The 57,671-nt window shown below is 37.8% G+C and carries 54 protein-coding genes and 1 riboswitch (1 of these 55 running past the window's edge); of the genes, 39 read left to right on the top strand and 15 right to left on the bottom strand.

The features are described 5' to 3' along the window. Positions 1-630 carry the end of an SH3 domain-containing protein gene (locus tag AC3WOM_RS10885; protein ID WP_427550199.1) on the top strand. The gene continues 882 nt to the left of window position 1, outside the view, so 630 of the gene's 1,512 nt are visible here — the last part of the coding sequence; the start codon falls outside the window, past its left edge; its stop codon occupies positions 628-630. A 646-nt stretch (positions 631-1,276) separates the two neighbouring features. Here the strand turns inward: AC3WOM_RS10885 and AC3WOM_RS10880 are convergent. Both AC3WOM_RS10880 and AC3WOM_RS10875 read right to left on the bottom strand, forming a co-directional pair. Further along, positions 1,277-1,519, bottom strand: a complete 243-nt coding sequence (locus tag AC3WOM_RS10880) for a hypothetical protein (protein ID WP_427550197.1) — start codon at positions 1,517-1,519, stop codon at positions 1,277-1,279. Positions 1,520-2,156: 637 nt separating this feature from the next. Continuing rightward, complete coding sequence (locus AC3WOM_RS10875; protein WP_492446703.1) at positions 2,157-2,354, bottom strand: hypothetical protein; 198 nt, start codon at positions 2,352-2,354, stop codon at positions 2,157-2,159. A gap of 739 nt (positions 2,355-3,093) precedes the next feature. Here AC3WOM_RS10875 and AC3WOM_RS10870 point away from each other — a divergent pair. Then, positions 3,094-3,360, top strand: a complete 267-nt coding sequence (locus AC3WOM_RS10870) for a hypothetical protein (RefSeq protein WP_492446702.1) — start codon at positions 3,094-3,096, stop codon at positions 3,358-3,360. A gap of 366 nt (positions 3,361-3,726) precedes the next feature. On the opposite strand, the gene AC3WOM_RS10865 is transcribed toward AC3WOM_RS10870, so the two are convergent. Then, positions 3,727-4,347, bottom strand: a complete 621-nt coding sequence (locus AC3WOM_RS10865; RefSeq protein ID WP_492446700.1) for a hypothetical protein — start codon at positions 4,345-4,347, stop codon at positions 3,727-3,729. Between the two features lie 11 nt (positions 4,348-4,358). Then, positions 4,359-6,563, bottom strand: a complete 2,205-nt coding sequence (locus AC3WOM_RS10860) for a hypothetical protein (protein ID WP_492446698.1) — start codon at positions 6,561-6,563, stop codon at positions 4,359-4,361. 296 nt (positions 6,564-6,859) lie between these two features. Between AC3WOM_RS10860 and AC3WOM_RS10855 the strand changes: the two genes are divergently transcribed. After that, complete coding sequence (locus tag AC3WOM_RS10855) at positions 6,860-7,270, top strand: Asp23/Gls24 family envelope stress response protein (RefSeq protein ID WP_286923609.1); 411 nt, start codon at positions 6,860-6,862, stop codon at positions 7,268-7,270. A gap of 59 nt (positions 7,271-7,329) precedes the next feature. Here the strand turns inward: AC3WOM_RS10855 and AC3WOM_RS10850 are convergent, their stop codons facing one another. The 3 genes from AC3WOM_RS10850 to AC3WOM_RS10840 form a co-directional block, all read right to left on the bottom strand. After that, positions 7,330-8,499, bottom strand: a complete 1,170-nt coding sequence (locus AC3WOM_RS10850) for an MFS transporter (protein ID WP_427539355.1) — start codon at positions 8,497-8,499, stop codon at positions 7,330-7,332. Positions 8,500-8,702: 203 nt separating this feature from the next. Continuing rightward, on the bottom strand, positions 8,703-9,539 hold the full coding sequence (locus AC3WOM_RS10845; RefSeq protein WP_427539352.1) for a MerR family transcriptional regulator: 837 nt from the start codon (positions 9,537-9,539) through the stop codon (positions 8,703-8,705). 16 nt (positions 9,540-9,555) lie between these two features. Beyond that, positions 9,556-9,723, bottom strand: coding sequence for a DUF2197 domain-containing protein (locus tag AC3WOM_RS10840; RefSeq protein ID WP_492446696.1), 168 nt, complete (start codon positions 9,721-9,723; stop codon positions 9,556-9,558). 237 nt (positions 9,724-9,960) lie between these two features. Here AC3WOM_RS10840 and nusB point away from each other — a divergent pair, with 237 nt between their 5' ends. From nusB to AC3WOM_RS10770, 14 genes are all read left to right on the top strand, one after another. After that, complete coding sequence (gene nusB / locus AC3WOM_RS10835) at positions 9,961-10,341, top strand: transcription antitermination factor NusB (protein WP_427539346.1); 381 nt, start codon at positions 9,961-9,963, stop codon at positions 10,339-10,341. Positions 10,342-10,374: 33 nt separating this feature from the next. After that, positions 10,375-11,244 (top strand): bifunctional methylenetetrahydrofolate dehydrogenase/methenyltetrahydrofolate cyclohydrolase FolD, encoded by an 870-nt coding sequence (gene folD / locus AC3WOM_RS10830; RefSeq protein ID WP_427539343.1) that lies wholly within the window; start codon positions 10,375-10,377, stop codon positions 11,242-11,244. Between the two features lie 163 nt (positions 11,245-11,407). After that, positions 11,408-12,223, top strand: coding sequence for an undecaprenyl-diphosphate phosphatase (locus tag AC3WOM_RS10825; protein ID WP_492446694.1), 816 nt, complete (start codon positions 11,408-11,410; stop codon positions 12,221-12,223). Between the two features lie 254 nt (positions 12,224-12,477). Further along, positions 12,478-13,830, top strand: a complete 1,353-nt coding sequence (gene xseA, locus AC3WOM_RS10820) for an exodeoxyribonuclease VII large subunit (protein WP_427539337.1) — start codon at positions 12,478-12,480, stop codon at positions 13,828-13,830. A gap of 2 nt (positions 13,831-13,832) precedes the next feature. Next, on the top strand, positions 13,833-14,066 hold the full coding sequence (gene xseB / locus AC3WOM_RS10815) for an exodeoxyribonuclease VII small subunit (RefSeq protein ID WP_053597070.1): 234 nt from the start codon (positions 13,833-13,835) through the stop codon (positions 14,064-14,066). Positions 14,067-14,069: 3 nt separating this feature from the next. Continuing rightward, complete coding sequence (locus AC3WOM_RS10810) at positions 14,070-14,951, top strand: polyprenyl synthetase family protein (RefSeq protein WP_427539334.1); 882 nt, start codon at positions 14,070-14,072, stop codon at positions 14,949-14,951. A 163-nt stretch (positions 14,952-15,114) separates the two neighbouring features. Beyond that, positions 15,115-17,016 (top strand): 1-deoxy-D-xylulose-5-phosphate synthase, encoded by a 1,902-nt coding sequence (gene dxs / locus AC3WOM_RS10805; protein WP_492446691.1) that lies wholly within the window; start codon positions 15,115-15,117, stop codon positions 17,014-17,016. Next, positions 17,016-17,834, top strand: coding sequence for a TlyA family RNA methyltransferase (locus tag AC3WOM_RS10800; RefSeq protein ID WP_492446690.1), 819 nt, complete (start codon positions 17,016-17,018; stop codon positions 17,832-17,834). The genes dxs and AC3WOM_RS10800 overlap by 1 nt, the downstream gene beginning before the upstream one ends. Positions 17,835-17,934: 100 nt before the next feature. Then, complete coding sequence (ahrC, locus tag AC3WOM_RS10795) at positions 17,935-18,384, top strand: transcriptional regulator AhrC/ArgR (protein WP_427539326.1); 450 nt, start codon at positions 17,935-17,937, stop codon at positions 18,382-18,384. 36 nt (positions 18,385-18,420) lie between these two features. Further along, positions 18,421-20,112, top strand: a complete 1,692-nt coding sequence (recN, locus tag AC3WOM_RS10790; protein ID WP_427539323.1) for a DNA repair protein RecN — start codon at positions 18,421-18,423, stop codon at positions 20,110-20,112. 121 nt (positions 20,113-20,233) lie between these two features. After that, on the top strand, positions 20,234-21,181 hold the full coding sequence (locus tag AC3WOM_RS10785; protein ID WP_427539320.1) for a SpoIVB peptidase S55 domain-containing protein: 948 nt from the start codon (positions 20,234-20,236) through the stop codon (positions 21,179-21,181). 340 nt (positions 21,182-21,521) lie between these two features. Further along, the gene (gene spo0A, locus AC3WOM_RS10780; protein WP_492446687.1) at positions 21,522-22,313 is read left to right on the top strand and encodes a sporulation transcription factor Spo0A; all 792 of its coding nucleotides are present in this window, start codon (positions 21,522-21,524) and stop codon (positions 22,311-22,313) included. Positions 22,314-22,747: 434 nt separating this feature from the next. Continuing rightward, complete coding sequence (locus AC3WOM_RS10775; protein WP_427539315.1) at positions 22,748-24,319, top strand: flagellar assembly protein A; 1,572 nt, start codon at positions 22,748-22,750, stop codon at positions 24,317-24,319. After that, positions 24,312-25,040 carry a glycerophosphodiester phosphodiesterase gene (locus AC3WOM_RS10770; RefSeq protein ID WP_427539312.1) on the top strand — a complete coding sequence of 243 codons (729 nt, stop codon included), beginning with the start codon at positions 24,312-24,314 and terminating at the stop codon, positions 25,038-25,040. Before AC3WOM_RS10775 ends, AC3WOM_RS10770 begins: the two co-directional genes overlap by 8 nt. 47 nt (positions 25,041-25,087) lie before the next feature. On the opposite strand, the gene AC3WOM_RS10765 is transcribed toward AC3WOM_RS10770, so the two are convergent. After that, positions 25,088-25,324, bottom strand: a complete 237-nt coding sequence (locus tag AC3WOM_RS10765) for a DUF2627 domain-containing protein (protein ID WP_283868557.1) — start codon at positions 25,322-25,324, stop codon at positions 25,088-25,090. 308 nt (positions 25,325-25,632) lie between these two features. Between AC3WOM_RS10765 and AC3WOM_RS10760 the strand changes: the two genes are divergently transcribed. The 10 genes from AC3WOM_RS10760 to AC3WOM_RS10715 all read left to right on the top strand — a co-directional run bounded on the left by AC3WOM_RS10760 (position 25,633) and on the right by AC3WOM_RS10715 (position 38,854). Further along, the gene (locus AC3WOM_RS10760) at positions 25,633-26,727 is read left to right on the top strand and encodes a Leu/Phe/Val dehydrogenase (protein ID WP_492446684.1); all 1,095 of its coding nucleotides are present in this window, start codon (positions 25,633-25,635) and stop codon (positions 26,725-26,727) included. Between the two features lie 181 nt (positions 26,728-26,908). Then, a complete protein-coding gene (gene lpdA / locus AC3WOM_RS10755) occupies positions 26,909-28,336 on the top strand; it encodes a dihydrolipoyl dehydrogenase (protein WP_492446683.1) in 1,428 nt (475 codons plus the stop codon). Positions 28,337-28,414: 78 nt separating this feature from the next. Next, a complete protein-coding gene (locus AC3WOM_RS10750; protein ID WP_427539302.1) occupies positions 28,415-29,431 on the top strand; it encodes a thiamine pyrophosphate-dependent dehydrogenase E1 component subunit alpha in 1,017 nt (338 codons plus the stop codon). After that, complete coding sequence (locus AC3WOM_RS10745; protein WP_427539299.1) at positions 29,431-30,414, top strand: alpha-ketoacid dehydrogenase subunit beta; 984 nt, start codon at positions 29,431-29,433, stop codon at positions 30,412-30,414. The genes AC3WOM_RS10750 and AC3WOM_RS10745 overlap by 1 nt, the downstream gene beginning before the upstream one ends. Positions 30,415-30,623: 209 nt before the next feature. Then, a complete protein-coding gene (locus AC3WOM_RS10740) occupies positions 30,624-31,967 on the top strand; it encodes a dihydrolipoamide acetyltransferase family protein (RefSeq protein ID WP_427539296.1) in 1,344 nt (447 codons plus the stop codon). Positions 31,968-32,087: 120 nt separating this feature from the next. Then, positions 32,088-33,791 (top strand): methylmalonyl-CoA mutase family protein, encoded by a 1,704-nt coding sequence (locus tag AC3WOM_RS10735; protein ID WP_492446680.1) that lies wholly within the window; start codon positions 32,088-32,090, stop codon positions 33,789-33,791. Beyond that, complete coding sequence (gene scpA, locus AC3WOM_RS10730; protein WP_492446679.1) at positions 33,788-35,941, top strand: methylmalonyl-CoA mutase; 2,154 nt, start codon at positions 33,788-33,790, stop codon at positions 35,939-35,941. Before AC3WOM_RS10735 ends, scpA begins: the two co-directional genes overlap by 4 nt. Then, positions 35,941-37,038, top strand: a complete 1,098-nt coding sequence (gene meaB / locus AC3WOM_RS10725; protein WP_427539287.1) for a methylmalonyl Co-A mutase-associated GTPase MeaB — start codon at positions 35,941-35,943, stop codon at positions 37,036-37,038. Before scpA ends, meaB begins: the two co-directional genes overlap by 1 nt. Before the next feature lie 172 nt (positions 37,039-37,210). Continuing rightward, on the top strand, positions 37,211-37,651 hold the full coding sequence (locus AC3WOM_RS10720; protein ID WP_427539284.1) for a BrxA/BrxB family bacilliredoxin: 441 nt from the start codon (positions 37,211-37,213) through the stop codon (positions 37,649-37,651). Positions 37,652-37,876: 225 nt separating this feature from the next. Then, positions 37,877-38,854 (top strand): aromatic acid exporter family protein, encoded by a 978-nt coding sequence (locus tag AC3WOM_RS10715; RefSeq protein ID WP_427539281.1) that lies wholly within the window; start codon positions 37,877-37,879, stop codon positions 38,852-38,854. A gap of 17 nt (positions 38,855-38,871) precedes the next feature. Here the strand turns inward: AC3WOM_RS10715 and prli42 are convergent, their stop codons facing one another. Next, on the bottom strand, positions 38,872-38,967 hold the full coding sequence (gene prli42 / locus AC3WOM_RS10710; RefSeq protein WP_173479009.1) for a stressosome-associated protein Prli42: 96 nt from the start codon (positions 38,965-38,967) through the stop codon (positions 38,872-38,874). A gap of 125 nt (positions 38,968-39,092) precedes the next feature. On the opposite strand from prli42, the gene mce reads away from it, so the two are divergent. From mce to AC3WOM_RS10680, 6 genes are all read left to right on the top strand, one after another. Next, complete coding sequence (gene mce, locus AC3WOM_RS10705; protein WP_053594596.1) at positions 39,093-39,506, top strand: methylmalonyl-CoA epimerase; 414 nt, start codon at positions 39,093-39,095, stop codon at positions 39,504-39,506. Between the two features lie 5 nt (positions 39,507-39,511). Then, positions 39,512-41,059 (top strand): acyl-CoA carboxylase subunit beta, encoded by a 1,548-nt coding sequence (locus tag AC3WOM_RS10700; protein WP_427539276.1) that lies wholly within the window; start codon positions 39,512-39,514, stop codon positions 41,057-41,059. Positions 41,060-41,201: 142 nt separating this feature from the next. After that, the gene (locus AC3WOM_RS10695; protein WP_492446675.1) at positions 41,202-42,155 is read left to right on the top strand and encodes a hypothetical protein; all 954 of its coding nucleotides are present in this window, start codon (positions 41,202-41,204) and stop codon (positions 42,153-42,155) included. A 352-nt stretch (positions 42,156-42,507) separates the two neighbouring features. Continuing rightward, entirely contained in the window at positions 42,508-43,623 is a 1,116-nt protein-coding gene (locus tag AC3WOM_RS10690) for a M20/M25/M40 family metallo-hydrolase (protein ID WP_492446674.1), read from the top strand. Between the two features lie 26 nt (positions 43,624-43,649). Then, positions 43,650-44,138 (top strand): chemotaxis protein CheW, encoded by a 489-nt coding sequence (locus AC3WOM_RS10685; RefSeq protein WP_427539267.1) that lies wholly within the window; start codon positions 43,650-43,652, stop codon positions 44,136-44,138. Positions 44,139-44,273: 135 nt separating this feature from the next. Next, positions 44,274-44,360, top strand: a riboswitch (cyclic di-GMP riboswitch). A gap of 43 nt (positions 44,361-44,403) precedes the next feature. Then, the gene (locus AC3WOM_RS10680; protein WP_492446672.1) at positions 44,404-45,291 is read left to right on the top strand and encodes an amidase; all 888 of its coding nucleotides are present in this window, start codon (positions 44,404-44,406) and stop codon (positions 45,289-45,291) included. A gap of 165 nt (positions 45,292-45,456) precedes the next feature. Here the strand turns inward: AC3WOM_RS10680 and nspC are convergent, their stop codons facing one another. From nspC to AC3WOM_RS10665, 3 genes are all read right to left on the bottom strand, one after another. Continuing rightward, positions 45,457-46,596, bottom strand: a complete 1,140-nt coding sequence (gene nspC / locus AC3WOM_RS10675) for a carboxynorspermidine decarboxylase (protein ID WP_492446671.1) — start codon at positions 46,594-46,596, stop codon at positions 45,457-45,459. Continuing rightward, positions 46,593-47,822 carry a saccharopine dehydrogenase family protein gene (locus tag AC3WOM_RS10670; protein WP_283868543.1) on the bottom strand — a complete coding sequence of 410 codons (1,230 nt, stop codon included), beginning with the start codon at positions 47,820-47,822 and terminating at the stop codon, positions 46,593-46,595. Before AC3WOM_RS10670 ends, nspC begins: the two co-directional genes overlap by 4 nt. 316 nt (positions 47,823-48,138) lie before the next feature. Further along, positions 48,139-48,345, bottom strand: coding sequence for a hypothetical protein (locus tag AC3WOM_RS10665; protein ID WP_492446669.1), 207 nt, complete (start codon positions 48,343-48,345; stop codon positions 48,139-48,141). A 202-nt stretch (positions 48,346-48,547) separates the two neighbouring features. On the opposite strand from AC3WOM_RS10665, the gene AC3WOM_RS10660 reads away from it, so the two are divergent. Continuing rightward, on the top strand, positions 48,548-50,263 hold the full coding sequence (locus tag AC3WOM_RS10660) for a methyl-accepting chemotaxis protein (RefSeq protein ID WP_492446668.1): 1,716 nt from the start codon (positions 48,548-48,550) through the stop codon (positions 50,261-50,263). Positions 50,264-50,364: 101 nt separating this feature from the next. After that, positions 50,365-51,105, top strand: coding sequence for a tetratricopeptide repeat protein (locus AC3WOM_RS10655; protein ID WP_492446667.1), 741 nt, complete (start codon positions 50,365-50,367; stop codon positions 51,103-51,105). Positions 51,106-51,157: 52 nt separating this feature from the next. On the opposite strand, the gene AC3WOM_RS10650 is transcribed toward AC3WOM_RS10655, so the two are convergent. Then, positions 51,158-51,670, bottom strand: coding sequence for a DUF3221 domain-containing protein (locus tag AC3WOM_RS10650; protein WP_492446724.1), 513 nt, complete (start codon positions 51,668-51,670; stop codon positions 51,158-51,160). 354 nt (positions 51,671-52,024) lie between these two features. Here AC3WOM_RS10650 and AC3WOM_RS10645 point away from each other — a divergent pair, with 354 nt between their 5' ends. Then, positions 52,025-52,657 (top strand): LysE family transporter, encoded by a 633-nt coding sequence (locus AC3WOM_RS10645; RefSeq protein WP_427539245.1) that lies wholly within the window; start codon positions 52,025-52,027, stop codon positions 52,655-52,657. 53 nt (positions 52,658-52,710) lie between these two features. On the opposite strand, the gene AC3WOM_RS10640 is transcribed toward AC3WOM_RS10645, so the two are convergent. Together AC3WOM_RS10640 and AC3WOM_RS10635 are read right to left on the bottom strand one after the other, a co-directional pair. Then, a complete protein-coding gene (locus AC3WOM_RS10640; protein WP_427539242.1) occupies positions 52,711-53,757 on the bottom strand; it encodes a Cj0069 family protein in 1,047 nt (348 codons plus the stop codon). 165 nt (positions 53,758-53,922) lie between these two features. After that, positions 53,923-54,864, bottom strand: coding sequence for a DMT family transporter (locus AC3WOM_RS10635; RefSeq protein ID WP_492446665.1), 942 nt, complete (start codon positions 54,862-54,864; stop codon positions 53,923-53,925). Positions 54,865-54,971: 107 nt separating this feature from the next. Here AC3WOM_RS10635 and AC3WOM_RS10630 point away from each other — a divergent pair, with 107 nt between their 5' ends. From AC3WOM_RS10630 to AC3WOM_RS10620, 3 genes are all read left to right on the top strand, one after another. Beyond that, positions 54,972-55,856 carry an AraC family transcriptional regulator gene (locus tag AC3WOM_RS10630; protein WP_492446664.1) on the top strand — a complete coding sequence of 295 codons (885 nt, stop codon included), beginning with the start codon at positions 54,972-54,974 and terminating at the stop codon, positions 55,854-55,856. 155 nt (positions 55,857-56,011) lie between these two features. Further along, the gene (locus tag AC3WOM_RS10625; RefSeq protein WP_492446662.1) at positions 56,012-56,506 is read left to right on the top strand and encodes a MarR family winged helix-turn-helix transcriptional regulator; all 495 of its coding nucleotides are present in this window, start codon (positions 56,012-56,014) and stop codon (positions 56,504-56,506) included. Next, positions 56,503-57,540 (top strand): beta-carotene 15,15'-monooxygenase, encoded by a 1,038-nt coding sequence (locus AC3WOM_RS10620; RefSeq protein ID WP_492446661.1) that lies wholly within the window; start codon positions 56,503-56,505, stop codon positions 57,538-57,540. Before AC3WOM_RS10625 ends, AC3WOM_RS10620 begins: the two co-directional genes overlap by 4 nt. Positions 57,541-57,671: the final 131 nt, after the last annotated feature.

Below are 57,671 nucleotides of genomic sequence, written 5' to 3'. Positions count from 1 at the left end.
AAAAGAAGTGACGGGACAGAGGGGTATGTAGCATCAAGTTATTTAAACTACTCAGCTTCAACGCCAACACCTCCGGTAACACCGCCAACAACGGGTAACGTTGATGTATCAAAGTTTGCTGATTACAATGCAAACCAATACTGGGCTGAGGATTTTAAGTGGGCAGTCAACATCGGTATCATCAGTGGAGACCCAAACGTGAAAAACCCATCAACAGGTAAGTACGAAAACTTACTTAAACCGTACAATAACTTAACGGAAAACCAAATGTTATCTATCCTATTTCGTTACTTCAAACCATCAGAACTAGCTTCAACGATAGCTAAAACTTCATGGTATGGAGACGTAAACTACCAACTGGCTACAAAATACTCTCTACCAGTACTAGGTGCAAACACAGCATCCAAACAAGCCATTGCAGGGAAGGATATCACACGGGGTAACTTCGCTCGTATCTTAGCTTCAATGCATTATGGTAAGACTGTATCTCAGTCAGAAGCTATTAAATTCTTTCGTGATAATGGTTTAACAACTACTAAAACAAATGAAGAGTTTAAACCAAATGATTCTCTAGCAAGAGCGCACACAGTGGCATTCTTCCACCGTTACGAACAAATATTCAATAACTAAATTGCTACATACAAGTGAAAAGGTGACTATAAAAGTCATCTTTTCTTTTTGTTAAAAAAATCCTTTCTTGACACTCCTCGAACCTTTCATAACTAAATTCATTGACACAGATTGCTTGATGGGAGCTACAAAGTCTTGTGTTAAGCTACAGGAGAGGTTGAGGAAGCATAACAAAAGGACTTGCATATATGAGGAATAATCATAAACACAATAACTCAATCAATCTGTTGTTTGGTATAGTGTAACATATTTATTAAAATATGGGTGTAGATGCTTGTAGCACTAACAAGGAAGATTAGCTGTTACAGCAGGCGATACGACAGCGTCTAAAACGCTACTAAACTAATCAATCGCTTATACATGATGAATCACATCAAAAACCTGTATTAATTGCACCAATGGACAAATAGATGAAAGAGCGGCGATACACAGGCCAAATTGTTTCATTGATTAAAGCGAGTGATTACAGATAGATATTTACATAGAGAAAAGTAGGTGCTAACGATAGCTCTCATAAAATAAAAGTGGTATCACAACTTATGAGTAAAGCTACAAGAGAGGTTGTGAAGATATAAACAAAGGGCTTAGGGAATTTTACGCACTAGCCCTTAGATTGATATGTGATGGGATGGGGTATTGTTTGGATTTATTCTTTATCCTCATATATTCTTCTACCAAAACCCCAACCTACAATCACTCCTGCAAATGCACCTATTACACTATATCGAATGATAGAAACAATATAATCATACACAGGTACATACACTGTTGAATAACCACCATCAAAATCGTAAGTTTCCTTGTAGTCCACAAGTAAGATAGATAAAGCTAATGAAATAAAAAACCCATAAATTGCCCATTTTTGAATACTTTTTTCCAGAATACTCACCTCTAAATTTTTTCCAATCATACTAAATGAAAATTATATCTCTAAAGAAATCATAACATAGGCAAGTGTTGGTTGGTATATAAATGGTAATATTGCAACAAATATGATTAGCAATTACTCCTAATTTAGTAAGATAAGGGCGATTTTTTTAGAAATCTATTCAGTAATAAGGAGCAACAATTCATAGGGAAATTGCTATACAATACTCAAATTAAATGACAAGCCAAGTTGGAGCGGTAAATAAGAGTAAATGTATCATCATCTAATTTGTATGATTTTGTACAGATATTTTCATAGAGGACTAAGGTCTTAACGATAATGGATAAGTTGTGATTCATTAAACAATTATTAAGGAAGTACCAAGTTGTTGATGCCTGTTCTGTAAACAGTGCTCAATGCAATCGAGTAACCAACTATTCAGCTTTGAGTTAATTACATGAGTAACTAGCAAGATCCTAGAACCATTTAACGAGTCTGTGAGGATAGTAGAGAATAGGTAGAATGAATGTAAAGGAGTATTCTCGTGAAAGTATAAGAACATAAACAAAAGGACTTGTGTGTGTTTATGCACAAGCCCTAAAATGATGTGTGTTGCCTATGGTATTGATTGTAGAAAAGGAATGATTGCCCCAAATGATTATTCATTCAGCTCTTTTTTCTGTTTTGTATCAATTATTTTAAATAAAAAGAACAGTAGACTACAAGAAAAAACTATCGACATTACACCTTTAACCGAACGCATTACAACGGTATCAGTAGGGAAACCATATAAAATATGTCCCAAACAATATATCCACGCTACAACTATGAATAATTTAAATAGTATATTCTTCATGAAGTATTCTCCCTTAAAAGAACGGCCTTTTTCCTTACTAGCTGAAAATGCTATCTACAGAGAATTATAGCATAATAAATCCTGAGTTGGTATAAAAGTGGTAATTATTATTCACTATTACAGTAGATAATAATAGCCCCATTATTTAGTGTTTTTTCTTCAGTAGAATCTATAGTGGCATCTCCAAGTACACTCAATATCAGTTAGAAATTGTTCCCGTTCTGTAAGAGCATTTCATTTAAACTTCCATATTGTTTTTTGGAAAGTAACACGTAGTACCCTTCGAGAAACTGAGTATCTCCTCCCATAGCTGCGAATTCGCTTGACAATGCTAATCCTGAGCTAAAACAGTGAAGCTAATTGCTTGGAATTCCAACTCTGAGTACTTTTTTGAACTATCTATTTACTTCCTCTTGTCCCCATAGAAAACCATCTTCACGTTGATTCAATCAAGTACATTAAACGTCTTTCAACAGTGGGTACAAAAAATAATTCACTTTTTATATTGAAAAAACTAAAAATTCGATTTGCATCAATTTTTTTGTGGCAAATCGACTTTTTTCAATGATAGGTTTTATTTGGTATAATAAGATAAATTCAGAAAGTTTAACTATATTGTTGGAGATCAATTATGAAACAGATTTCTTATGAGATTTCGAAATAAATGATTCCATGTTTTAGGAAGTGTTTTCATTATCAAGATTTTGGCTTACGTTAGAAAGAGAAAGGGAGGATATTCATGCTATTACTCTGGAGTGTTTCCTTTGTTATCGTAATTTTTGCCTTCATTTTAGCAGTAGTTAAGCTTTCGTGGATTTACATGTTTATAAGTACAATTGCGTCTATACTAGTTGCATCTTATTATTTTTTGGGAGCAAACAATGCTTGGAAGTATATCGGTTTGATTCCTATTTTCTTATTAATGTTGACAGTAGCTTTTTGGTATTTAGAAAAAAGGAAAATAGAGATTAATTGCCGATTTCATAAAGATTTAGATTACAAGTAGTGAAAAAAATATAACCTAAACATAGAAGGAAGTGTGTCGCATTCCATTTTATTATGAGAATTTTTTCGATTTCTTTTGCAACTGTCAACTATTTGAAAAGAAACGGAACGAAGTATACAATAGCGTTCTGAGGTTGTTCGATTCTTATGGGATGGTTGATGCTTGAGGGAGTATGTATTACGAATTTCCTTGAAAAGAACGATGTATTGGGAGGATTAGAGACAGAGAAGTAAGCATTCACAAATTCACAACCTCCTAACTTTTAGCAGCTAGGAGGTTTTTTTGTCTAATATTTGATTTGAAAGATGATTTTGACTTTTATTGACTTGAGATGACTTTGTGTTAGCCACATCTCTTAAATTATGATTATTCCTCTACTAATGCAGATAGTTGAAAATACGATTTTAATTTTACTGCTTTCATTTCACGCTCTAATTTCATATAATAGCCTGCGCCAGTACCGCCTGTATAGCGAAACGTATTATGCTTGTGACAGATCGGTAATAAATGTACATAACCACCCTCATCAACTGAACTTGAATTGGTTGCTTGTAAAATTACATGACCGCCTACTATTGTATCATTACAGCTAAATCCTCTCGTTTTATCATCACTTCCATCTTGTGAATCACCTATATAAATTTTGTTTTGCTCCGCACAGCAAGAAGTGACATCATACTCATTTTGCAAACAGACTTTTAGTAATTGAATCCAAGATGACACTCCATGCCTTGGATCATGAGTACTACCCTCCACATTGGCAAACGTTGTGCCGATATCTAAAGGATCTGTCACACTATCATATACCGATCTTAAAGGAACAATGATAAATTCGTCTGTATAGTCTGTCTCTGGATTCCATAAATCAGCAAAATAAGCACCTTGCTCATCCTTTGTTTTACGATAAACTACTCGGAAACGCGCTTCCTGCTCCTGTGTCAATTGCAATTTAGCACCCTCTACTGTCGTTGGCATATTGGTAATCATTCTTATTCCTCCTATAGGTTTAAAGTCTGTTTATTATATTTTTTATTGTAATCATCTAGCATTTCTTGGAATTTCGTAACGAACTCAAAAATAGAGATGAAATCAGTATTACTGCTAGCCCCTGTATTGTTAATGCTAACACTTTTATCTGCTGCTGTTGCTTCAAGATAATAGCCTAAAATTTGCGGATTCGTAAAGCGCACCGTAACGCTATTAGCAGAGGATTGCACGCTGGAATTACTTTGTGCTGAGGATGAGGAAGAAGACCTGCTTCCACCGAAAATAAAGAAGCCTCCACCTCTTGCTGAATGATCCTCAACACTTTGTGCAAATGAATCTGACATAGCGGTTGCAGAAGTAAACTTAATTGTGACATCTCGCGCAATAACAAATGCCGTAGGGAAGCATGGGAAAACACATTGATTCATTTCTTTAAAGCGTTCCTTTGAAAAATCTTGATAATCTTTCGATGGTGCAATGGATTTGCTTGATGTATTATACATATCCTCTGTCAGTAAAAAGACCCCAGGATTAAACCATTCTCGACCAATTTGTACCTTTGCTACAGACAGGCCAATTTGGATGGACATCTCTGAGCTACTAGCAAATGCCTTGCTGATCGCTTCCTTATGGCTAGAGCTACTAGAATAGCCACCAAAGAAAAAGGATACGCCATAGTTAGAGGAAGAGGCTGAAGCATAGGAAGAGGAAGCTTGATTCGCTTCTTTTAGGCTAGATGTGAGAATAATCTGTGTAAAATTCTCGGGCACATGATTTGGTGCAACTTCATTTTCCTCTGTTTGCTTACTAGCCTCCTTTGAAGATTGTAAAACAGTTGCAAGTCTAATTTTCTCTTTTAATGCTTCAATATCCTGATTTGTATTGTCAAGCTGCTGTTGTAAGGGGGAGAGCATGGATTTGAATTGGAGCTTATTGTTCGCTTCAAAATATTGCATCGCAGCATTTGTTGCCTTTTGTGCCTTGTCAATTAAATCATTTTGTGCAGTTAAACAATCCTTAAAGTTAGCACTAAGCTTATCAAGCAAATCTTTTACCTTATCATTTTCAACACCAAAAATACGCATAACCGTTGAAGGTAAAACGCTTGTTACTTCCTGTAAACCTTGGGAAGCCATCACATCAACCAATGTTTTTAACATATCGAGTGTTGTATTAGCATACGTTTTCTGCAATGCTTCAAGTGACGCTTTAAACGCTGTATCATTTTTTTCATAAGCCTCTTTTAATGCTTGTACTTCTTTTTCATCCGGAATAATTGCTAAAAATGAGTTGATATTACTTGTAATATTGCTACGTTGAGCTACTAATACGGCTAGCTGCTGTGCTAATGCTGCCGGACTTTCGAGTAAGTCAATAGGTGTAAAGGAGGTATTCAATAAAGTAAACCAGTTTTCAGGATAAAGCTGAACAGGATAAACATGTCCACCATCTGGATTCATTTTTCCTACATTGGCAATTGTAGAACGCGCCTCCGCAATTTCACGCCCAACACCACTATCTAAAATACCATTAATAATTTCCATATCACCTGGGGAAAAAACACTTAAAACTTTACCGAGTTTTTCCTCTACTCCAAGCACTTCTGCCTCTGCCGTTATTTCATACCAATCTAAAAATTCATTATTACGTTGCTTATAGTCTTCGGCTGTCTGCTCTGGGTACTTTTTCGCAAGTTCGTTTTTCTTTGCCACTTGTTTTTCAGCCCATGCTTGCTTTGCCTCTACATAATCGCTATACAATCGGTAGAATACTTGCTCAAGCGTAAGTACATCCTGCTTGCCATCCCCAAAATTATAAGGATATGGCGTCATTAAAACCTCTCTTAGTTTGTTTTTCGCCTCAAATAGCTTACTATTTAATTTAGGTGTTAACATATCTAGTGCAGTTTTATACTGAGTTGATAGGTGACGCCCATTATCAGAGGCTGTCATCTGACAGGCATCAAACAATTTATTGACAAGCTTTGATTCATTAGCTCTTACATAAGCAGGCTTCGGTTCGTTATTGTCAATGTCATAGGCATACTGTGAGGCACTAATTAACGTTCCGGGAAGGCTCATACAAAAAAATTGATTTGCATTACTGCCACCAATAACGGAAGTAATCTGTTCATATAGTTTGTCCGCAAAGCTTTTAGAATTCTCATTATCCTGCAGATCTGTTGCTGTCAATATCTGATCTTGTTCATTTTCCATTGTACTTCCCCCAATACATAATTGTGATTGTAAAGCTTTCACCAAACCACTATATGAAGAGGCCTTCTTCCATATAACACCCGACTTAAAAAAACTTTTGTTAGTTTTTATAGAGAAGTAATGTTGGTTTATCGATAGAATCTTTAGAGTTATCGAAAAAAAGTCATGTTTTATCACCCAACTTTTTAAATTTATCGGCTAAAACGGCTTTCGACAGCCAAACCTTCCTTTTTATAGTATAATAAGCGTAAGAACAGCATTTGTTTGTGATGTGTTAGGGAAAGGATGATATTTGTATGGCTGAGAAAGTAGGACAATCTTTCGTACAACCAACTCCTTCTGGCAAAGAAGAACTTGGAAAAATTGAAGTAGCTGCGGAAGTAATCGAAGTTGTGGCTGGGATCGCAGTAAATGAGGTTGAAGGCATTGCTGCAACTCGTGGAAATATTGCAACGGGTGTTGTTGAGCGCTTCGGTAAAAAAGTGCACAATAAAGGCATTAAATCGGGTGTGACGGAAACAGGTGAAATTGCCATTGATGTATTTTGTTCTGTGAAATATGGCCATGCTATTCCAAAGGTAGCGAAGGAAGTACAAAGTCAAATTCGTCAGGCAATTTTTAATATGACTGCACTGGAAACAGCTGAGGTGAATGTCCACATTACTGGCATTCATTTTGAAAAAGAAGAGGTTGCTGTACACGAATAACAAAAAAAGGGTTGCCCGAGTGGCAGCCCTTTTCTATTAGGAAATGTTTTAGTAATACATTATAGTTCAATATGCTTTGGCTTTCTCCAAAATAAAGCAAGGATAACGCCAAGGGTTAATACGATTGTTGCAAAATAGTAGGGGTAGTTTAAGTTAATATCAAACAAGATGCCGCCTAAAATTGGCCCAAATATATTACCAAGGCTTGTGAACATGGAGTTCATACCACCCACAAAACCTTGCTCGTTTCCGGCAATTTTGGATAAATAAGAGGTAGCGGCAGGACGTATTAAATCAAAGCCGACGAAAATAAAGAATGTTACAAATAAGATTGCAAAATAATGACTTACAACTGTCATCGCAAATGTTAGAACAGCAGAGAGGATCAGTGAATAACGAATAACATTAATTTCACCCATTTTTTTTGTCAGCCAATCGAATAATAATAGCTGTGCAAGAGCACCGACAATCCCGCTCCCAGTAATAATAATTGCGATATCTGAGGGTGTAAATGCAAATTTATGATCCACAAATAAACTAAATAACGATTCAAATGCGGCTAAACCAAAGGAAAGCACGAAGATTAACACAAATGGAATGAAATACAGCGGACTAATTACTCGTTTTACACTACCTAAAATGGATGGTGCAGCCTCTTGATCATCTAAAGCACGTGTTGGTTCTTTTAACAATATTAATGACAGGATAGCCGCTACAAAGCCAAGTATACCAGCAGCATAAAACGGTATACGTGTACCGAATTCAGCTAAAAATCCACCAATTCCTGGACCAATGATAAAGCCCGTGCTTATCGCAGCACTCATATAGCCCAGTGCCTTTGAACGCTGTGATAATGTAGTAATGTCAGCGATATAGGCTGTTACTGCCGGCATGATGAAGGCAGCACTCACGCCCCCTAGCATACGTGAGATAAAGAGAATTTCTATCGTGCGACCAACCCCAAACAATAGCTCGGAAAGACCAAAAATAAAAAGGCCCGCCACAATCATTACTTTCCGACCTATTTTATCCACTAGTTTACCAGCGATAGGGGATACGATAAGTTGTGTAATGGCAAAGGCTGCCACCATGTAACCAACAACTGAGCCAGAAATATGTAGTTCATTCATAATGGTTGGTAGTACTGGAATAACTAAACCAATGCCTAAAAAGGCAATGAATAGATTCAATAATAAAATTGATAACGTTAAAATTTGTTTCTTATCCATATTTTTTCTCCTTTAAACTTTCACAATACATGAGAACTAAGTCTACTAGAATATTTCCATGAGTAATACAATAAACCCTATAGTAACTATAGGGTCAAAAGATTTGTTTACATTTTTTCGATTCTTTGCTTTAGGTAAGTGTGGCAGGAGGAGTGAATTATTATGCAGGGGCACACAATAAATTTCTAGATAGGGGAACACAATTAATATTTTTGTCTGACCTTTAATTCAACAATGAATTTCTTCTCATGCTCAAAGCTGAAGGTAGTAGGCATGTATAGCTCATAAACAGTTGATTCATAGGCTACTTGTTGTGCCTCTACATATGCTCTTAGTTTTTCATAAAATGAAAAGTAAGTATCAGGATGATAGATAAAAGCAATACATACATACTTTCCTGCTGGCTTTATTGTTTGCTTAATATTAGGAGAGAGCTTAGAAAATGTGCGTTCCGTTAAGAGCGGTGTAAAGATAGCGTCATAAATAATAGTATGAACATCCGAATAGCATGCAAGCGGAAAAATACAACCATAGCGACTATTTAAGACACTTCCTTCACGTTCGATTATTTTCGTGAGTGTCGCATAGTACGTATTCGTGCTAGATGTAGGTGTAAGCTCAGTTGTCGTAACTTGTAGAATGGGCATTTCCTCTTCTACTTGAACATAAACCTCTCCAAAGATCGGAATATCAATTTGTTCTTGCATTTGTTTTTTTGTTTTCAGCAATGTGTACTTTACTTCATTTAAACGAGTGATTTTTTGCTCAATTCGCTGCTCCTGCTGTTCTAAAAAAACGAGCAATTCTTCCGAAGTTAAGCCAAGTGCCCTTTTTATATCTTCAAGCGAAATTCCGATGTATTTAAGTGACTTAATAATATCTAAGTAAAAAATTTGATTATCTTTATAATAACGATAATTAGTATGGGTATCGATATGAGCAGGTTTAAATAAATCAATTTGGTCATAGTAGCGCAAGGTCTGTACAGATAAGTTAGAGAGCTTGGCAACCTCACCAATTGTATAATAATGTTCTTTCATAAATGAATTGCCTCCACTAGTAAGAGCTAAAGAAGTTTCGAATGGCATCAAAGCGAATTTTATGTTTGCAATCCTCGCAATAAAATAGGCTGGATTTGCGTTCCTTTAATTGTTTGTATTGTTCCTCACCTTCGTATAATTTGAATAACACTTTACAGCTTGTACACTTCACTTCATAATGCATGATTAACACCTCCGAAGATGAAATATAAGTGTCTTTATTATAACATTCTTACTAAATAAACAAGAAATACAGAATTTCATTTTCGACATGTATTTTACCGTTCGTTGAGATACTTAAAACAAGCAGAAAGTTGCTTGAAAAAGGTTTCAGATTATTGAAAACTTGCTGGAATTCGTGTTTCTCGTACAAATTTATGCTATTATAAACCTTAATGCCACTTAAGAAGGAGAGCTTTACATGAAACGACATGAGGCACGCGAAAAAGCGTTGCAAGTTTTGTTTCAGCTGGACAACACTGACGTAACAATCGAAGAAGCAATGGGACATATTAAAGGTCAGCCCACAAATGTTTTCTACGAAAAAATTGTTACTGGAACAGCTGAACATTTGGAGGAAATTGATGCTACTTTAGAGAAGCATCTTGAAAAGTGGTCACTTGCCCGTCTGCCCAAAATTGAGAGAACAGTTTTACGCCTAGCTGTATATGAGCTTTTATACATGCCTGAAACACCAAAAAGAGTAGTATTGAATGAAGCAATTGAGCTATGCAAAACATTTGGCGATGAAGGATCATCGAAATTTGTCAATGGCGTACTTTCTAAATTTACAGAACAATAAAATGTGTTGAATTGGAAGGAGTAACGAAGGTTTATGTCAAGTGCAATTATTAATGGTAAAGAAATTGGTCAAGCTATTCGTCAATCAGTAGCAGAGCGTGTAGCTAGCTTAAAAGAGCAAGGTACGACACCAGGCTTAGCGGTTGTTTTAGTGGGGGACAACCAAGCTTCGGCTACATATGTGAGAAATAAGCAAAAATCATGTGAAGAAATTGGTATGTTTTCAGAGCTGATAAAGCTACCTGAAGAAACGACACAGGAAGAATTATTGGCACAAATTGAACGCTTAAATACTCGTGAAGATATTCATGGTATTTTAGTACAATTACCACTTCCAAAACATATCGATGAGGATACTGTTATTGCCACAATTGCTGTGGATAAAGACGTTGATGGATTCTCTCCAGTAAGTGTTGGGAAAATGATGCTTGGCCAAGAAACATTTTTACCATGCACACCATTCGGGGTTATGAAGCTTCTTGAGTATTCAGGAATCGAAATTGCAGGGAAACACGCAGTCATCGTTGGACGCAGTCATATCGTTGGTAAACCGATGGGGCAACTACTGCTGCAAAAGGATGCAACGGTTACTTATACCCATTCAAAAACACCAGATTTACCTTCATTTACAAAGCAAGCAGATATTCTAATTGCTGCGGTTGGACGTGCCAACTTTATTACGAAGGAGCATGTAAAAGAAGGCGCTGTTGTGATTGATGTTGGCATTAATCGTGACCAAAATAACAAGCTTTGCGGGGATGTAAACTTTAATGAAGTTGATGGTATCGCATCACATATTACACCTGTACCAGGCGGTGTGGGACCAATGACTATTACAATGTTACTATTCAACACAGTACAAGCAGCTGAAAATAAGCTTGCAAATAAAGTTAAACTACAATAAGAATAACTTTTTAATTATTGAAAACCATCTCGAAATTTTTGAGATGGTTTTTTACTTATGCTGATAAGCCAAATATAAATTTATACTTATCTTTGAGAACTTTTGCCATGCTTTTACCGTCTAATATACTGTTTGAGGCATACATACTAAAAAGGAGGTTTTTATGGAAAACATAGATCTCATACTAATTATCAAGCATATTATTATTGGACTTGTACAAGGCTTCACGGAGCCAATACCAGTGTCGTCGAGTGGTCATGTCATGATTGCAAGTGAAATTCTTGGTTTAGGTGAGCAAGGTTTTACTTTTGCTATTTTAACGAATACCGCTTCATTGCTGGCCATTGTTTATATCTATCGTGAGGATATTGTCCGGCTCATTTCACACTTTTTCCTCTTTCTTAAAACCGGTGACAAGCGCTATAAGGCAGATTTTCGTTTTGCCATTTATATCGTAATTGGCACGATTCCAGCAGGTGTTTTAGGGGTTTTATTTAGTGATGTCATTGCGGACAATGTCAGTATGACAACGATTGCACTTATGCTGTTTGTAACCGGTATTGCCCTTTGGCTTATTCGCAATATGCGAGGTACAAAAAAGGATGCAGATTTGACTGTAAAAGATGCTGTCATTGTTGGTTTAGGTCAAGCTGTAGCACTCACACCAGGTATCAGTCGTTCAGGAGCAACGATTATATCTGCTATTGCTGTGGGGATGAAGCAGGATACAGCCCTACGCTTTTCCTTTATGCTTTATATCCCAATAAGCCTCGGTGGCGTTGTACTTGGAATTACAGATTTTTTAGATGAACCTAATAAAGGTACATTAGCTATTCCGTATGCAGCGACATTTATCGCTACATTATTCATGACTTATTTTGCAATGCGTTGGTTTATGGGGATTATGAAAAGCGGCAAGCTTAGTTATTTTACTTATTATTGTTTTCTTGTAGGTACGCTCTTATTAATATTTTATTAATATAAAGCCTTCTAACAGTTATTTGTTGGGAGGCTTTGTTTTGTGTTTTGTCAAACTTCTTCATAAAATCTATCATTTGTATAAGCTATCAATAGTTCGCCAATAAACAGTTATGCTATAGTAATTTTTTCAATAGGATGAAAGACAGTCATTTTTTCTAGTGAAACTGCATTTTGGCACGTCAAGGACATTAAAAAATGTTATGATAGTTGTAGTTTTGTGAAAAACTTGATTTTAGTAAAGGAGCCGAAAACATGTCATCTGCTTCTTATTTAACGGTAAAAGCATTAACAAAATATATTAAACGAAAATTTGATGCCGATCCACATTTACGTGAGGTGTATGTCAAGGGAGAATTATCAAATGTTAAAATTCATCAATCTGGACATATCTATTTTACATTAAAGGATGATGGTGCACGAATTGCAGCTACAATGTTTAAAACGGCAGCTACTAAATTAGCGTTTGAACCCAAGGAAGGAATGCAAGTATTTATCCGTGGGGATGTAAACGTTTACGAGGGTTATGGAACCTATCAGCTATATGTACAGGAGATGCAGCCTGATGGGGTTGGTAGCTTGTTTGTTGCCTTTAACCAATTAAAAGAGCAATTACAAAAAGAAGGTCTTTTTAAACCAGAATGGAAGCAGTCTATTCCAAGATTTCCAGAGAGAATTGGTGTCTTAACATCTACAACGGGGGCAGCGATTCGAGATATTTGTACGACGTTAAAACGACGTTACCCACTTGCTGAAGTATTAATTTATCCAACGCTGGTTCAGGGGGGACAAGCTGCGCCAAATATCGTTCAAAATATTGAACAAGCCAATCTCGATGCTTATTGTGATGTTCTCATCGTTGGACGAGGTGGAGGATCAATAGAAGATTTATGGGCATTTAATGAGGAGATTGTGGCTCGTGCTATTTTTAGTAGCCGCATACCGATTATTAGTGCTGTTGGTCATGAAACAGATACGACAATTGCAGATTTTGTAGCAGATTTACGTGCACCTACACCAACGGCTGCTGCTGAAATGGCTGTACCAGATCAACAGGATTTATTTCAGCGTGTACTAACACAAAAATCGCAGCTTCATCAAATAGTGAGGGCGCAACTTATGGCTGAGCGACAACGTCTAAATAAGCTCCAACAGTCTTATCCTTTATCAATGCCAGAAAGACTATATCGTCCGTTTACTGAAAAACTAGCTCAGCTCGAATCAAACTTACAAAAAGCCATGCAGGTAGATTTGATGAAAAAAGGTGCGCAGCTTCAGCAACTACATAGTGCTATCGAGCAGCATTCACCAAAAAAGGCACTCACTTTCTATCAACGTGAGCTAGAAACACGAATTCAACAATTAACACGTGCCTCAGCACAATATGTGACGACGCAAAAACATCAATTTGAGGCAACCATTCGAACTTTAGAAGCATTGAATCCACTTGCAATTCTAACAAGGGGCTTTACAGTAGCTTATAAAGATCAACAAATGATTAAATCATCCGCTGAAGTCAAACAGCAGGATCAATTAACCCTGACCTTCCATGATGGAAAGGTTATCGCTGAAGTGACAAAAATTTTGCCAAAGAATGAGGGGGAATAGTTGTGGCAGAGAAACAACAGACTTTCGCGGAAGCAATGACAGCACTTGAAGAAATTGTCCGTCAGCTAGAGCAAGGTGATGTACCATTGGAAAACGCAATTGATTTATATAAGCAAGGAATGGAGCTATCGCAATTTTGCCATAGTAAACTGCAACATGCTGAGGAGCAGCTGATATCTATTGTCCAAGAGACAGGTGAAACGACTGCATTTGATCCATTAAAGGGAGAGAATTAAGAAATGAATGAGCAATTAAAGCATTTTATTGATAGCAATATACCGCAAGTTGAAGCTGAAATGTATGCACTTGTTGAAAAAATTGATGCACCAGCTGATTTAAAAGAATCAATGCTATATTCGCTAAAAGCTGGAGGAAAACGAATTCGTCCACTTTTCGTGTTAGCCGTTCTTGAGCTATTTAACAAGGATTTAAAGGATGGATTAACTGTAGGATCAGTTATTGAAATTATCCATACGTATTCATTAATCCATGATGATCTACCAAGCATGGATAATGATGATTTCCGTAGAGGGAAACCGACCAATCATAAAGTATATGGCGAAGCATTAGCTACACTTGCTGGGGATGCGTTAAATACGCTAGCATTTGGGATTTTAGCACGCATGAATGTATCTGCTGAAAAACGCATTGAATTGGTTAACCTATTAAGTATAGCCGCTGGCGCAGAAGGTATGGTTGGGGGTCAGGTACTTGATATGGAAGGAGAACAACGCCAGTTAAATTTAGCTGAGCTTGAGCATGTTCATATCAATAAAACAGGAGCCTTATTACGATTTAGCATTGAAGCAGGAGCGGTATTAGCTGATGCGTCTCCAGAGGATCGAGCTACATTAAAGGAATACGCACATCATATCGGTCTTGCATTCCAAATTCAAGACGATATTTTAGATATTGAGGGCACATCAGAGGAGCTGGGCAAAACAGCAGGTAAGGATGTAGCGAGTGATAAAAGCACATATCCAGCCCTATTATCATTGGATGGAGCAAAGGATAAGTTAGCTGAGCATTACCAATTTGCCATTCATGCACTTGATCAATTACAGGTCGATGTTGGTTTACTACGTGAGTTTGCAGCCTATATTGTTCATCGTAAAAACTAAAAGAAAAACAAGGCGGTAAGGCTGAGGAATATGCTAGAATAGTTGAGGACGTTTGACGTTGTGCAAACAATAAGTGTTCGTACTTTTAGCATATTGATAACACTGTTATAATGGTGGAAACACAAATACGGTGAATATTTTATGGAAAAGGTGTGTGAGAAAGGTGGATTTAAATAAAATAACTAGTCCATCCTTTTTAAAAAACTTAGACAAGAAGGACCTTGAGCATCTTGCGCAAGAAATTCGTACCTTCTTAATTGAAAAGTGTTCTGTCACAGGTGGTCATATTGGACCGAACCTAGGCGTTGTGGAGCTAACAATCATGCTTCATAAAATGTTTGACAGTCCAAAGGATAAGTTTTTATGGGATGTTGGCCACCAAGCTTACGTGCATAAAATTTTGACAGGTCGTGCGAGTCAATTTGACACACTGCGTCAGTTCAAAGGGCTTTGTGGTTTTCCAAAGCTTGTGGAGAGTGAACATGATGAGTGGGAAACTGGTCACAGCTCGACATCTTTGTCAGCAGCTATGGGTATGGCTGCAGCACGTGATATTAAAAATGAGAAGAATTTCGTCGTACCTATTATTGGTGATGGTGCTTTAACAGGCGGTATGGCACTCGAGGCATTGAATCATATTGGTCATGCTAAAACAAATATGATTGTTATTTTAAACGATAATGAAATGTCCATTGCCCCAAATGTCGGCGCTTTACACAATGTACTTGGGCGTTTACGTACTGCAAGGGAATATTCAAAGGCGAAAGAAGAGCTTGAATCTCTTATCAACAAAATCCCTGTATTAGGCGGGAAGCTTGCTTCAACGGCTGAGCGCGTAAAGGATAGCTTAAAGTATTTAGTGGTGTCAGGTGTATTCTTTGAGGAGCTAGGCTTTAAATATCTGGGACCTATCGATGGACATGATTTCGATGCTCTTGAGATGACATTATCCTATGCTAAAAAAGTAAAAGGTCCAGTACTTGTTCATGTTATTACGAAAAAAGGAAAAGGCTATAAACCTGCTGAAGATGATACTATTGGCAATTGGCATGGGACAGGTCCGTACAAAATTGAAAACGGTGCCTTTGTAAAGTCAGAGTCGAAAGGACCAGCGTGGAGTAGTTTAATTGCTGAGACTGTTCGTAAAATTGCACATGAGGATAAACGAATTGTTACTATCACTCCTGCTATGCCTGTTGGTTCCAAACTACAAGGTATTCAGAAGGATTTTCCAAAGCGTTTCTTTGATGTAGGAATTGCTGAACAGCATGCAGCAACAATGGCGGCAGGTTTAGCGACACAGAAAATGAAACCATTTTTAGCGATTTACTCGACGTTCCTACAACGTGCCTATGATCAAGTCCTGCATGATATTGCACGCCCTAATCTAAATGTCTTTATAGGGATTGACCGTGCAGGTTTAGTTGGTGCAGATGGTGAAACACATCAAGGTATATTTGATATCGCCTTCCTTCGCCATATACCAAATATGACAATTATGATGCCAAAGGATGAAAATGAAGGACAGCATATGGTGAAAACTGCCATAGATTATGATGGTGGTCCAATTGCCCTGCGTTATCCTCGAGGAAATGGGATTGGTGTTCCATTGGATGACGAGCTTATGACTTTACCTATAGGAAGCTGGGAAGTGTTGCGAGAGGGAAAAGATGCAACAATTTTAACATTTGGTACAACGATTCCAATGGCAATAGAAGCGGCTGACTTGCTAGCTCAGCAGGGAGTTGATATCGAAGTGGTAAATGCCCGCTTCATTAAACCGATGGATGAGGATATGCTGCATCGCATTTTATCAAGCAAGAAGCCTATTTTAACGATTGAAGAAGCGGTATTACAAGGTGGCTTTGGCAGTGGCGTGCTTGAATTTGCCCATGACCATGGTTATTTAAATGCATTAATCGATCGTATGGGAATCCCTGACCAATTTATTGAGCATGGCAATGTAGATCAGCTACTTGCTGAGATTCACATGACAACTGAGGATACAGTGGCACGTATGCAAGTGTTACTTCAACAAAAACAGCAAGTAGGTTTGAATAAATAATGACAAAACAACCGAAAGAACGTGTAGATATTTTACTTGTAGAACGTGGGCTATGTGAAACCCGTGAAAAAGCAAAGCGTTCCATAATGGCAGGCCTAGTTTTTTCAAATGAAATCCGTATTGATAAGGCGGGGGAAAAAATAGCCGTTGATGCTCCATTACAAGTAAAAGGCTCTGATTTAAAATATGTTAGCCGTGGTGGCTTAAAACTTGAAAAGGCATTACAAATATTTGATATGTCTGTAGAGGGGAAGCTAATGCTTGATATTGGCTCCTCTACAGGAGGCTTTACAGACTGCGCATTACAAAATGGTGCAAGGCATTGCTACGCACTAGATGTGGGTTCCAACCAGCTAGCCTGGAAGATTCGCTCTGACGAACGTGTCACAGTGATGGAAAAAACAAATTTCCGTTATACGACAGCAGCAGATTTAACGGAGGGCTTGCCAGAATTTGCAACCATCGATGTTAGCTTTATTTCATTAGCGCTCATTCTTCCTGTCTTAAAAACCCTGTTGATGCCAGGAGGCGATGTGATGGCGCTCGTGAAGCCTCAGTTTGAAGCTGGGAAAGATAAGGTTGGTAAAAAGGGCATCGTCCGAGATAAAAAAGTTCATTTAGAGGTATTGGAAAAGACAGCTGCAATGGCAACAGAGGTCGGCTTTGTTGTTAAGGATGCTTCGTTTTCTCCCATTACAGGGGGCGAAGGAAATATTGAATTTTTATTCCATTTAGTGAATCCTGTAGCGGATGAACAAATTCCTGCTTATACAACTTTTGATACACTGGTAGAAGAAGCGCATAACTCCCTAAAATAACACGTGCTCACTAGCTGAGCCGTGTTTTTTCTTGTACTTTTATGCTGAAAATGGTAGTGTGAATATACATATATATAATTATTTATAAGAGGTGGCCACTATGAATAAAGGACAAAGACATATACGGATTCGAGATATTATTGCCAATCATGAAATTGAAACACAAGATGATTTAGTCGATTTTTTAAAGGATGCAGGCTATAATGTGACGCAAGCAACGGTATCACGTGATATAAAGGAACTTCATCTTGTTAAAGTTCCATTACAGGATGGGCGCTATAAATATAGCTTGCCCGCTGACCAACGTTTCAATCCTATGCAAAAATTACATCGTGCACTTGCTGATGCATTTGTCAGCATTGATGGCGCATCGCACTTTTTAGTGATGAAGGCTCTTCCTGGTAATGCCAATGCTATTGCATCGCTGCTTGACCTTTTAGATTGGCCAGAAATATTAGGTACGATTTCTGGTGATGATACAATTTTAATTATTTGTCGTGATGAAAATGAGCGTGAAAATACAAAAAATCGCTTATTAGAAATGCTATAATTTAGCAGGGGAATTTGATACAGAGGTGACATTTTTGTGTTAAGAGAGCTTAGTATTCGAAACTTTGCCATTATTGAGGATTTGACAGTTAGCTTTTCAAATGGTTTAACTGTATTAACAGGAGAAACAGGTGCTGGAAAATCAATTATCATTGATGCCGTCCATTTACTTGCAGGCGGTAGAGGAAATTCCGAATTCATTCGTCATGGAGCAAGAAAAGCTGAATTAGGCGGTTTATTTCAAATCTCTAGTTCTTTGCATCCAGTTCATAAAAAGCTTGAAGAAGCAGGCATTGAGATTGAAGAAGATACCATTATTTTACGCCGTGATTTACATGATACTGGTAAAAGTGTTTGTCGAGTAAACGGAAAACTGGTGCCAATATCTGTACTCCGTGATATTGGCGCTAGTCTAATCGATATTCATGGCCAACATGAAAATCAGGAATTAATGGACGAAAAACAGCATATTTATTTGCTGGATCACTTTGCAGAGGAACAACTTGCTCCGATTCAGGAATTATACAGTTCTCAGTATGAAGAATATCGTTCGCTAAAAAGGGAATTGGCATCTATTTCTATTGATGAGCAGTTAATGGCGCAGCGTATTGATTTATACCAGTTTCAAATGAAAGAGCTTGAGGATGCCAAATTAAGGCTAGGTGAAGAAGATGAGCTTCTTGATGAACGTCGCCGTTTGATGAATTTCAATAAGATTTTTGAGCGTTCTAATGAAGCCTATGAAGCGATTCAAGGTGATTCGAAAGGTCTTGACTGGATTGGCAATGCGATGGGTGCTTTAGAGGACGCTGCAAGAGTTGACGATCAGTTTAAAGAAGCCTCGGAAGCTGTGACCACAGCATTCTATGCATTGCAGGATGCTGCTCATCAGGTCAAAAATGTGTTAGATGAATTAGAATTTGACCCAGCACGATTAAATGAAGTGGAGCAGCGTTTAGCCCTATTCCAAAATTTAAAGCGTAAATATGGCTCAACGATAGAAGAGATTTTAGCGTATTACGATAAAATTAAAACAGAGCTAAATGAGCTCTTAAATCGCGATGAAATTTTACAGGTTAAAGAGCGAAAAGTACTAGAAATGGAATCAGCGCTACAAGAACTGGCAGTACAATTATCTGCTATTCGAAAAAATGCTGCACATGATTTAAGTGAGGCCATAATGGCTGAACTACGTGAATTACATATGGAAAAAGCAAAATTTATTGTTAATTTTGATGAATTATCATTTTTTGATGCTAATGGTAAAGACCAAGTTATTTTTTATATTTCCACGAATGTTGGCGAGCCACCAAAATCATTACCGAAAATTGCATCTGGTGGAGAATTGTCACGTATGATGCTGGCTTTAAAGACTATTTTCTCATCCTCAAACGGCATCACCTCTATTATTTTTGATGAGGTAGATACTGGGGTAAGTGGTCGAGTTGCACAGGCAATTGCAGAAAAAATTGCTGCAATCTCTATTAATTCTCAGGTTTTATGTATTTCACATTTACCACAAGTTGCTGCGATGGCAGATCATCATTATTTTATCAAAAAAGAAGTGGAGCATGATCGAACATTTACATCATTGTTTGAAATTGATACAGAAGCTCGCATTGAAGAAGTAAGTCGCATGATGTCTGGTGCAGAAATTACTGACTTAACTTTACAGCATGCAACAGAGCTTTTAAAGATGGCGAATGCCCGAAAAAAACAAATGAAATAACCTTTTATCCAGAAACATTTTCGATGTTTCTGGGTTTTTTCATTTTGCACAAATATTTACCGCTTATAAGAATGCCACAACAACACATAGTAAAAAGACAAAAATGAAAAGGAGGTGTCGTATGTATCGTCGTTGGCGTCAATTTGTCATTTTGCCTATGCTCATCGTTTTATTATTCATGCCAGTTCAGGTATTTGCCGCAAAAAAGCTAATTCCGATGGGCGAAGCAATTGGAATTCAACTTCAGCTATCTCATGTATTTGTAGCACATGATGTGCTATTAGCTTCCAATCAGTGGATGAAAGGAGGCGCTGTGATTGAAAAAATAAATGAAATACCTGTAAAAACGCTTGCAGATGCCAAACAGGCTGTTGCTCAGCAAGGGCAGCAGAAATGGACGATGAAAAGTGAAGGAAAAGAAGTAACCCTTGAGTTACAGGAGAAAGAAGCAACACATGTTATTTCCTTTTTAAAAGATGAAACAGATGGAGTAGGAACATTGACGTACATTGATCCAGAGACAAAAAATTACGGTGCATTAGGCCATCAAATTGTCGATTCAACATTACAAGAGGCCCCTGTTTTTCGAGCTGGTTCCATTTTTTTAGCTTCGATTCAACAAATTCGTAAAAGTATACCTGGCCAACCTGGCTATAAAATTTCCTCCATTGAAAAACATCAGGAACGACTAGGGAGCATCGATAAAAATACCGTTTATGGAATTTTTGGTCGTTGGGAAGACAGCTATCCACAAAGTTTGCCAAAAGCAATTGAAATTATGCATGAAAAAGATATAAAAACAGGAAAAGCTGAAATCTACACTGCGATAGAGGGCAGTAAGGTGGAAACTTTTTCAATTGAAATTATAAAGATCGAAAATGAGCGCCTTGAATTTATCATATCTGACGAAAAGCTCATTGAAAAAACAGGTGGTATTTTGCAGGGAATGAGTGGTAGCCCTATCATCCAAAACGGTCGTTTTGTAGGTGCTGTTACACATATGTTTGTGGAGGAACCGAAAAAGGGAGCAGCTATTACTGTATCGGAAATGTTACGAAAGTCATCATAAAATGGGGCTGCCTTTGGGTGGCTCCATTTTTTCATGTAAAATTGTTTTATTCATCAAGTAATTCTGTTCTTTTATGAAGGGATTAGCGATTGTAAAAAAAAACTGTAGTTTTATCTCAGTTTTTTCACTAAAATAAAGAAGATGAGCATTCGACATTTTGCAGGTATTTATCATAACTTGTCGATAAAAATAGAAAGTATCGGACTACATACTCATTTTTGGAAATAGAAAAGGTTTTTAAAACAAAAATGTCGAAAATTCCACAGTGTGCCAAAAATGGCATAAGGGGTAGGTTACGCTTTGAAGTGATTCAAAGCACAGTCCAGAAGGAGGAATTGAAATGACAAAGGTAAAGGTAGCGATTGCAGACGATAATCGTGAGTTATTAAAAACAATGGAGCAGTATTTTCAAGGGCATCCCGAAATAGAAATAATTGCAACTGCTTCAAATGGAAAAGTTTGCTTACAAATGCTTGAGGAATTTACACCAGATATTTTACTCCTAGATATAATAATGCCTCATCTTGATGGTTTAGCGGTTTTAGAATCCATGTATCAAAATGAAAGAATGTCATCTATCCAAGTTATTATGTTAACAGCATTTGGTCAGGAAGATGTCATGAAACAAGCAGTAGACTTAGGAGCCTCCTATTTCATGTTAAAACCATTTGAATTTGATCAATTGGTTCAAAAGATTTTACATTGTGCTGGACAAAAAGCAACACTTCCTAAAAAGACAAGTGTTTTACAACCTGCAGCGCCACAAAAATTAAATCAGCATCAATTAGATAGCACAATCACAGCCATCATTAAAGAAATTGGTGTTCCTGCACATATTAAAGGGTACTCTTATTTACGAGAAGCTATTCAAATGGTGTTTGAGGATATCGAGTTATTAGGTTCTGTGACGAAAATCCTGTACCCAGAAATCGCTAAAAAGTTCAATACAACTCCTTCACGAGTAGAGCGTGCTATTCGCCATGCCATTGAGGTAGCGTGGAATCGAGGTAATTATGAATCGATCTCGACGATGTTTGGCTATACCGTTCATCACTTAAAATCGAAGCCGACAAATAGTGAATTCATCGCCATGATTGCAGACAAGATTCGTATTGATATGATGGCGAGCTAAACACTACAATCATATTTTAAAAGGAGAATGACCTGTAGCCATTATTTATAAAAATTATATATTCAAAGCGCCTATATAAGCAGTCTTTAAACTGTTTATGAGGCGTATTTTTTATTTAGTTAGGAAGACCTAAGGCATTTTTGTGAAATTTATGACAAAAACAGCATCTATACGATAAATTAATTAAAAATTTAGTGAAAAGCATGATTATTTACGGTTGTTTTATACAATTATGATAAGTGAATAGCATATAGTGAGTAAAATATTTCCTTTTAGTAGTAAATAACGGCTAAAACTAATAGAAAAAATATAAAATACGGTAGAATGACTTACTGATAAAGTAGGGGTATTTTCTTTCTGAGTAGTGACAATTGTCTCTAAACAAATGTAAATAGATTGTATATACTTACAGATAGAGGGAAGGAGGAGGTAGCTTGATTCTAGTTCGGAATGATAACTTCGAAATATCAGAAGAAAATGGAAAAGTATATATGATAACTTTCAGTGCTGGTTTTCCTTTAAAAGAATTTGATAGTATTTTACGCAGTCATCCCCGCCTAAAGTTGTCTAATTTTTCAATATTAAAAAATGTATTATCGACCGAAAGTATAAATCCTGTTGAAATCGGACGTTGGCTTCCGAATGTGGAAGCTGAAATTGCACGAGATAAAATGTCTGCCTCTATATTTATCTACGAAACACATGATTATATTCAAAAAAATAAAGAAAAATTATCAAATCAAATTCTAGAAACACTTGAAGATGAAGGAATTGTAAATGGAATTTTGGATTTTGATATTTCGAAAATTGAACCAGGAAAAGCATTTTTAATTGCTCAAGGAACGCCGCCTGTAGCAGGAACTGATGCACAAATTACATACTTACCTAAACCAGAGAGAAAGCCAGTAATTCGCGAGGATGGAAAAGCTGATTATTACGATATGAACTTTATCTCTGAAATTTCTGAAGGGTCATGGCTTGGCGAAAAAATACCTGCAACTTTAGGTAAAGCAGGGAAAAATGTGCTAGGCAATACGATTGCTGCTGCACCAGGTCGCGATTTCCCCATTAAATACGATAAAAAATCAGCCTATGAAGTGGAGGAGAATGGTAAAATTGTTATCCGCTCCAAAATTGCTGGTGTATTAGATGATGTCAAGGGCATGATTGGTGTTAATAGACATTTGCCTATTCATGGAGACGTTGGTGTTGAAACTGGAAATCTTGAATTTAATGGCTCATTAAGCATAAAAGGAACAGTGACTTCAGGCTATACGGTTATTGCTACTGGAGATATTTCTATTGAAGGTGCTGAAGGTGTAAGTGGTGCCAAGCTTATAAAATCCATCGAAGGTGATGTCTATATTCGCGGTGGCATTTTTGGTCTTGGTTCTACTTTAGTGGAGGCAGGTGGCAATATTTTCGTCAAGCACGTTAATGAAGCAAATTTATTCGCAGCTGATAGCATTCATATAGGCTTTTATTCATTAGGATCACAGCTTACGGCACATTCTATCTTTGTGGACGAACGAAAAGGTAAGATTATTGGGGGTCGAGCAGTGGCTAAAAATACAATTGTCACGGCTATATCTGGAAACCGTTTAGAACGTCGAACAGATTTAATTATTGAAAGTGTCAATAAAAGAGAAAGTTATACTCTTATGCAAGAGAAGGCAACACACTTAAAACAATTGCAATCAGATATTTCAATACAAGAGGGAAAAATTAAAAACTTATTACCAATTCTTAATCAAATGACTAAGGAGCAAGTAGCTACATTTGAGGAAACGAAACAGATCTTAACGAAATTGAAGGCCGAGGCGGTGACAATTGACCGTGAGGTGAAACTAATGATGGATGAAATGCGCCATGCGGGTAAAGAGGAAATTACTGTGACAAAAGAAGCGCATCCAGGCACATATATTCAGATTGGCAAAAAATCATCCCTATTAAGTAAAATGACCAATGGTAAATTTATTCTTGAATTTGGAGAGTTAAATGTCTAGCCCATCGTCCATTCCTGTGTTTGCACATCGAGGAGCGTCAGCTTATGCACTTGAAAATAGCTTCAGGGCTTTTGAGAAGGCATTGGAGCTGGGTGCAGATGGCATTGAATTGGATATCCAATTATCAAATGAAGGAATTCCGGTTGTCTATCATGATCCACAGTTATCGAGATTAGCTGGCATCAATAAACTTGTGAATGAATGTACAGTAGAAGAGCTTCTTAGTTTTAAACTTGGGAAGCCTTGGAGACGTTTTTTTTCTTCGTACAAAATTCCAACATTCGATGCCGTTTTAGCATGGGCAAATTCCCAGCAGCTACCCCTTAATATTGAATTAAAATCAACCATTCTTGATAATAAACATGCACTTATTCAAATGCTTCATGGACTTATTTTGCCTGATGGCAGTCATTTTTCATCGTTTCACTATGAGCTATTAGAAATTGTGAAACATTATAGATCTGATTTTGAAACAGCACTTATTGCAACCAAAAAATTAAAATGGGATTTGCTCAGTGATTATAAAGCAATTGACAGCATGCATATGCATAAAAGGTATTATAAACCAAGATATCTAGAGGCATGTGTTGCAAGTAATAAAGCATGTCGGTTTTATGCGATTGATGGTAATGAGGCTTTTTTGACAAACCCGCATCCTTCGGTAATTGGTTGGATTACTGATTATCCTGATAAAGTAATCGCGAAACAGTACCGTCAATAAAAATAGCTATCCAGTAAGTCGAATATGACTTAGATGGATAGCTATTTTTATTTTTTTTGAAAGCGCGGAGCCACTTTTCCATTTTTTCGATCGCGGTGGAGTAAAAAGCCTGCGAAAAAGCCAAATCCTATTACAAAGAGAATGACGCCCACAACGAACTGTAACCATAAAAACGGGAAAGGTGCAATAAGTTTACCAAATAATGTATCACGCATGAATTTAATGCCACCTGCAGCCATAAGACCTGGAATAAGCATTACAATAAATGCAGCTAAACGAGCCATGCATGTCCCTCCTTATTCCTAAGTTTAATTGTACCTGTGGTTAATGGAATGTCAAGAAACGTTATTTCACTATGTGACTGCTGAAGCCATGAGCACGTAGAACATAAGCTAGAAACTGTAACAGAATGTTTAGAAAATTCTTACTTAATCAAGAATATGTAATAATAGTTGCGAAATTGTGAAATTGTCAGTATTGTAAAATTAAATGGAGCATTATTATCCATTACTAAACAATTTTTATTGTTATTTAAAACTTGATTGGATGGGCATTTGGGGATGCACTTTCCAAAGCAAAGGGGCGAGTTTTCATGGAAATCTTCAAGTATATGGAAAAGTATGATTATGAACAATTGGTATTTTGCCAAGATGAAGCATCAGGGTTAAAAGCGATTATCGCAATCCATGACACAACACTTGGACCAGCACTAGGCGGGGCACGTATGTGGACATATGCATCAGAAGAAAATGCGATTGAGGATGCATTGCGTTTAGCACGCGGCATGACCTATAAAAATGCAGCTGCTGGTTTAAACCTTGGCGGTGGAAAAACGGTCATTATCGGTGACCCATTTAAAGATAAAAATGAGGAAATGTTCAGAGCTCTAGGACGTTTCATCCAAGGTCTTAATGGCCGCTATATTACAGCGGAGGATGTTGGTACAACAGTAACAGATATGGATTTAATCCATGAAGAAACAAATTATGTAACTGGTATTTCTCCAGCCTTTGGTTCATCGGGTAATCCATCTCCAGTAACTGCGTATGGTGTTTATCGTGGTATGAAGGCATCAGCAAAAGAAGCATTTGGATCTGATTCACTAGAGGGACGTATAATTTCTGTACAAGGGCTAGGAAATGTTGCTTACAAGCTTTGCGAGTATTTACATAATGAGGGTGCAAAACTTGTTGTGACAGATATTAATCAAGCAGCAATTGATCGAGTTGTTCATGATTTTGGCGCAACTGCTGTGGCACCAGATGACATCTATTCACAGGAAGTGGATATTTTCTCACCATGTGCACTAGGAGCAATTTTAAATGATGAGACGATTCCACAATTAAAGGCAAAGGTTGTTGCTGGTTCAGCTAATAATCAATTACAAGATTCTCGCCATGGTGATCTTTTACATGAACTAGGAATTGTTTATGCGCCTGATTATGTTATTAATGCAGGTGGGGTTATCAACGTTGCTGATGAGTTATATGGCTATAACCGCGAGCGTGCGATGAAGCGCGTTGATGGTATTTATGACAGTATTGAAAAAATCTTTGCCATTTCTAAACGTGATGGCATTCCTACGTATGTAGCGGCTAATCGTTTAGCAGAAGAGCGAATTGCACGAGTATCTAAATCACGTAGTCAATTTTTAAAAAATGAAAAAAACATTTTACACGGTCGGTAAAAATCGCTTAATCATTAGAGAAGTCGCATTGTCGACTTCTTCTAACTTTAAATAGAAATTTAGTAGCTTAACTAGAATTAAGCTAAAGCTCTATAAAGGGATTAAATGGATTTTCTTTATAGTATCCAATGTGATTAAAGGATAGGCGGCTTTAGCACTTTTCTCATAAGGGGGAATCAATATGGCTCAAAATTATGATGTTGTCATTTTAGGCGGGGGTACAGGAGGCTATGTTGCAGCAATTCGTGCGGCACAGTTAGGTTTGAAAACAGCCATTGTTGAACGTGAACGACTTGGTGGTACTTGCTTGCATAAAGGCTGTATCCCGAGCAAGGCCTTACTTCGAAGTGCTGAAGTGTATCGTATGGCCAATAAAACGGCTGCTGAATTTGGTGTAGATATAGAAGGAGTTACACTACAGTTTGACAAAGTGCAGGCTAGAAAACAAGCGATTGTTGAGCAATTGAGCCAGGGTGTGAATACACTGATGAAAAAAGGTAAAATAGATGTTTATCAGGGTACAGGTAGAATTTTAGGTCCTTCCATCTTTTCGCCAATGCCAGGTACTATTTCTGTTGAAATGAGTAATGGCGAGGAGAATGAAATGCTTGTGCCAACGAATGTTGTAATTGCAACAGGTTCGAAGCCAAGAGAAATGGCTGGACTATCAATTGATGGAAAATTTGTAATGAACTCAGACCATGCATTACAAATGGAAGAACTACCAAAGTCTTTGCTAATCGTTGGTGGTGGCGTTATTGGTATCGAATGGGCATCCATGCTTTGTGATTTTGGGGTATACGTAACGGTCATTGAATACGGACCATCGATTTTGCCAGCAGAAGATGCAGACATTGTCAAAGAAGTGACGAAGCAGCTCGAAAAAAGAGGTGTTCGTATTGTGACAAATGCTCGTTTAGATACGGGAACATTCAAAATTGAAAATGATAACGTTTTCATTTCTGCGAAAGTTAATGATCAGGATGAATTATTTGAGGCTGATAAATTATTGCTATGCGTAGGGCGTGAAGCGAATACACGAGATATCGGCTTAGAAAATACAGAAATTGAAATTGAGAATGGGTTTATTAAAGTCAATGATTCGTATCAAACAAAGGAATCACATATGTATGCCATAGGGGATGTGATTGGCGGTCTGCAATTAGCACATGTAGCTTCACACGAAGGGTTATGTGCCATTGAACATATTGCCACAGGTAAAACAGAGGCACTAGATGTACTAAAGGTGCCAAAATGTGTTTACTCTTTTCCAGAGGTTGCAAGCATTGGCTTAACAGAAAGTGCTGCTAAGGAGCAGGGCTTTACCTTAAAAGTAGGAAAGTTTCCATTCAAGGCGATTGGTAAAGCGCTTGTAAATGGGGAGACAGACGGCTTTGTAAAAATTGTAGCAGATGAAGAAACAAATGATATTTTGGGTATTCATATGGTAGGGCCGCATGTAACGGATTTAATTGGTGAAGCGTCACTTGCTAAATTACTTGATGCAACGCCATGGGAAGTTAGTCAGGCTATTCACCCACATCCGTCTCTTAATGAGGTGCTAGTAGAATCAGCATTAGCTGTTGATAATCGTGCCATTCACTTTTAAAATTTATCATTTCATAGCTAAAGTGTAGGACGATTATTTACTTTAGTTATTTCTTTACAATACGAAAGGGGTGTTCGTATGCAAGATGTTCAAATCAAGCATGAGGATTTAGGTTTATCAAATGAAGATGTACTTGCAATATTCGAAACGATGTTAATGGCAAGAAGATTAGATGAGCGTATGTGGTTATTAAACCGCTCAGGAAAAATTCCTTTTGTTATTTCTTGTCAGGGACAAGAGGCAGCACAAGTGGGAGCGGCCTTTGCACTCGATAAAGAGAAGGATTATATTGCACCATATTATCGTGATATGGGTGTTGTTCTACATTTCGGTATGACGCCAAGAGAGTTAATGTTATCTGCATTTGCCAAAGCGGAAGATCCAAACTCTGGTGGTCGTCAGATGCCTGGTCATTTTGGTCAAAAGAAAAATCGTATTTTAACAGGATCATCCCCTGTTACAACGCAAGTTCCACATGCAGTGGGCGTTGCGCTTGCGGGACGTCTGCAAAAAGAAGATTTTGTTTCTTTCGTTACACTTGGGGAAGGTTCTTCTAACCAAGGGGATTTCCATGAAGGAGCGAATTTCGCAGGTGTTCATAAGCTTCCAGTTATTATAATGGTAGAAAATAATCAATATGCAATTTCTGTTCCAGTTGAACGTCAGTTAGGCTGTGCAAAAGTATCAGATCGTGGCATTGGCTACGGTATGCCAGGTGTTACGGTTGATGGCAAATGTCCATTACAAGTCTATAAAGTGGTGAAAGAGGCAGCTGACCGTGCGCGTAATGGCGGTGGTCCAAGTTTAATAGAAACAGTGACATACCGTTTAACAGCTCACTCTTCCGATGATGATGATCGTCAATATCGTACCGCTGAAGATATAGCGGAAGGGAAGGCAAAGGATCCTATTTTACTATTTGAAAAGTACCTCATGGATACGGGTGTAATGTCAGAGAAGCAGCGTTCAGAAATCGAGGAACGCATCATGTCTGAAGTAAATGAGGCTACGGATTATGCAGAAGCGGCTCCATATGCACAACCAGAGCATGCCATGAAATATGTTTATGCACCAGTGGACGGAGGTGACGTGTAATGGCAGTGATGTCTTATATTGATGCGATTACATTAGCGATGAAAGAAGAAATGGAACGTGATGAGCGTGTTTTCATTTTAGGAGAGGATGTTGGTCGTAAGGGCGGTGTATTTAAAGCAACTACTGGTTTGTACGATCAATTTGGTGAATATCGTGTACTTGATACACCCCTTGCAGAAAGTGCTATAGCCGGAGTTGGTATTGGAGCGGCGATGTACGGTATGCGTCCAATTGCCGAAATGCAATTCGCTGATTTCATTATGCCTGCTGTGAACCAAATCGTTTCTGAGGCAGCAAAAATCCGTTATCGTTCAAATAATGACTGGTCTTGTCCAATGGTAATACGTGCCCCATTTGGCGGAGGTATACATGGAGCACTCTATCATTCACAATCGGTAGAGGCACTTTTCGCAGGAACGCCAGGATTGAAAATTGTTATTCCGTCAACACCATATGATGCTAAAGGTCTATTGAAAGCAGCTATCCGTGATGAAGACCCTGTGTTGTTTTTTGAGCATAAACGTGCGTATCGCCTGATTAAAGGGGAAGTACCTACGGATGATTACACATTACCGATTGGTAAAGCGGATGTTAAGCGTGAGGGAGATGACGTTACAGTCATTACGTATGGTTTAGCTGTACATTTTGCATTACAAGCTGCAGAGCGACTAGCAGCAGACGGTATTTCGGCACATATTCTAGATCTTCGTACTGTCTATCCACTAGATAAGGAAGCAATTATTGAGGCAGCAAGTAAAACAGGAAAAGTATTACTGGTAACAGAGGATAATAAAGAAGGTAGTATCATGAGCGAGGTGGCAGCTATCATAGCTGAGCATTGTTTATTTGATCTTGATGCACCGATTCAACGCCTTGCAGGACCAGATGTTCCGGCAATGCCCTATGCCCCAACAATGGAAAAGTATTTTATGATAAATCCTGATAAAGTAGAGCGGGCGATGCGTGAACTAGCTGCCTTCTAAATAGAAGGGACTTCTTCACAAAATTGAAAAGTATTTAGTGAAAATCTTTGATCAATGAGTGCTGCAAATGCTTATTGTAAAAGGAGAAACCTCAATCGAATAGTCCATTATGAGAACTGTTCTCTAGCAGTATCCTAGTGGCTGTTCATTCTTAAATGGTGTATCACAGATAAATACAGCTTTGCTTAAATGGATGGGAGGAATAGATGATGGCGATTCAAAATATCACAATGCCACAGCTCGGTGAAAGTGTAACTGAAGGAACAATTGAAAAATGGCTTGTAAAGCCTGGTGATACAGTAAAAAAATATGATCCACTAGCAGAAGTTGTCACAGATAAAGTAAATGCAGAAATCCCTTCATCATTTGAAGGTATTATTACAGAGTTGCTTGCAGAGGAAGGTCAAACGTTACCAGTTGGTGCAATAGTCTGCTCTATTGAAATCGCCGGTGACAGCGAGTTACCGCCTCCACCTCCAGCAAAGAAATCAGCAGTTAGTACGGCGATTTTAAATGCCGGTGTACAAAGAAAACAAGAAACACAACAAGCTACAACAGCTACAGTAGCACCACCTAAGCCAGTAAGGCAGGATAAAGTTCGCTATTCACCAGCAGTTCTTCGACTTGCACAGGAGCATGATATTGCACTCGATCAAGTCACAGGAACAGGCGAAGGAGGGCGTATTACAAGAAAAGATCTTCTGACTTTGATTGAGGCAGGAGCTGTGCCAACTACACAGCCTGAAACACCTGCTACTGATACTTCTGTACAGCAATCAGCACCAGCTGTAGCAAATGTAACACCACAGAACGATATGAAGCCAGCCGCACCTGTACAGCCTTTGCAAGCAGGGGATATTGAAATACCTGTAACGAAAGTGCGTCGTGCTATTGCTAATAATATGGTAAGAAGTGTTCATGAAGTGCCGCATGCATGGATGATGATGGAGGTGGATGTAACTGATTTAGTCACTTATCGAGACAGTATAAAGACAGAGTTTAAACACAAAGAAGGCTTTAACATTACGTATTTTGCCTTCTTTGTGAAAGCTGTTGCACAAGCATTAAAAGAGTTTCCAATGATGAATTCTATGTGGGCAGAGGATAAAATTATTCAGAAGCATGACATCAATATTTCCATTGCCGTCGCAACAGATGATGCCTTATTTGTTCCTGTTATAAAACACGCTGATGAAAAATCGATCAAAGGGATTGCAAGGGAAATTAATGAGCTCGCTGTCAAAGTAAGAGCTGGAAAATTGTCAATGGATGATATTAAAGGCGGAACTTTTACGGTTAATAATACGGGCGCATTTGGCTCTGTACAGTCAATGGGCATCATTAATTATCCACAAGCAGCAATTTTACAGGTGGAAAGTATTGTAAAAAAACCAGTTATTTTACCGGGTGGAATGTTTGCTGCACGGGATATTGTGAATTTATGTTTGTCATTAGATCACCGTGTATTAGACGGACTTGTTTGCGGTAAATTCCTAAATAGAGTGAAAGAAATACTCGAAAATACAAATAAATCTTCGACGTCAGTCTACTGATGACTTCTCGGAAACCTGTTGTATAACGGTTTCCGATTTTTTTTTGCTTTTCGAGTCGCAATTTGTCATGTAGAATAACAAATAGAAACTACTAAGGGGGGAAGCTGATTAAGCGTCCGCATGTCAAACAACATGAAAAATATTGAATTTGAAAAGCCATCCTATTCAGAATGGCAAGATGCAGCAATCAAGGCTTTAAAAGGGAAACCATTCGAGTCTCTTTTAACGAAAACAAGTGAAGGTGTTACATTAGAACCTCTTTACACACAAGAAAGTTTAGTAGCAAAACTTGGTGAAGAACTTGATAAACAAGTTGCCACAATCCGTTCCCTGCAAAATAGTCAAGTCTTTAAAGTGGCACAGCAAGTATATGCTGACACAGGTGAAGCATTATTTGCTCAGCTTGATGATAGTTTAGCACGTGGAAATGAAGTAGTAACAATTGATAGCCGTGTTAATTTTGAATGGACTGAAGAAATAGTAGCAAAATTAGCGGCTTATTTCTCAGAATATTCGTTTAAAATTACGGTTGAAAATTCAAATGACCCATTACTAGCAGTATTCGACAACATTGCCATTGAACAACGAGAAGCTGCCAAAGGTTTCATCGTTTCAAAAAACCCTATCACTTTAACTGATTTTCCGAACGTGCGCTCAATCGGTGCAGATACTACGGTTTATCACAATCAAGGAGCAAACGCTGTACAAGAATTAGCCTATGCACTTGCGTTTGCGGCTAAATATGCAGAGCAAGAAGAAAGCTTTGAAGCCTTTGCACAGCAATTTTTTGTATCCTTTGCTGTTGATACACAGTTCTTTACAGAGATTGCTAAGCTTCGTGCTTTTAAAGTGCTTTGGAAAGCGTTCTCATCTGCTTATGGTGCAGAAGAAAATATTAAAATTCCAACTCTTGCAGAAACGTCATTAAGAAGCTTCTCAAAACTAGATGTTTATGTAAATCTATTACGTGCAGCAAATGAAGCGCTTTCTGGCCTAATTGGCGGGGCAGACGTCTTTACTGTTCATCCACATGATGCATTAGCAAAGCCAACTGATCAATCAGTTCGTATCGCACGTAATGTATCTTTAGTTTTAAAAGAAGAAACAAATGTGTTAAAAGTAACTGACCCAGCTGGTGGTTCATATTTCATTGAGTCATTAACAGCTGATTTTGTGAAAGAAGCTTGGGCATTATTCTTAGATATTGAAGCTGCTGGAGGAATTGATGCTTATACTGCTTCAGGTAAGCTAGCAGAAGAATTGGAAAAATCATATCAAGCTCGTATTAAAGCCACACAAACACGTAAGCAATCTCTAATTGGTACAAATATTTATGCGAATCCTGCTGATTTGCTTGAAAATGAAACAAACCCACTATTTGCAGAAATTAAGCGAATTGCTATACCTTTCGAGCAATTACGAGCAGAAATGACTGCAGCCAGTGTGAAAACAGGAATCTTAGCATTAGGTACATTAAAAAGCTCGAAACCACGTGCAGATTTTGTATCTGGTTTCTTAAATACAGTAGGTTTAGTACCAGAAAAAAGCGAACCAATTACAACGGCTGAAGAAGCAGTAGCTTGGTTAAAAGCTACAGAAGCAACCTATGTGGTGATTGCTGGCAATGATGATGATACAAAAGAATTAGTACCAGCAATTCTAGCCGGTAAGCCTGCTAATGTACTTGTTGATGTTGCAGGAAAATTTAAAGACGAAGAAGAAGCTTGGTTAGCAGATGGCTTATGCGGCTTTATTTTCGCAGGACAGAACATCATTGAAAAATTAAATTCAGTGTTCGCTAGCATGAAGGAGGTCCAACGATGAGCAAGCCAAATTTTAGTGCAATTGAAATTGAAAAAGTATTAGCAGCTGAAGCACCTTTGGCGTCAGAAGAAAAATTCATGACGAATGAAGGTATTGAGATTAAAGATATTTATACAAAAGAAGATATTAAAGATTCGAAACATTTAAATGATGTGGCAGGTATAGCACCAAATACACGTGGTCCATACCCTACGATGTATGTAGCACGTCCTTGGACTGTTCGCCAATACGCTGGTTTCTCTACAGCTGAAGAATCCAATGCATTCTACAAACGTAATCTGGCGATGGGGCAAAAAGGTCTTTCTGTTGCATTTGACTTAGCAACGCACCGTGGTTATGACTCCGATCATCCACGTGTAACTGGGGATGTTGGTAAAGCTGGGGTTGCCATTGACTCTGTTGAAGATATGAAAATCCTATTTGACCAAATTCCTTTAGATCAAATGTCCGTGTCAATGACAATGAATGGTGCGGTATTACCAGTCTTGGCATTCTATATCGTTGCAGCTGAAGAGCAGGGGGTTACACCTGACAAACTTGCTGGTACGATTCAAAATGATATTTTAAAAGAATACATGGTTCGTAATACTTATATTTACCCACCAGCAATGTCTATGAAAATTATCGCAGATATTTTCGAATATACAGCAAAATTTATGCCAAAATTTAACTCTATTTCGATTTCTGGTTACCATATTCAAGAAGCTGGTGCAACTAATGACATCGAGCTTGCTTATACATTGGCAGATGGTCTTGAATATGTCCGTACGGGATTGAAAGCTGGAATCGATATTGATGCCTTTGCACCGCGCCTATCATTCTTCTGGGCAATTGGCATGAATTATTACATGGAAGTTGCGAAAATGCGTGCTGCTCGCCGTATCTGGGCGCAAATGATGTCTACGTTCAACCCGAAAAATTCAAAGACGTTAGCACTTCGTACACATTCACAAACATCTGGCTGGTCTTTAACGGAGCAAGATCCATTTAATAACGTAACACGTACATTAATTGAGGCTAATGCATCCTCAATGGGTCATACACAATCACTTCATACAAACGCGCTGGATGAGGCCATTGCTCTACCAACAGACTTCTCTGCTCGTATCGCACGTAATACACAGTTATTCTTACAAGAAGAAACGGCTATGACGAAAGTGATTGATCCATGGGGTGGTTCATACTATGTGGAGAAATTAACGGAAGAAATTACAAAATCTGCGTGGGCATTAATTGAAGAAATTGAAGAACTGGGTGGAATGGCGAAAGCGATTGAAACAGGTCTTCCAAAAATGAAGGTCGAGGAAGCTGCAGCAAAACGTCAGGCGAAAATTGACTCTAAATCAGAAACAATTGTTGGTGTCAATAAATATCGTCTAGAAAAAGAAGAGCCTATTGATATTCTTGACATCGACAACACATTAGTGCGTCAAAAACAAATTGAGCGCTTAGAATCAATGCGTGCTGCTCGTAATGAAGAAGAAGTACAAAAACATCTTGCTAGACTAACAGAAGCTGCAAAAGAAGGCGGAGAAAACTTATTAGCAGTAGCGGTAGATGCAGCGCGTGCTCGTGCGTCTTTAGGGGAAATTTCAGATGCAATTGAAGTTGTCTCTGGCCGACATAAAGCAATCATCCGTTCAATTTCAGGTGTATACTCTGCAAACTTCTCTGATGAAGAGCAGATTCTTGAAGTAAAACGAATGACAGACGAATTCCTTGAAAATGAAGGTCGTCGCCCACGTATTTTAGTAGCAAAAATGGGACAAGACGGTCATGATCGCGGTGCCAAAGTTATCGCAACAGGCTATGCTGACTTAGGTTTTGACGTAGATATTTCTCCACTGTTTATGACACCAGAAGAAACAGCGCAAATGGCGGTTGAAAACGATGTGCATTGTATCGGTGTGTCCTCTTTAGCAGCAGGTCACAAAACATTAGTTCCTGCACTGGTATCTGAGCTAACAAAGCTAGGTCGTGAAGATATTATCATTATTGTTGGCGGTGTTATTCCAGCACAGGATTATGAATTCCTTTATGAAGCTGGTGCTGTAGCAATCTTTGGTCCAGGTACAGTAATTCCTGTATCTGCCATTAAAATTATTGAAGAAATCTACAAACGCTTAGGTTATGAGGAAGTGTCTAAGTAATGGACAAAAACAAAGAGATGCAGGATAGTGCACTATTTGTCATGGATGGAGTAGCAGCATCTCACGATGGTATGCAGTATGGTGTACCAAAAAAATTCCGAAAGAAAAAAGCTGATAAAATTGATATACAGGGGCTTGCTCGTGAGGTAATGGCAGGTTCCCGTACTCAATTATCGAGGGCGATAACACTCATTGAAAGCTCAAATGCTGTGCATAAAGCGCAGGCTCAAGAGCTTTTACAGGAGCTTCTACCACATACAGGAAACAGTGTTCGTATTGGCATTACAGGGGTTCCTGGTGCTGGAAAAAGCTCATTTATTGAAGCTTTCGGAACGATGCTTTGTGAGATGGGGAAAAAAGTAGCAGTCCTAGCGATTGATCCAAGTTCCTCTCTATCAGGGGGAAGTATTTTAGGCGATAAAACACGTATGGAGGAGCTTGTGAAGAAATCGAATGCATTTGTTCGACCATCTCCTTCAGCTGGTACCCTAGGGGGTGTCCATAAAAAAACTCGTGAAACAATGCTAGTTTGTGAAGCTGCTGGCTATGATGTTATTTTAATTGAAACTGTCGGTGTTGGACAAAGCGAAACATATGTCCGAGGTATGGTTGATTTCTTCTTGTTGCTAGTATTAACAGGAGCCGGTGACGAGCTACAAGGCATGAAAAAGGGTATTATGGAGTTAGCAGATGCCATCGTTGTGCATAAGGCTGATGGAGATAACGTACGTTTAGCCAAAAAAACTGTATCTGAGTATAAGCAAATTTTGCATTTCTTACAGCCAGCTACTCCAGGATGGATGTCTACTGCTATGCCAGTTAGCTCATGGGAAAAACGCGGCCTCGACAAAGTATGGAATACAATCGGAGAATTTAGACAAACGGTTGAAACAAATAATTACTGGTCAATTAGACGTCAAAATCAAACCAAGGATTGGTTCCAATCAATGATTACTGACCATTTAATTGATGCGTTTTACGGTAATTCAGAGCGTAAGGCGCAAGTACAACTGTTAGAACACCAAATTTTAAATGGACAGCTGACAGTAACACAAGGTGTAGATCGTTTATTTAGCGATAATCAATCACAGCAATAAACTGTTGCTGCATCTTCATTCAGCAAATGTGTTAGTGTCGAAAGCATCGAAATCAAGACGAAATTACTGAGCAAGTAGGTGCACAAAATCGCTACTAACTGCTATGATAGGAGATGTATTAGTGTCAGTCTAAAGTCTAAGGTGACACGAACTTGAAAGGAGCTATCGCTATATGAATATGGATTACGATTTATTTATGCAAGAAATTTTAAAAACAGCACGTGCAGAAATTGAGGCTGCAGGTTATGAGCAGCTACGCACACCAGAGGCTGTTGAAGAGGCGTTTGCTCGTCCAGGTACAACATTAGTTATGGTCAATTCAGTTTGCGGCTGTGCAGGAGGTATTGCACGTCCAGCAGCAGCACAAAGCGTTCATTATGATAAACGTCCAAATCATCTTGTTACAGTTTTTGCTGGTCAAGATAAAGAAGCAACGGCAGCTGCTCGTTATCACTTCGGTGAAGATCACTTACCATCCTCTCCATCTTTTGTACTATTAAAGGATGGACAAGTGGTAGCTGAAGTTGGACGCTATGAAATTGAAGGTCACGATCCAATGTCTGTTGTGACAAATTTACAAGCAAACTTTGAAGAATACTGCGATGAACTTTAATATTATTCATTAATTAATTTGATAAGTAGAACGCTCCGCAGCAACAACGCTGGCTGCGGAGGCTGTTCCTTGTCATTAATAGTAGATAATTTGTTCTCATTAAGTAATGATGGCTAAAGTATATTTGGAATTTTTTAAATATTAGCTAAATTATGCGCTTAAAAAATTGAATTATTTTAATGAATACATTAAGTGAAGAGTAATGAAGGATGGGAGGCAGTCGACTTGAAGAAGTTTTCAATCGGCTATCGTACATTAAAAACGGCAACTGGTGCAGCCATTGCAATAGCCATTGCCCAGTATTTTGAATTAGCTTCTTATGCATCTGCTGGTATTTTAACAATACTTTGTGTACAGCCAACGAAGAAAAAATCCCTTCATGCTGCTTATACACGATTTGTCGCAAGTATTATCGGTATGCTTTATGCCTTTTTGAGCTTTGAGCTATTTTCATATCACCCACTCACACTAGCGGGAATGCTCATTATTTTTATTCCAACAATAGTGTCATTGAAGGTAGCAGACGGCTTTGTCTCAAGTGCTGTAATTATTATGCATATTTATGCTGCTGAAAAATTTTCGTGGACATTGGTTTCTAATGAATTAGCTTTAATGGCAATTGGTTATGGGACAGGAATAGCGATTAATATGTATATGCCAGATATTCAAAAGGAATTAAATTACTATCGAGTTAAAATTGAGGAACTATATAGTAAAATTTTTTTAGAAATTGCAAACTATTTAAGAGAAGGCGATACATTGTGGGATGGGCGAGAAATAATTGAAGCCATTACAGCTTTAAATAATGCGAAATCATTAGCCTTTAAAGATGTTGAAAATCATTTTATGAGACGAAAAAATGATTACTATGTCTATTTTGATATGCGTGAACAGCAGCTCGAAATTATTGAAAGAGTACTCCCGAAAATAACAGCCCTACCTGTTATAGTACAAGAGGCAACGATAGTGGCAGACTTTGTTCAAGATCTTGCTGAACATGTTCATTCAGGAAATACGGCTAGTCATTTTAGAGAGAAGCTTGAGCAGGTTAGGCGAGATTTTGCTCAGTTACCGCTACCGCAAAATCATGAGCAATTTTTAGCACAGGCAGCGCTTTATCAATTTATCGAAGAAATGGATCGATATTTAGAAATTAAACAGTCATTTAAGGGTTTGAAAGTAAAGAAAGAGCGCCCGCAGTAATGCGGACGCTACGCTTTTTACACTAACATGGATAAACCAAACGCTAGAGATGAAATTACCATGATCGCTATCATTGCATAAACAACGATTTTTTGAAATTTTTTATTGCTCATATGCTCGTTCGCTCCTTCTTTTCTTATAAATAGTTTAGCAAATCTGAAAAATTTCTCAAGTAGTAGAGTTTTGACAAAAAAGTCTGTAAAATAGAGTATGTACCATAACAGAAGGAGATGTCACCATGGAGAAAGTAGACCATATTGGGATTGCGGTGCGTGATCTTGATGAACGCATTACATATTATACAGAAACTTTAGGCTTAAAGTTGTTAAAAGTGGAAGAGGTTGAATCTCAACAGGTTCGTGTTGCATTTATAGATGCTGGCAACGTGAAAATCGAATTATTGGAACCGATGAGTGAAAAAAGTGCTATTCATGGATTTATCGAAAAACGTGGAGAAGGTATTCACCATGTAGCTTTCGGTGTGACAGGGATTCGTGAGCGTATGGCAGAGCTTCGTGAAAAAGGCGTGCGTCTTTTATCAGAAGAGCCAGGACCAGGTGCTGGTGGTGCAGAGGTAGCCTTCATGCATCCTAAATCATCTTTCGGTGTACTATATGAATTATGCGATAAAAGTGGAAAAGGGGATAAGTGATTAGTATGGATATGTTCGACAAAATTAATGAGTTATATGACCGTAAGACGGTAATTGAACTTGGTGGTGGCTATGAGCGCATCGACAAGCAACATGAAAAAGGTAAATTAACTGCTCGTGAGCGCATTGAATTATTGCTGGACGAAGATACATTTTTCGAGATCAACCCATTCATTACACACCGTACAGTAGACTTCGGTATGGACAAGATGGAAGGACCTGGTGATGGTGTAGTTACTGGTTTCGGTAAAATTAATGGACGTTCTGTTTACTTATTCTCTCAAGATTTCACTGTATTTGGTGGAGCGCTTGGTGAAATGCATGCGAAAAAAATGGCCACAGTAATGGATCTTGCTGCTAAAAATGGTACACCATTCATTGGTATTAATGATTCTGGTGGTGCACGTATTCAAGAAGGAGTACTTTCACTTGATGGATACGGTCATATTTTCTATCGTAATGCTATCTACTCTGGCGTAATCCCACAAATTTCAGTAATTATGGGACCATGTGCTGGAGGAGCAGTTTATTCTCCAGCCATCACAGACTTTATCCTAATGGTTGATAAAACATCTCAAATGTTCATTACAGGACCTAAAGTAATTGAAACAGTTACAGGTGAAAAAATTTCTGCTGAAGATTTAGGTGGTTCTAAAGTAAATAACGCTGTAAGTGGTAATGCACACTTCCGTGCACCATCTGAAGAAGAAGCAATCGATCAAATTAAAAAACTATTAAGCTATCTTCCACAAAATAATAAAGAAAAAGCACCACGTCAGGCACGTCCAGAGGGTGATGACTACCGCCCTGAAATCGTGGATACTGTGCCGATCGAAACAACTCGTCCTTATGATGTACGTAGAGTAGTTGAGCAAGTAGTGGACGAAGGCTCATTTATGGAAGTTCACTCAGAATTTGCGAAAAACGTAGTAGTAGGTTTTGCACGTATTGCGGGTGAATCTGTTGGTCTTGTATGTAATCAACCAAAAGTACTTGCTGGTGGACTAGATATCGATTCTTCTGACAAAGCGGCTCGTTTCATCCGTACATGTGATGCATACAATGTTCCAATCATCACATTTGAGGACGTTTCTGGCTTTTTCCCAGGTGTTAAACAAGAACATGGTGGAATTATCCGTCATGGAGCAAAAATTCTTTATGCATACTCTGAAGCAACTGTACCGAAAATTACAGTTATTTTACGTAAAGCATACGGTGGTGCTTATGTTGCACTTAACTCAAAATCAATTGGAGCTGACCTCGTATTTGCTTGGCCAAACGCTGAAATTGCCGTTATGGGTGCAGCAGGTGCAGCAAATATTATCTTTGCACGCGAAATTGCAAAATCGGATGATCCAGAAGCAACACGTGCAGCGAAAATTGAGGAATACAAAGAAAAATTCGCAAACCCATATGTTGCAGCATCTCGCGGTATGGTAGATGATGTCATTGATCCACGTGATACACGTATTAAGCTAATTCAAGGCTTAGATATGCTTTCAAATAAGCATGAATCACGTCCAGAGAAAAAGCACGGAAACATTCCACTATAAAATTAGTACAAGTCCAGTAGCCATTTGGTTGCTGGGCTTTCCTTTTGATTCAAAAAAAATGACGAAAAATGATAAAAGATGACAGATAATTGAAACATTTATTCTTTTCATCCGTACAAATAAATAAGAGGAGTTGGGATGAATGGAATGGAGACAGTTACAAAATGAACAGGAAATAATACATGCACAATTAAGAAATATCAGTAGATTAAATGAACAAAAGCTATTAATTGAAAAGCAACTTGAGCGTGCACAACAGGACATTTACAAACACTCTATAGCACTCAATCACATTCGAACGAAACTTGATAAATTAGAAGGATTTTCGTTTATGAATTTGATTCGTACGTGGACGGGGCAACAAGATGAGCTACGAACAGAGAAAATTGATAAAGCAGCCGTTCTTGAATTAAAAATAAATGAAGCAAAGAAAATGCAAGAAGATTTAACAAACGATTTAGCACAAGCTAAGTCAAAGCTTACTGAAATTAATGAACAACATTTACAAGAAGCTTTAAGCCAGCTGAATGCTAAAAAGAAAAATTACTTACAAATACATGAACCAGAGCAAGCAAAAAAATTAGAGCGATTAGCGCATGAGGAAATAATAACGAAGCAATTAATTGTGGAAATGAAGGAAGCAGAAGAGGCTGGTGAAACTGCATTAACAAAGCTTGGGCAAGCAGCGGCTTCCCTACATTCCGCTAATGGTTTTTCAACATGGGATACGTTTTTGGGAGGTGGACTTATTGCTACGCATTTAAAGCATGATGCACTTAATCAGTCTGAAAATTATCTTCACGATGCACAAATTGCTTTACAGCGATTTCATAATGAACTTCTTGACGTCCATGATTTATCAACGAAATCATTACATGTTGAAACAGATGGTTTTGTAAAATTTGCAGACTATTTCTTTGATGATATTTTCTCAGCTTGGTCTGTTCACTCTAAAATTTCAACTGCTAGGGAGCAAGTATCCCGTGTGCAAGATGATGTACATAATACAATTTGGCGTTTACAGGATAAGCATCATAAAGCGGTTGAACATCTTCAGTCACTTGAGCGAGAAAAAGAGGCTATCTTTCAACTATAAGAAGCTTGTGGAAAGGGATAAACCCCTTCTTTCACAGGCTTTTTATCTTCATTCAGCAAATATTTTTTGTATCATCTGTGCGAAAGCGAAGCGACAGCAACAACACACGACCGAGTGACCAACATCATGCTACTGGTGCTGCGTTAGCACTACGTTTTCGCGCAAAACATCTGCAGGTCTAAGCACAAAGCCGATTCCGGACGTAATTATGCCGAGGCATAATTGATCTCCTTCTCCTTCCAAAAATTAGTCTCGTTCTGCTAGCGAATTATTTCAACTCCTCAAACGTTGTGCTAAAATAATACATATACTATAACGTGGCAATACACGTAAACTAAGGGAGTCTTACAACATGACAAGTCGTTTAGTGGAAGAGTTTTTCGAGCTCGTACAAATTGATTCAGAAACAAAATATGAGCATGTAATTGCACCGATTTTAATGGACAAATTAACAGCGCTTGGTTTTTCAGTAGAACAGGATGATGCCCATACACGTAATGGACATGGAGCAGGCAATATATTGGCTACTTTAAAAGGTTCATTAGATGTTGAACCAATTTATTTTACTTCTCATATGGATACGGTTGTACCAGGTAAAGGAATTAAACCTTCTTTACGTGAGGATGGTTACATTGTGTCAGATGGTACTACAATTTTAGGTGCTGATGATAAAGCTGGATTAGCGGCATTGCTAGAAATGGTGAAGCGTTTAAAAGAGCAGAATATTGAGCATGGAGATATTGAATTTATCATCACTGCAGGTGAGGAAAGTGGACTTGTAGGTGCTAAAGAATTAGATCCATCTAAAATTAAAGCTAAATATGGCTTTGCAGTGGACAGTGATGGCAAAGTGGGTGGAATTGTCACAGCAGCACCCTATCAAGCAAAAATCTTCGCTAAAATTATTGGCAAAACTGCCCATGCTGGTGTGGCTCCAGAAAAAGGAGTGTCAGCGATTACAGTTGCTGCCAAATGTATTGCACAAATGAAGCTAGGTCGCTTAGATGAAGAAACTACAGCAAATATTGGCCGTTTTGAGGGTGGTCAGGCTACGAATATTGTATGTGATGAAGTGAATATTCTTGCAGAGGCTCGCTCAATTGATAAAACGAAGCTCGATGCTCAAACGAAGCATATGCAGGAGACATTTGAACAAATATCTGCATCACTGGGAGCACGTGCTGAAGTTGAAGTCAAACTTATGTATCCAGGATTCCGAGTAACTGAAACAGATAAAGTCGTTCAAATCGCAATGGCAGCAGCACGTAACATTGATCGCACGCCAACGCTTGGTATTTCCGGAGGAGGCTCAGATGCAAATGTGATTGCAGGGTTTGGTATCCCTACGGTCAACCTTTCTGTAGGCTACGAAGATATTCATACAACAAATGAAAAAATTCCAGTAGAAGAATTAGAAAAATTAGCAGATTTACTAGTTGAAATTGTCAAAGAGTCTGCAAAAAAATAACAGCAGAAATTGAAGGATGTGACCGCATGGAGAGCGTAAAAGCAGTAGTATTTGCTTGTGGGACTGAGGAATATGCAGTGCCTGTGGAACAAGCAATTTCGATTGAAAAATTAGAGCATGTAACACCAATTCCTCATTTACCTAATTATCTTCTAGGCTTCACAAGAATTCGTGGTGAGCTTGTACCAGTGCTTGATTTTGAACGTATTCTTTATAATCGTTCTTCAAATGCTGCAACAGCACGTATTATAGTATTAAATACAGATGTTGTGAATTATGGATTACTCGTAACAGAGGCACGTGAAATTCTAGATTTTGACACGTCTATCTTACAGCAGATGGGACTTGTCAACTATTCAAAAACACGTTATTTTACAGCAGTAGCAAACCTAGAAAATCGTATGATTACTTATGTAGACCCAAAAATACTAGTCAATTCACTAGAAGGAATTCGTGAAATTATTAATTACTTGCATAAAATGCTTGAAAATGAACAAGAAAACGTAGATGCTTGAATGCTCTACGTTTTTTATTTTCTATAGTAAAAATAACCCGTAGATTTATTATTTGATTCCAGCGTATTTATGATTATTATGCATTTTTCCTACAGACATTTTTATTTTTCCAATGTATGATAAAAGTAAGAAAACAACTGTAAAAGGCAAACTTGTTGAAAGGGAAGAACGCAAAACCATGAGTCTAAACACTATTCTAGTGCATGATTTCATGTTACCAGGATCTGTTATAGGAGCCTTGGCGAATAGAATGGAGCTGTAAGATATGAAACGTTATTCACTATTAACAATAACTATTGTTATTTTTGTTACCATTGCCAGTGCGTTTGGACTATCATTTGGGAAGGTAGATGCAGTGACTGTGGAAGATAAGGCTACTTGGTTATGGGATACATCAAAAATTATTGAGGATGAGGCAGGAGTACTCTTATTTTTAGAGAATAAACAAGTAAACAAACTTTATTTACAGATTGATATGGATATAGTAAATGCCGATTATAAGCGCTTTATTGGTCACGCAACAGCAAAGGGCATCAAAATATATGCATTGGATGGAGCGCCAGATTGGGTATCCAAAGAAGGCTATAAAATGCAGGATCAGCTGTTTGATTGGTTACATACATACAATAGAAATGCTGAAGTAACAGAGCAATTTTCAGGTGTTCATCTTGATGTAGAGCCATACTTAAATAGTGGATGGAGTCACAATCGGACACAAACAATTGAATCCTATCAAGCACTTCTTACAAAAGCCAAAAGGGAAACCAAGCAGTTACATTTACCTTTGGAGGCCGATATGCCATTTTGGTTTGATGAAATTAAATTCAACAATCAATTTGGAAAAGGATTACTAGCAGAATGGGTGATAAACCAAGTAGAGAGTGTTTCTATTATGGCTTATCGAAATGCTGCAAAAGAAATTATTAAAGTTGTGCAACATGAAGTAGCCTATGCTAAGAAAGTTAACAAATCCATTGTTATTAGTGTTGAAACAGGGGCATTAGATGATGGTCAAAATATTACTTTTTATGATGATGGTGAAGCTTATATGAATAAACAACTAGCACTTGTTCAACGTCACTATGCCAAAAAAACAAGCTATCAAGGGGTTGCTATTCATCATGTTGATAGTTGGATGAATATGCAGCCATAATAAGAGCAAAGTACACTTAAAACCTATTCGAAGTTGAATGATGTAAAACACTAAGACTATTTTTCTTGAGTTAGGAGGAAAGTAGTCTTTTATAACCCAAAGTAGTTAACAACAAAACACCTCCAACCCAAGCATTCAGCTTAGTTGGAGGTGTTTGCCATTTGATTAAGAAAGTCGACCGCTATAGTCTTCAAATGTAAATTCACGAATGACTTTAATGCCTTCTTCATCATTGTAAGAAACGATTGAAGGTAAGTTGACACCGTTAAACATATGATTTTTCACCATTGAATAATGGGCCATATCCGTAAATACAAGACGATCACCTGGTTTTAATGGCTGCTCAAATGAATAATCGCCAATTACATCACCAGCAAGACATGTAAGTCCACCTAGGCGATATGTGTGGGCTAATTCATTAGCTTGACCAGAACCAATAATCATTGGACGGTAGGGCATTTCAAGTACGTCAGGCATATGACATGTTGCTGATGTATCTAAAATAGCAAGATCCATCCCATTTTCTTGGATATCAAGCACGGTAGCTACTAAATAACCAGTATTAAGGGCTACTGCTTCACCTGGCTCTAAATACACAAGCAGGTTATATTTTTCTTGCACATAATTAATGATGTTCACAAGCTTCTCTACATCATAATCTTCACGTGTAATATGGTGTCCTCCACCAAAGTTCAACCATTTCATTTGGTGTAAAACATCACCAAATTTTTCTTCTACTACTTCAATAATACGCTCTAACGTATCTGAATTTTGTTCACACATCGCATGGAAATGTAAGCCATCAATACCTTCAAGCTGGGATTTATCAAAGTTAGCCAAAGTTGTTCCAAGACGGGAATTCGTATAGCAAGGATCGTATAGTGCTGTTTCAATTTCCGAGTACTCAGGATTCACACGAATACCACATTCAATTGTTTTACCAGCAGATTTCACTTTATCCTTGAACTGAGCCCATTGGTTAAATGAGTTAAACACGACGTGATCTACATAGCCAAGCAGCTCGTCCATTTCATGCTCAATATAAGCAGGAGCATAAACATGAACTTCTTTGCCCATTTTTTCATAGCCAAGACGTGCTTCATGCAGTGAGCTGGCTGTTATGCCAGCTAAATATTCCCCTACTAAAGGGAATGTTGAATGCATAGAGAAACCTTTAAGGGCTAGTAAAATGCGGCAGCCTGTGCGATCTTGAATTGATTTTAAAAGCTCAAGATTTTTTGTTAATAATCGCTCATCCACTACATAAGAAGGGGATGGAACTTTTGAAAAATCAATTGGTTTCATCGGCTTAATTCCTTTGCATCTAAATCAAGGTCAAGTAACTCTGGGTTATGGCTTTCTTGCCATGGTAGACCCCATTTATTTAATGCATCCATGAACGGATCTGGATTGAAATCTTCTACATTCCAAACACCTGGTTTGCGCCATTCACCGTTCATCACAAGCATTGCACCAATCATAGCTGGTACGCCAGTTGTGTAAGAAATCGCTTGTGAACCAACTTCGTTATAGCATTCTTCGTGGTCGCATACGTTGTATACATAATACGTTTTTTCTTTGCCATCTTTTAGACCGCGAATGATACAACCGATATTTGTTTTACCTTTTGTACGTGGTCCAAGAGAAGCTGGATCTGGTAATACCGCTTTAAGGAAGTGGATTGGTTGAATCATTTGACCCTCAAATTCGATAGGTTCGATTGATGTCATGCCAACGTTTTCTAATACTTTTAAGTGTGTTAAGTATTTTTCAGAGAACGTCATCCAGAAGCGGATTTGTTTTAAACCTTTGATATTTTTCGCAAGTGATTCAAGCTCTTCATGGTATAGAAGGTAAATATCTTTTGGTCCGATTTCTGGTAAGTTATAAACTTCTTTTTTCTCAAGTGGTGCTGTTTCAACCCACTTGCCTTCTTTCCAGTAACGACCATTCGCTGTAATTTCGCGAATGTTAATTTCTGGATTGAAGTTTGTTGCGAAATGATAACCATGATCTCCCGCATTTGCATCCACGATATCGATATAGTGGATTTCATCAAACTCATGTTTTTGCGCATGAGCTGTGAAAACGCCTGTTACACCTGGATCAAAACCGCTACCAAGTAATGCAGTTAAGCCAGCTTTTTCAAACTTCTCTTTATAAGCCCATTGCCATTTATATTCAAATTTTGCCGTTTCAGGTGGCTCGTAGTTTGCAGTATCCACATAGTGCACACCTGTCGCTAAGCAAGCATCCATAATCGTTAAGTCCTGATAAGGTAGTGCAACGTTAATGACTACATCTGGTCCGAAAGCTTTAATAAGCTCAATAACCTCTTCTGTATTGTCTGCGTCTACCTGTGCAGTATGAATTTTTGTTTTTCCGCCGTCTAGTTTTTCTTTTAGAGCGTCACATTTTGAAACAGTTCTACTTGCGATACAAATTTCCTCAAATACGTCCGAATTTTGAACACACTTGTGTACCACAACACTGGCAACTCCGCCAGCTCCGATAATCAATGCTTTACCCAATTGTCTACCCCCAAGTTCATATAAAGTATTGTCAAACAAGCTGATTATACAGAAAATTGATTTACTACTCAATCATTGTTTTTAAATTTTCTACAAAAAAATTTATTTTTCTACAACAATTGGACTTATTTTCTCCTGATAAAGCCGAATGGTTCAACAATAATCAGTGGGAAATAGAATTCTATCAGTGATCGAAGTTTCTCTTTATGACTATGGTAAGGAAAAGGAAGTTCATAAAAAAACCCCTTTGCTCTAAAGCAAGAAGGGAAAAGTTCAAATAGATTTAAATTCATTAAACATCAAAATAATCGTCATGTTATTTAGAAAAACGATTTGAAATTTGTTTCTTTTCATCTCCCCATACATAAAAAAAGATCATGAGCAATGTACTTAAAAACCCCATTACGAGGGCATAGGTACTGAGTGCCACATCCACATGACTCTGCATAGCATAAATGAAAATAGCTCCGAGTATTAACAAATTTCCAATAATAAGCGATACAACATGAAAACGTCTATTCATAGCAAGCCCTCCTAAATGAAGATTTTATGCCCAACAGATGAAGATATAGTACATCAATTATCTCATAATTCAGAACTTTATCCAACACTTTTCCATTCTATTATTTAGTAAAAGATGCTTTTTAAATACATCTTTTTATAGTATGATAAGAAATAAAGATGAATATTCATAGATTTTTACTAGAAAGGAGAGATGATGAATCGTGAGATTACGAAATTCATTAACTTTTCAACTTGGAACGATCATTGCTGGTATCTTAGTGGTGATGCTAGGAATTACATCGTTCGCTACATACATAACTGCTTATAATAAATTATATGATGCAGCGGGAATCGAGGCATATGGATGTGCCAATATAACAACAGGCTTGATCCGCCCAGAAGATATGGAACAAGCATTGAGTGGGGAGCAAGCGGCAAAAGAGCGTATTGGCAAGGATTTAAACTGGACAACAGGACACAAAGATATCTTTCAAACTCAATATATTTTAACGCTAGATGGTACCTTATTAGCCTTAGATGATCATTTGGCAGAGAAGGGCTTTGCACCTGGAGATACGTTTTACATGGACACAGAGGCAATCCAATTATTACTTGAGAAAAAGCATCCAACTTACTCTGAACCTTATACATATGGTGGAATGGAGCGATTATCAGGCTATGCACCTATTTTTAAGGATCATGATACAAGCAAGGAAATCATCGCGATTAGTGTCATTGATTTCGATGCTACTATTGTGAAGGAGCGAACGTGGGATGTTGTGCGTAGTGGTATTTTAATTAGTATTTTTCCAATGTTAATTGCTTCAATTATTACAGGCTTTTTAATTCGTCGTAAGGTTAAGCCTATTACCTTACTAATTCATCAGGCCAAGCAGATTGCAAATGGTAATTTAGCAGTAGAAGAAATGAAAGTAAAAAGGAATGATGAGGTAGGGGATTTAGCAAGCACATTAGATCGTATGACTGTAAACTTACAAAATATGATTATGACGATGCGCGCTACTTCTATTACATTAGCCACGAATGCTGATGAAACCGCTAACACATTAAATGAAATGTCGAATACGATTCAAGGCGTGGCGCACAATATCTATGAGGTTACGGCGACAGTAACAGAGGGGCTGCATCATGCGGAGAATGCAACAGGTGTACTTACATCCCTAGCAGAGGATTTACAAACTATAAAAGCGAAAGCAGACACAAGTGTTGAAACCTCCCGAGGGACAATGAAAATTGCCGCGGAAGGAGAGCAGCTTGCTAAGGATATAAATAATGATATGACTTTAATCCGTAATGGTTCTGATATGGTTAGTAACACCGTTAGCAATTTAGTCACATCAGCAACGCGCGTTCAGGCTATTACGACATCCATTGCTGGTATTGCTGAACAAACCAACTTACTGGCTTTGAATGCCTCCATTGAAGCAGCAAGAGCAGGCGAACATGGCAAGGGCTTTGCAGTCGTAGCAGAGGAAGTTCGAAAACTTGCTGAGCAATCGAATCAAGAAGTATTAAAGGTTGACCAGCTTATTCAAGAAATTATGGGACATATTCAGCAGGTTACTTCTTCAACACAGGATAATACTAAATATATCGAAAAGGGAACAAAAACAGTTCGTTTAACTGCTCAATCATTAGGAAATATTTCAACAGCTGTTTCACATACTGTGGAAGAAATTATTGAAATATCACATGCTATGACATTGGAAACAGAGAAATCAGATCATGTTGTTCAGATGATTCAACAATTAACGCAGTCCATTCAAGAGATTGAAGAAACATTAAATACGATTACAGCGGCAGCCCAGCAAACAACAGCAAGTATTGATGAGGTAGCCCGTAGCTCAAATGAAACGAATCAAATGGCACATACACTTGAACAACATGTAAAGTCATTTAAATTAAAAGAATGTTAAAAGTTTTAGTCTTCGTATTACATGATAAGCGCTCCTTTTCTCTTGAAAGATGGTAAACTACCAATAAGACTTTTCTTTTGGTGAAGGTGAGGATTTTAATAGTGATTAAACAGTTTGATGAGCAAGTCCAACAGATTAATGAACTATTTGTAAATGGGAGCGTGAAGGAAAGCTATCAGTTAGCCAAAAACGTTGTAGCTGATAGTGCATTTGCAGAGCATGCCGCATTTGCCATGATTCAGCAGCATGTTGCGTTATTGGAGGCGAATGGCTATGCGAATATGCCAACTCCTGCTGATGAAAAGGTGAAGCAAAGTATAGAGCGTGCAGATGGCTCCTATCCAGAGCGTGATGTCCTTTCGGCTTATACGGGAACTCAGGATGATGAGCAGTTTGGTAAAGTGGTGGATGAATTGCTGGCTGGGTCTATCGAAGCACAGGCAAATGCTTACTATACAATGGCTGAATATTTTGTTTTGGCGAAAGAGCATGATAAGGCAATGATTCAATATGCCGAAGCAATCAAGCTACAACCAAATAAGGCACTTTACTGGGGAGCTTTCGCGCAATTTCTGAATCGCAGTGAGGGCAGTCCATATTTAGCACTCCGTCTCATTGAAGACGCGATTCAGCTAGATAGCATGAACCCACGCTGGCATTATATTCAAGGGAATATTTTTTTCCAGCTTGTTGCAACTAAAAAAAATTTAAGCTATTTACCTGCTTTAGAGGAGGCATGGGAAAAGGCTAAGAAGCGTTGCTCTGCTAAGCAGGTAATGTTAAAGATGGACATTGCAAAATCCACTGACGTTCTGGCTCAATGGAAAAAGCAAATGCTTTAAGGGAATGGGCATCTCTTACTAGGAGAGATGCCTTTTTTTACACCAAAACAGATTACTTCTTAGCATCCTTTATATGTATAGATATTTCAGGCTTGTTTAAATTCATATTTTCAAAGCTCACATCCCAGCTATTTGTTTGTTTTTTATACTCCATTTTTGTTAGAATTGGGGAATAGTAATGCTCTCCAGTGATTGTATCAAGCTCATTTACAGCTTGCTGAATAACTTCTTTTTCCGTTAAAATCGTCTCTGTTTTTTCTTGTTCTTCTACAACAAACCTAGTAGCACCTGCACGTCCCGGATACGATAAAAAAGAAGCTCCATACCAAACATACATATAATCTCCAATTTCTACACCTTTACTTTTCTCTGAAGAAAACCAAATGGCATCGAAATATTCATCACCGTCTTCTTGATACCGTGGCTCATGATCTACGACTAAAAATCTTCCTTCCTGTAAAGCTGTTACATAGCCAGAAATGGATGCAGATGAATATTCTTCTTTTATAGATTTTTCAGGGTGAGAACAGCTGCTCAAGCCTATTAGGGCCATTATCAATAGCATTCTTTTCAATTCAAATCTACCTCCTACATACATATAGTTTTTCTGAGGAAATTAGCTTGAATTCCTCTTTACGAAATTTTTTCTTAAGTAAGTGATTAGTCATTCTTTTCAAAAGTAACCTATCTGTATTAGTTTAGGACAATAATAATTGGTTTTAGTTAATGGTGGAAGAGGGAACCTTTATTGATAAAAATATTACTTTATTGGGAATGATATGAAATATAGTTTGCATTTTCAATATTATTCTATAAAGCTGAATAATTATTAATAATTCCTTACAATGTCGTATTTTTATGCTATAATCAAACAAACGGACGTAAGAAGCTTATTTTATAGCATGAAAGAAGTGTTTGTTTGAGTTTATATGTAGCATATGTATTGGTAGGACTTGCGATTGCCATGCCAGTCGGAGCCATCACCGTCGAAATGACGAAGCAGGGTTTAAAGAATGGCTTTATCCATGGCTGGGCAGTTGGACTCGGTGGCATGACGATTGATGTAGTATTAGTATTTGCATTGTATATGGGTTTAGCCTCGATTTTAGCAATGCCGATTATTCAAATTCCAATGTGGATAATAGGCGCAGGCTTTTTATTCTTCTTGGGACTGGATTCAATAAAAAATGCGGATCATGATATTACGCTAGCAGGAGAAAAAGTAACGAAATCGTTTTTTACTTCTTATCGTAATGGACTACTAGTAGCCATTTCGCCTGGAAATCTCGTATTTTGGGTGAATGTTTTCGGTGTGGTTCTAGCCAAATCATATGGTCAAGGTGAGTCAACTAGCTTTTTAGTCATTGCAGCGGGTGTTCTGAGCGGTATATTATTGCATGATATTGGCTTAATGGCCATTGTTTCAGTGACTCGTAAAGCGATGAGTCGTAAGGTCATTAAGACCCTTACAATGGCAGCAGGTGTCTTACTAATTGGCTTTGCAGGATATTTTATCTATGAATTTATTCAAGCGATTAAGGTCTATATATGAAAAAAAAGTGCGATTCACAAGGGTCGCACTTTTTTTATAGAAATTAATATGGGTTACGCGGAAACCTCTGTACGCTCCTTGATACAAGCGATAATTTCCTCAGCTACTTGGTGTGCTAACGTAAGCTCAGAAGTAAAGCCTACACAAGAGCAATTCATCTCACCTAAAATATAGCAATCTTCTCCTGCTGCATCTGTATCTAACATAAAATCTGCCGTCCATATTAGTGGCAAATCATAGCCACCAAGCAGGTTAGTTACAAGAGGTAACTGTGTTAAGAAGTTTTGTACCAGCTCTTCCCAGTCCTCTGGAGAATCATAGCGGTACTTCGCACCAGAAAATAATGTAGCGCTAAAGGCATCCTCAGAATCAGCAGGTTTTTTATGTACAACGTGTACGGGTTTATCACGTAGCATAAATAAGCGAATCTCTCCCTCTGTAATACGTGGCAGGAAGCGCATATCTATGAGCATACCATTCGCACCTGTAATGTACTGCTCACAAAACGTCATAAATTCACCAAGCTTCCAATATTCCACATGATTATCCTTGGCTTCCGTACATTTAATTTGAGCATCAAGTGGTACTTCCGTGACTCCTTCTGCAAGAGGTTCCACCAATTTTACTCGCCAAATACCTTCTCCTGTTGAACCACGATTTTGCTTTAAAACGCGCTCTGTAATGGCAAGAGAGGTAGGGAATTGGGCTTTAAATGCTTCAATCGTATAATAGGCAAATGTATCATCAGGCACTAAATTGGTAGAGACCAACTTTGATAAGACATCTTTTGAGCCATAACCAATCATTGCATCAGGATGTGGCATACCGATGACACCCGTATTACATAAGTCTCGTAACATCGCAAAATATTCTTCCTCATGCTGTAAATTTCCAGGATTGATACGTGATACATAAGCGATTCCATTTTCTTTAACGTAATTAAAAATTTCTTCTTTTCTTGTCACATCAAAGAAAATAACCTCCGCATCCTGACCACGTTGCTTTAACGCATCCACCATTGGCATTGTATCTTTCCTATAGCCATCAGGCCCCTTATCCGAACCACCGCGTACCTCGAAAAATATAACTTTTTTATCCATTTAAATACCTCCTTAGTATGATGATAGTTTCAGTATAATTGACTGATAGGGATAAAAGATATATAAAATATGTAAATTTTATGTATTAATTTAAATTTTATCCCGCATTAACACGCTCCTATCATGCTAAGTGAAGCAATATGCAGCTTGTGTTCCTCGAAATCGCTATAAATCCGCATTAGTTTGTAATGGTTGTTGCTTTTTCGGGAAGACCGTGAGATATAGGATCATACAAAGAATCAGCATTGTTCCAAGCAGTTGAAAACCTCCAAAGTCAATTTTGAGCCATAATACACTCGTAATAACAGCTGTTAAAGGTTCTAAACTTCCCAGTAGGCTAGTTTCTTTTGGCGTTAAATAATGCAGGCTAGCAATATAAAACCAAAAGGCCAGCATCGTTCCAAAAATAACTATAAACAAAAAATACACAATGGTTGTCAATGCCCAATCAGATATGTTAATTTGCCATGGCTGGTGAAAAAGGCTCATCACGATCCCGCCAATAACCATCGACCACCCTACCACTAACAATGAATGAAACTGCTGTAAAAGCGGTACAGCATATAACGTATAAAAAGCTGCAGAAAGACCAGATAAAATACCCCAAAACACTGCCATGCTTGGAACAGAGAGAGTTGAAAAGGAGCCATTTGTAAGTAATAAGAAAGTACCGACCAGCGTCAATGTGACAGCGATACCATCCTGTCTTGTTAATTGACTATGCTTCGTTACTAAATAATAGCCCATAATAAAAAGAGGTGCTAGGTATTGAAGTAATGTCGCGACAGCTGAGTTACCGATTGAAATCGACATCATATACGTATATTGAACCGCAAGCATGCCAAGTAAACTAAATAATATTTGTCTAAAGGCATTGTGCTTCGTACGAAACATAACAAAAATTGAATTTTTCCAATGTGTTATTTTATAGATACCGATTAATAATAGACCTGCTATAAGAAGGCGACTTGAAACGAGCCATCCTACCTCGATATTTTCCTGCTGAAAAAGCTTTTGTGCAACAGTTCCGCCGATACCCCAAAAGCTTGCCCCCAGAATGACGAGAATATAACCAAAAGTACGTTTGTTAAGTTGTGTTTGATTCACTTTGACATCTCCTAAACTATCAATATAAAGTAATTATAAGGATTTATAAATGTAATAAATATCGATTTAATGGTTAAAAGTATCAAAATATTGAGGTGAACAGAAAAATGGCCTTAACACATATAAAAATTGCAAAGGATTTACAAGAACTAACCTCACATGGAACGAAGGCATTTCCAGTTGCTTTGTATGAGACGACTATGCGACTAGAAAGCTTGGATTTTTTGCCATTGCATTGGCATAAAGAAATTCAATTCGTTTATGTGAAAGAGGGGAATGTAGAATATCGAGTAGGGGCAGATGTTTTTATACTTGAGGAGGGAGATGGACTATTTATCAATGCTTTAGGGCTGCACGAGGCGAAGCCATATGAAATAGATCTGGCAAGAATTTACTGTGTGAATGTGGACCCAATGTTGCTCGGAGGGCATGAGGGGAGTATATTTGCTGAGAAATATATAAAGCCATATATTACAAGTAATCGCTTCCCTTATGTAAGACTTTCAGGGGAGTTAGCGCAAAAGGTAAAAGAGATAGCAACCATATTACAAAAGCAAGATGATTTTTATGAGTTAACAATGTGGAGAGAGCTTGTAACTATTTGGGAAGCTATGCTAACCCAATCCATGCTGACAGTGGAAATGCTAGAACCTGCGAAAATTGTCCAGCATGAACGAGTGAAGGAAATGCTAGATTATTTACATGTAAATTATGCAGAGAAAATAGTATTGGATCAATTAGCTGCACATGTTTATTTAAGCAGGGCAGAGTGCAGTCGTTTGTTTAAAAAAATGGTGGGTATGTCACCATTTGGCTATTTATTACAGTATCGACTTCGTAAAAGTTTGCAATTATTACGAGATAGTGAGCAATCCATCACTACTATTGCAGCAACAACCGGTTTTAGTACAGTTAGTTATTATATTGAGAGATTTAAGGATTATACAGGGTTTTCTCCATATGTCTATCGCAAAAGATTTTGTAAAAAATAAGAGTTATACATTAATATGAAAAATTTTTGACAAAATATTAGAGTAAAAACATCCATTTTCGCTGGTGCTATTGACAATTATAACCACGAATAATAAGGTAATGTTAATAGTGAAGATGACTTTACTATTAATATTACTTTAAGGATTGAATGAAAATGATAAAAGATGAAGAGCATCTGTATCGCCTTGTTCAGGAGATAGATGAAGCCGTCTATTCAATGGATAGTCATTTTATTAAGATACATCAAGAATTATTGACCGATGATCTAACGCCTAAGCAAATGATTTTAATTGATTTTGTTAATAAAAATAGCCCTGTGACAATTGGACAAATTGCTAGCTATATGAATATCACTTCTAGTGCAGTGGGGCAATTGGTTAGTAAATTGGAAGAGCAGCACTATGTTTTTCGAAGCATTAATCCTGAAAATCGCCGAGAAATCATTGTACAACTGGATACAACAGGTGTGGAGTATGTTGAAAGGGAAGAAGAAATCAAACGGTTTATTATTTCTAAATATTATTCAAAGCTTGAACTGAATGAAATAGTGCAGCTAAAGGAGATTATTCAGAAGTTAAGTAAAATTGTGTTAGAGGAAGGATTAATTAATGAATTTCAGGTAACTAAAAAGAGGAGTGATAAAGTATGATTGCTTTAAAGAAAAAGCAAAATGTATGGTTAGCTTTTTTATTAGTTGTTCTTGCCAGTAATTACACACTTTATAATACGGGATTAGGTGTATCCATTTTACCAGCAGAAACAAAAGGGGTAGTCATCGGCTCATTAATTGATTTCGTCGTTGTTATGCCAATTTTATTTATGCTCTATAAAGGTAAGTATTCTGTAAAACAAGCAGTTCTTTTAGCCGCTGCTGGTTGTATCGTAGCACGTTTTATGATTCCCATCGATCACCTTCAGCCATTTGTAGCCATTACTTGGGCTGGGTTTGCGATTGAAGGTTCGATTATTCTATTAGAAATTTTGCTCGTCGTAACACTTGTCCGCTATATGCCTAAAATTCTAGCGGATGTAAGATTGAGTAATCTACCAGATTTGTTCTCCTTTTCAAAAGCAGTTGAGAAATATGCACCAAAGCATCCGATTATCCAAATGCTGTGCACAGACTTTTTGATGCTTTACTATGCTTTCGCAAGCTGGAAGAGAAAAGAGCCCTCAGGTTTAACCTTGCATAAGAGCTCTAGTTATATCGCCTTTCAAATTATGCTTATTCATGGAATTGTTATTGAAACAATTGGCATCCATTGGTGGCTGCACGAGAAGTCGATAGTACTCTCTATTCTTTTGCTTATTTTAAATATCTACTCTGTTATATTTTTTCTGGCGGATATGCAGGCTGTTCGTTTAAATCCTGTGCACGTTACATCTGATAAGTTATATTTATCATTAGGTCTAATGAAACGTGCAGAAATTTGCTTTGATAATATAGAAGAACTTATTGAAGATAAACAAGAGTTAGAAGGGAAATTATCGAAAGATACTATTGATTTTGTGGCCCGTGATTTCGGAGAGGCGTATCCTCAGTTTATCCTAAAGCTGAAGGAGCCAATAGAGGTTACGTTTTTGCTAGGTATTAAAAAGAAATATCACAAAATAGCTATTAAAGTAGATCAAAAACAAGAATTTAAAACAATTCTTGTACAAGGAATGGGTGTAAATTCATAGTTCTACAAAAATTAATTTTTGTTTCTAGGCTGAACGATAATAAATCGTTCAGCCTCATGTTGTTGAAATACTATTATGTCAATGACATCAAGGTGACAAATTAAAAAGTATAGTCCTTTTTCAAAACGAGG

This window comes from Lysinibacillus sp. FW301-JW8, assembly GCF_058788755.1.
The sequence above is the reverse complement of the archived record's forward strand: the minus strand, read 5'-3'. Positions and strand labels throughout refer to the sequence as shown.

Bases quoted from the DNA above. Each gene is read 5' to 3' on its own strand.
- AC3WOM_RS10875 (WP_492446703.1), bottom strand. From the start codon at position 2,354: ATGAAGAATATACTATTTAAATTATTCATAGTTGTAGCGTGGATATAT.
- AC3WOM_RS10870 (WP_492446702.1), top strand. From the start codon at position 3,094: ATGCTATTACTCTGGAGTGTTTCCTTTGTTATCGTAATTTTTGCCTTC.
- AC3WOM_RS10865 (WP_492446700.1), bottom strand. From the start codon at position 4,347: ATGATTACCAATATGCCAACGACAGTAGAGGGTGCTAAATTGCAATTG.
- AC3WOM_RS10860 (WP_492446698.1), bottom strand. From the start codon at position 6,563: ATGGAAAATGAACAAGATCAGATATTGACAGCAACAGATCTGCAGGAT.
- AC3WOM_RS10855 (WP_286923609.1), top strand. From the start codon at position 6,860: ATGGCTGAGAAAGTAGGACAATCTTTCGTACAACCAACTCCTTCTGGC.
- AC3WOM_RS10850 (WP_427539355.1), bottom strand. From the start codon at position 8,499: ATGGATAAGAAACAAATTTTAACGTTATCAATTTTATTATTGAATCTA.
- AC3WOM_RS10845 (WP_427539352.1), bottom strand. From the start codon at position 9,539: ATGAAAGAACATTATTATACAATTGGTGAGGTTGCCAAGCTCTCTAAC.
- AC3WOM_RS10840 (WP_492446696.1), bottom strand. From the start codon at position 9,723: ATGCATTATGAAGTGAAGTGTACAAGCTGTAAAGTGTTATTCAAATTA.
- nusB (WP_427539346.1), top strand. From the start codon at position 9,961: ATGAAACGACATGAGGCACGCGAAAAAGCGTTGCAAGTTTTGTTTCAG.
- folD (WP_427539343.1), top strand. From the start codon at position 10,375: ATGTCAAGTGCAATTATTAATGGTAAAGAAATTGGTCAAGCTATTCGT.
- AC3WOM_RS10825 (WP_492446694.1), top strand. From the start codon at position 11,408: ATGGAAAACATAGATCTCATACTAATTATCAAGCATATTATTATTGGA.
- xseA (WP_427539337.1), top strand. From the start codon at position 12,478: ATGTCATCTGCTTCTTATTTAACGGTAAAAGCATTAACAAAATATATT.
- AC3WOM_RS10810 (WP_427539334.1), top strand. From the start codon at position 14,070: ATGAATGAGCAATTAAAGCATTTTATTGATAGCAATATACCGCAAGTT.
- AC3WOM_RS10800 (WP_492446690.1), top strand. From the start codon at position 17,016: ATGACAAAACAACCGAAAGAACGTGTAGATATTTTACTTGTAGAACGT.
- ahrC (WP_427539326.1), top strand. From the start codon at position 17,935: ATGAATAAAGGACAAAGACATATACGGATTCGAGATATTATTGCCAAT.
- AC3WOM_RS10785 (WP_427539320.1), top strand. From the start codon at position 20,234: ATGTATCGTCGTTGGCGTCAATTTGTCATTTTGCCTATGCTCATCGTT.
- spo0A (WP_492446687.1), top strand. From the start codon at position 21,522: ATGACAAAGGTAAAGGTAGCGATTGCAGACGATAATCGTGAGTTATTA.
- AC3WOM_RS10770 (WP_427539312.1), top strand. From the start codon at position 24,312: ATGTCTAGCCCATCGTCCATTCCTGTGTTTGCACATCGAGGAGCGTCA.
- AC3WOM_RS10765 (WP_283868557.1), bottom strand. From the start codon at position 25,324: ATGGCTCGTTTAGCTGCATTTATTGTAATGCTTATTCCAGGTCTTATG.
- AC3WOM_RS10760 (WP_492446684.1), top strand. From the start codon at position 25,633: ATGGAAATCTTCAAGTATATGGAAAAGTATGATTATGAACAATTGGTA.
- lpdA (WP_492446683.1), top strand. From the start codon at position 26,909: ATGGCTCAAAATTATGATGTTGTCATTTTAGGCGGGGGTACAGGAGGC.
- AC3WOM_RS10750 (WP_427539302.1), top strand. From the start codon at position 28,415: ATGCAAGATGTTCAAATCAAGCATGAGGATTTAGGTTTATCAAATGAA.
- AC3WOM_RS10745 (WP_427539299.1), top strand. From the start codon at position 29,431: ATGGCAGTGATGTCTTATATTGATGCGATTACATTAGCGATGAAAGAA.
- AC3WOM_RS10740 (WP_427539296.1), top strand. From the start codon at position 30,624: ATGGCGATTCAAAATATCACAATGCCACAGCTCGGTGAAAGTGTAACT.
- AC3WOM_RS10735 (WP_492446680.1), top strand. From the start codon at position 32,088: ATGTCAAACAACATGAAAAATATTGAATTTGAAAAGCCATCCTATTCA.
- scpA (WP_492446679.1), top strand. From the start codon at position 33,788: ATGAGCAAGCCAAATTTTAGTGCAATTGAAATTGAAAAAGTATTAGCA.
- meaB (WP_427539287.1), top strand. From the start codon at position 35,941: ATGGACAAAAACAAAGAGATGCAGGATAGTGCACTATTTGTCATGGAT.
- AC3WOM_RS10720 (WP_427539284.1), top strand. From the start codon at position 37,211: ATGAATATGGATTACGATTTATTTATGCAAGAAATTTTAAAAACAGCA.
- prli42 (WP_173479009.1), bottom strand. From the start codon at position 38,967: ATGAGCAATAAAAAATTTCAAAAAATCGTTGTTTATGCAATGATAGCG.
- mce (WP_053594596.1), top strand. From the start codon at position 39,093: ATGGAGAAAGTAGACCATATTGGGATTGCGGTGCGTGATCTTGATGAA.
- AC3WOM_RS10700 (WP_427539276.1), top strand. From the start codon at position 39,512: ATGGATATGTTCGACAAAATTAATGAGTTATATGACCGTAAGACGGTA.
- AC3WOM_RS10695 (WP_492446675.1), top strand. From the start codon at position 41,202: ATGGAATGGAGACAGTTACAAAATGAACAGGAAATAATACATGCACAA.
- AC3WOM_RS10690 (WP_492446674.1), top strand. From the start codon at position 42,508: ATGACAAGTCGTTTAGTGGAAGAGTTTTTCGAGCTCGTACAAATTGAT.
- AC3WOM_RS10685 (WP_427539267.1), top strand. From the start codon at position 43,650: ATGGAGAGCGTAAAAGCAGTAGTATTTGCTTGTGGGACTGAGGAATAT.
- AC3WOM_RS10680 (WP_492446672.1), top strand. From the start codon at position 44,404: ATGAAACGTTATTCACTATTAACAATAACTATTGTTATTTTTGTTACC.
- nspC (WP_492446671.1), bottom strand. From the start codon at position 46,596: ATGAAACCAATTGATTTTTCAAAAGTTCCATCCCCTTCTTATGTAGTG.
- AC3WOM_RS10665 (WP_492446669.1), bottom strand. From the start codon at position 48,345: ATGAATAGACGTTTTCATGTTGTATCGCTTATTATTGGAAATTTGTTA.
- AC3WOM_RS10650 (WP_492446724.1), bottom strand. From the start codon at position 51,670: ATGCTATTGATAATGGCCCTAATAGGCTTGAGCAGCTGTTCTCACCCT.
- AC3WOM_RS10640 (WP_427539242.1), bottom strand. From the start codon at position 53,757: ATGGATAAAAAAGTTATATTTTTCGAGGTACGCGGTGGTTCGGATAAG.
- AC3WOM_RS10630 (WP_492446664.1), top strand. From the start codon at position 54,972: ATGGCCTTAACACATATAAAAATTGCAAAGGATTTACAAGAACTAACC.
- AC3WOM_RS10625 (WP_492446662.1), top strand. From the start codon at position 56,012: ATGATAAAAGATGAAGAGCATCTGTATCGCCTTGTTCAGGAGATAGAT.
- AC3WOM_RS10620 (WP_492446661.1), top strand. From the start codon at position 56,503: ATGATTGCTTTAAAGAAAAAGCAAAATGTATGGTTAGCTTTTTTATTA.